The organism is Albidovulum litorale (genome assembly GCF_025751495.1).
Classification (GTDB): domain Bacteria; phylum Pseudomonadota; class Alphaproteobacteria; order Rhodobacterales; family Rhodobacteraceae; genus Albidovulum; species Albidovulum litorale.
This window is the reverse complement of sequence record NZ_JAOWKZ010000001.1, coordinates 364,812-421,302: the sequence shown is the minus strand read 5'-3', so window position 1 is coordinate 421,302 and position 56,491 is coordinate 364,812. Positions and strand designations below refer to the sequence as shown.

The 56,491-nt window shown below is 63.0% G+C and carries 50 protein-coding genes (2 of these 50 only partly in view); 23 read left to right on the top strand and 27 right to left on the bottom strand.

What is annotated here, in order from left to right:
- The 3 genes from OEZ71_RS02095 to OEZ71_RS02085 form a co-directional block, all read right to left on the bottom strand.
- A protein-coding gene (locus OEZ71_RS02095) for an ASKHA domain-containing protein (protein WP_263738270.1) crosses the window boundary here: on the bottom strand, positions 1-1,352 show its 5' portion. 685 nt of this gene lie to the left of the window's left edge; 1,352 of the gene's 2,037 nt are visible here — the first part of the coding sequence; the start codon lies at positions 1,350-1,352; its stop codon lies off the left edge, out of view.
- Between the two features lie 319 nt (positions 1,353-1,671).
- Entirely contained in the window at positions 1,672-2,823 is a 1,152-nt protein-coding gene (locus tag OEZ71_RS02090) for a CaiB/BaiF CoA transferase family protein (RefSeq protein WP_263738269.1), read from the bottom strand.
- A 445-nt stretch (positions 2,824-3,268) separates the two neighbouring features.
- Positions 3,269-4,009 (bottom strand): DsbA family protein, encoded by a 741-nt coding sequence (locus tag OEZ71_RS02085; protein ID WP_263738268.1) that lies wholly within the window; start codon positions 4,007-4,009, stop codon positions 3,269-3,271.
- A gap of 160 nt (positions 4,010-4,169) precedes the next feature.
- On the opposite strand from OEZ71_RS02085, the gene OEZ71_RS02080 reads away from it, so the two are divergent.
- The 5 genes from OEZ71_RS02080 (at position 4,170) to OEZ71_RS02060 (ending at position 11,392) form a co-directional block, all read left to right on the top strand.
- On the top strand, positions 4,170-5,312 hold the full coding sequence (locus OEZ71_RS02080; RefSeq protein ID WP_263738267.1) for a pyridoxal phosphate-dependent aminotransferase: 1,143 nt from the start codon (positions 4,170-4,172) through the stop codon (positions 5,310-5,312).
- A gap of 60 nt (positions 5,313-5,372) precedes the next feature.
- Positions 5,373-6,602: an N-acetylmuramoyl-L-alanine amidase gene (locus OEZ71_RS02075; RefSeq protein WP_263738266.1), complete on the top strand. Its 1,230-nt coding sequence runs from the start codon at positions 5,373-5,375 to the stop codon at positions 6,600-6,602.
- Between the two features lie 175 nt (positions 6,603-6,777).
- The gene (locus OEZ71_RS02070; RefSeq protein WP_263738265.1) at positions 6,778-9,333 is read left to right on the top strand and encodes a penicillin-binding protein 1A; all 2,556 of its coding nucleotides are present in this window, start codon (positions 6,778-6,780) and stop codon (positions 9,331-9,333) included.
- Between the two features lie 90 nt (positions 9,334-9,423).
- Entirely contained in the window at positions 9,424-10,548 is a 1,125-nt protein-coding gene (prfB, locus tag OEZ71_RS02065; RefSeq protein WP_263738264.1) for a peptide chain release factor 2, read from the top strand.
- 67 nt (positions 10,549-10,615) lie between these two features.
- A complete protein-coding gene (locus OEZ71_RS02060; protein WP_263738263.1) occupies positions 10,616-11,392 on the top strand; it encodes a DUF2189 domain-containing protein in 777 nt (258 codons plus the stop codon).
- A 121-nt stretch (positions 11,393-11,513) separates the two neighbouring features.
- On the opposite strand, the gene OEZ71_RS02055 is transcribed toward OEZ71_RS02060, so the two are convergent.
- From OEZ71_RS02055 to bcp, 4 genes are all read right to left on the bottom strand, one after another.
- Entirely contained in the window at positions 11,514-12,011 is a 498-nt protein-coding gene (locus tag OEZ71_RS02055; protein WP_263738262.1) for a bactofilin family protein, read from the bottom strand.
- Complete coding sequence (locus OEZ71_RS02050; protein ID WP_263738261.1) at positions 12,001-13,317, bottom strand: M23 family metallopeptidase; 1,317 nt, start codon at positions 13,315-13,317, stop codon at positions 12,001-12,003. The genes OEZ71_RS02055 and OEZ71_RS02050 overlap by 11 nt, the downstream gene beginning before the upstream one ends.
- 174 nt (positions 13,318-13,491) lie before the next feature.
- Positions 13,492-14,313 (bottom strand): ferritin-like domain-containing protein, encoded by an 822-nt coding sequence (locus tag OEZ71_RS02045; RefSeq protein ID WP_263738979.1) that lies wholly within the window; start codon positions 14,311-14,313, stop codon positions 13,492-13,494.
- 17 nt (positions 14,314-14,330) lie between these two features.
- The gene (bcp, locus tag OEZ71_RS02040) at positions 14,331-14,792 is read right to left on the bottom strand and encodes a thioredoxin-dependent thiol peroxidase (protein ID WP_263738260.1); all 462 of its coding nucleotides are present in this window, start codon (positions 14,790-14,792) and stop codon (positions 14,331-14,333) included.
- A 206-nt stretch (positions 14,793-14,998) separates the two neighbouring features.
- Here bcp and OEZ71_RS02035 point away from each other — a divergent pair, with 206 nt between their 5' ends.
- The 5 genes from OEZ71_RS02035 (at position 14,999) to lpdA (ending at position 22,750) form a co-directional block, all read left to right on the top strand.
- The gene (locus OEZ71_RS02035; protein ID WP_263738259.1) at positions 14,999-18,187 is read left to right on the top strand and encodes an AsmA-like C-terminal region-containing protein; all 3,189 of its coding nucleotides are present in this window, start codon (positions 14,999-15,001) and stop codon (positions 18,185-18,187) included.
- Complete coding sequence (gene queA / locus OEZ71_RS02030; RefSeq protein ID WP_263738258.1) at positions 18,184-19,272, top strand: tRNA preQ1(34) S-adenosylmethionine ribosyltransferase-isomerase QueA; 1,089 nt, start codon at positions 18,184-18,186, stop codon at positions 19,270-19,272. Before OEZ71_RS02035 ends, queA begins: the two co-directional genes overlap by 4 nt.
- Before the next feature lie 55 nt (positions 19,273-19,327).
- Positions 19,328-20,608 carry an MFS transporter gene (locus OEZ71_RS02025; RefSeq protein ID WP_263738257.1) on the top strand — a complete coding sequence of 427 codons (1,281 nt, stop codon included), beginning with the start codon at positions 19,328-19,330 and terminating at the stop codon, positions 20,606-20,608.
- Positions 20,609-20,675: 67 nt separating this feature from the next.
- Positions 20,676-21,254: a DUF924 family protein gene (locus tag OEZ71_RS02020; protein WP_263738256.1), complete on the top strand. Its 579-nt coding sequence runs from the start codon at positions 20,676-20,678 to the stop codon at positions 21,252-21,254.
- A gap of 101 nt (positions 21,255-21,355) precedes the next feature.
- A complete protein-coding gene (gene lpdA, locus OEZ71_RS02015) occupies positions 21,356-22,750 on the top strand; it encodes a dihydrolipoyl dehydrogenase (RefSeq protein WP_263738255.1) in 1,395 nt (464 codons plus the stop codon).
- 106 nt (positions 22,751-22,856) lie between these two features.
- Here lpdA and OEZ71_RS02010 read toward each other — a convergent pair whose 3' ends face one another.
- Positions 22,857-23,243 carry a rhodanese-like domain-containing protein gene (locus OEZ71_RS02010; protein WP_263738254.1) on the bottom strand — a complete coding sequence of 129 codons (387 nt, stop codon included), beginning with the start codon at positions 23,241-23,243 and terminating at the stop codon, positions 22,857-22,859.
- Positions 23,244-23,443: 200 nt separating this feature from the next.
- On the opposite strand from OEZ71_RS02010, the gene uvrA reads away from it, so the two are divergent.
- Entirely contained in the window at positions 23,444-26,302 is a 2,859-nt protein-coding gene (uvrA, locus tag OEZ71_RS02005; RefSeq protein WP_263738253.1) for an excinuclease ABC subunit UvrA, read from the top strand.
- A gap of 179 nt (positions 26,303-26,481) precedes the next feature.
- Here uvrA and OEZ71_RS02000 read toward each other — a convergent pair whose 3' ends face one another.
- From OEZ71_RS02000 to OEZ71_RS01975, 6 genes are all read right to left on the bottom strand, one after another.
- Positions 26,482-26,691, bottom strand: a complete 210-nt coding sequence (locus OEZ71_RS02000; RefSeq protein ID WP_263738252.1) for a YgaP family membrane protein — start codon at positions 26,689-26,691, stop codon at positions 26,482-26,484.
- A 90-nt stretch (positions 26,692-26,781) separates the two neighbouring features.
- Entirely contained in the window at positions 26,782-27,438 is a 657-nt protein-coding gene (locus OEZ71_RS01995) for a Crp/Fnr family transcriptional regulator (protein ID WP_263738251.1), read from the bottom strand.
- Between the two features lie 25 nt (positions 27,439-27,463).
- Positions 27,464-27,796, bottom strand: coding sequence for an excinuclease ABC subunit A (locus tag OEZ71_RS01990; RefSeq protein ID WP_263738250.1), 333 nt, complete (start codon positions 27,794-27,796; stop codon positions 27,464-27,466).
- 87 nt (positions 27,797-27,883) lie between these two features.
- Positions 27,884-28,756: a 3-hydroxyisobutyrate dehydrogenase gene (gene mmsB / locus OEZ71_RS01985; protein ID WP_263738249.1), complete on the bottom strand. Its 873-nt coding sequence runs from the start codon at positions 28,754-28,756 to the stop codon at positions 27,884-27,886.
- Positions 28,753-29,799, bottom strand: a complete 1,047-nt coding sequence (locus tag OEZ71_RS01980) for an enoyl-CoA hydratase/isomerase family protein (protein ID WP_263738248.1) — start codon at positions 29,797-29,799, stop codon at positions 28,753-28,755. The genes mmsB and OEZ71_RS01980 overlap by 4 nt, the downstream gene beginning before the upstream one ends.
- Positions 29,799-30,944 (bottom strand): acyl-CoA dehydrogenase family protein, encoded by a 1,146-nt coding sequence (locus tag OEZ71_RS01975; protein WP_263738247.1) that lies wholly within the window; start codon positions 30,942-30,944, stop codon positions 29,799-29,801. Before OEZ71_RS01975 ends, OEZ71_RS01980 begins: the two co-directional genes overlap by 1 nt.
- A gap of 339 nt (positions 30,945-31,283) precedes the next feature.
- Between OEZ71_RS01975 and OEZ71_RS01970 the strand changes: the two genes are divergently transcribed.
- On the top strand, positions 31,284-31,946 hold the full coding sequence (locus OEZ71_RS01970) for a VPLPA-CTERM sorting domain-containing protein (RefSeq protein ID WP_263738246.1): 663 nt from the start codon (positions 31,284-31,286) through the stop codon (positions 31,944-31,946).
- Positions 31,947-32,014: 68 nt separating this feature from the next.
- Here OEZ71_RS01970 and gap (OEZ71_RS01965) read toward each other — a convergent pair whose 3' ends face one another.
- The 3 genes from gap (OEZ71_RS01965) to gap (OEZ71_RS01955) all read right to left on the bottom strand — a co-directional run bounded on the left by gap (OEZ71_RS01965) (position 32,015) and on the right by gap (OEZ71_RS01955) (position 34,293).
- Complete coding sequence (gene gap, locus OEZ71_RS01965) at positions 32,015-33,016, bottom strand: type I glyceraldehyde-3-phosphate dehydrogenase (RefSeq protein ID WP_263738245.1); 1,002 nt, start codon at positions 33,014-33,016, stop codon at positions 32,015-32,017.
- Positions 33,017-33,113: 97 nt separating this feature from the next.
- The gene (locus OEZ71_RS01960; protein ID WP_263738244.1) at positions 33,114-33,257 is read right to left on the bottom strand and encodes a hypothetical protein; all 144 of its coding nucleotides are present in this window, start codon (positions 33,255-33,257) and stop codon (positions 33,114-33,116) included.
- 31 nt (positions 33,258-33,288) lie between these two features.
- Positions 33,289-34,293, bottom strand: coding sequence for a type I glyceraldehyde-3-phosphate dehydrogenase (gap, locus tag OEZ71_RS01955; protein WP_263738243.1), 1,005 nt, complete (start codon positions 34,291-34,293; stop codon positions 33,289-33,291).
- A 240-nt stretch (positions 34,294-34,533) separates the two neighbouring features.
- On the opposite strand from gap (OEZ71_RS01955), the gene OEZ71_RS01950 reads away from it, so the two are divergent.
- Entirely contained in the window at positions 34,534-35,508 is a 975-nt protein-coding gene (locus OEZ71_RS01950) for a DUF808 domain-containing protein (RefSeq protein WP_263738242.1), read from the top strand.
- A 10-nt stretch (positions 35,509-35,518) separates the two neighbouring features.
- On the opposite strand, the gene OEZ71_RS01945 is transcribed toward OEZ71_RS01950, so the two are convergent.
- Complete coding sequence (locus OEZ71_RS01945) at positions 35,519-36,070, bottom strand: HPF/RaiA family ribosome-associated protein (RefSeq protein WP_263738241.1); 552 nt, start codon at positions 36,068-36,070, stop codon at positions 35,519-35,521.
- Between the two features lie 150 nt (positions 36,071-36,220).
- Between OEZ71_RS01945 and OEZ71_RS01940 the strand changes: the two genes are divergently transcribed.
- Positions 36,221-36,652 (top strand): DUF2267 domain-containing protein, encoded by a 432-nt coding sequence (locus OEZ71_RS01940; protein WP_263738240.1) that lies wholly within the window; start codon positions 36,221-36,223, stop codon positions 36,650-36,652.
- A 6-nt stretch (positions 36,653-36,658) separates the two neighbouring features.
- Here the strand turns inward: OEZ71_RS01940 and tkt are convergent, their stop codons facing one another.
- Positions 36,659-38,677 carry a transketolase gene (tkt, locus tag OEZ71_RS01935; RefSeq protein ID WP_263738239.1) on the bottom strand — a complete coding sequence of 673 codons (2,019 nt, stop codon included), beginning with the start codon at positions 38,675-38,677 and terminating at the stop codon, positions 36,659-36,661.
- A gap of 229 nt (positions 38,678-38,906) precedes the next feature.
- On the opposite strand from tkt, the gene OEZ71_RS01930 reads away from it, so the two are divergent.
- A complete protein-coding gene (locus OEZ71_RS01930; protein WP_263738238.1) occupies positions 38,907-39,389 on the top strand; it encodes a hypothetical protein in 483 nt (160 codons plus the stop codon).
- A complete protein-coding gene (locus OEZ71_RS01925; RefSeq protein WP_263738237.1) occupies positions 39,389-39,772 on the top strand; it encodes a cell division protein ZapA in 384 nt (127 codons plus the stop codon). Before OEZ71_RS01930 ends, OEZ71_RS01925 begins: the two co-directional genes overlap by 1 nt.
- Before the next feature lie 100 nt (positions 39,773-39,872).
- Here OEZ71_RS01925 and grxD read toward each other — a convergent pair whose 3' ends face one another.
- The 3 genes from grxD to purL form a co-directional block, all read right to left on the bottom strand.
- Positions 39,873-40,232: a Grx4 family monothiol glutaredoxin gene (gene grxD / locus OEZ71_RS01920; protein WP_263738236.1), complete on the bottom strand. Its 360-nt coding sequence runs from the start codon at positions 40,230-40,232 to the stop codon at positions 39,873-39,875.
- Between the two features lie 5 nt (positions 40,233-40,237).
- Positions 40,238-40,480 carry a BolA family transcriptional regulator gene (locus OEZ71_RS01915; RefSeq protein ID WP_263738235.1) on the bottom strand — a complete coding sequence of 81 codons (243 nt, stop codon included), beginning with the start codon at positions 40,478-40,480 and terminating at the stop codon, positions 40,238-40,240.
- Between the two features lie 139 nt (positions 40,481-40,619).
- Positions 40,620-42,779, bottom strand: coding sequence for a phosphoribosylformylglycinamidine synthase subunit PurL (purL, locus tag OEZ71_RS01910; protein ID WP_263738234.1), 2,160 nt, complete (start codon positions 42,777-42,779; stop codon positions 40,620-40,622).
- A 173-nt stretch (positions 42,780-42,952) separates the two neighbouring features.
- Here purL and lepA point away from each other — a divergent pair, with 173 nt between their 5' ends.
- From lepA to OEZ71_RS01890, 4 genes are all read left to right on the top strand, one after another.
- Complete coding sequence (gene lepA / locus OEZ71_RS01905) at positions 42,953-44,752, top strand: translation elongation factor 4 (RefSeq protein WP_263738233.1); 1,800 nt, start codon at positions 42,953-42,955, stop codon at positions 44,750-44,752.
- A 580-nt stretch (positions 44,753-45,332) separates the two neighbouring features.
- Positions 45,333-45,707: a hypothetical protein gene (locus OEZ71_RS01900; protein WP_263738232.1), complete on the top strand. Its 375-nt coding sequence runs from the start codon at positions 45,333-45,335 to the stop codon at positions 45,705-45,707.
- A 526-nt stretch (positions 45,708-46,233) separates the two neighbouring features.
- A complete protein-coding gene (locus OEZ71_RS01895) occupies positions 46,234-46,563 on the top strand; it encodes a GYD domain-containing protein (RefSeq protein WP_263738231.1) in 330 nt (109 codons plus the stop codon).
- Positions 46,564-46,656: 93 nt separating this feature from the next.
- Positions 46,657-47,010, top strand: coding sequence for a hypothetical protein (locus tag OEZ71_RS01890; RefSeq protein ID WP_263738230.1), 354 nt, complete (start codon positions 46,657-46,659; stop codon positions 47,008-47,010).
- Positions 47,011-47,809: 799 nt separating this feature from the next.
- On the opposite strand, the gene moaA is transcribed toward OEZ71_RS01890, so the two are convergent.
- Positions 47,810-48,811: a GTP 3',8-cyclase MoaA gene (gene moaA / locus OEZ71_RS01885; RefSeq protein WP_263738229.1), complete on the bottom strand. Its 1,002-nt coding sequence runs from the start codon at positions 48,809-48,811 to the stop codon at positions 47,810-47,812.
- Positions 48,812-48,932: 121 nt separating this feature from the next.
- On the opposite strand from moaA, the gene OEZ71_RS01880 reads away from it, so the two are divergent.
- Complete coding sequence (locus tag OEZ71_RS01880) at positions 48,933-50,540, top strand: AMP-binding protein (RefSeq protein ID WP_412175595.1); 1,608 nt, start codon at positions 48,933-48,935, stop codon at positions 50,538-50,540.
- 25 nt (positions 50,541-50,565) lie between these two features.
- Here OEZ71_RS01880 and OEZ71_RS01875 read toward each other — a convergent pair whose 3' ends face one another.
- From OEZ71_RS01875 to glmU, 4 genes are read right to left on the bottom strand one after another with little or no spacing between them, the layout of a single operon-like run.
- Positions 50,566-51,240: a DNA alkylation repair protein gene (locus OEZ71_RS01875; protein WP_263738228.1), complete on the bottom strand. Its 675-nt coding sequence runs from the start codon at positions 51,238-51,240 to the stop codon at positions 50,566-50,568.
- Entirely contained in the window at positions 51,237-51,779 is a 543-nt protein-coding gene (locus OEZ71_RS01870) for a pyridoxamine 5'-phosphate oxidase family protein (protein WP_263738227.1), read from the bottom strand. Before OEZ71_RS01870 ends, OEZ71_RS01875 begins: the two co-directional genes overlap by 4 nt.
- Before the next feature lies 1 nt (position 51,780).
- The gene (gene glmS / locus OEZ71_RS01865) at positions 51,781-53,595 is read right to left on the bottom strand and encodes a glutamine--fructose-6-phosphate transaminase (isomerizing) (protein WP_263738226.1); all 1,815 of its coding nucleotides are present in this window, start codon (positions 53,593-53,595) and stop codon (positions 51,781-51,783) included.
- Positions 53,595-54,944, bottom strand: a complete 1,350-nt coding sequence (gene glmU / locus OEZ71_RS01860; protein ID WP_263738225.1) for a bifunctional UDP-N-acetylglucosamine diphosphorylase/glucosamine-1-phosphate N-acetyltransferase GlmU — start codon at positions 54,942-54,944, stop codon at positions 53,595-53,597. Before glmU ends, glmS begins: the two co-directional genes overlap by 1 nt.
- A gap of 106 nt (positions 54,945-55,050) precedes the next feature.
- Between glmU and OEZ71_RS01855 the strand changes: the two genes are divergently transcribed.
- Both OEZ71_RS01855 and OEZ71_RS01850 read left to right on the top strand, forming a co-directional pair.
- Positions 55,051-55,713, top strand: coding sequence for an HAD-IA family hydrolase (locus OEZ71_RS01855; RefSeq protein WP_263738224.1), 663 nt, complete (start codon positions 55,051-55,053; stop codon positions 55,711-55,713).
- A 143-nt stretch (positions 55,714-55,856) separates the two neighbouring features.
- Positions 55,857-56,491: the 5' portion of a DegT/DnrJ/EryC1/StrS family aminotransferase gene (locus OEZ71_RS01850; RefSeq protein WP_263738223.1), read on the top strand. Its footprint extends 592 nt past the window's final position; 635 of the gene's 1,227 nt are visible here — the first part of the coding sequence; it begins with the start codon at positions 55,857-55,859; its stop codon lies beyond the right edge, outside the window.

The window sequence follows — 56,491 nt, the reverse complement described above, 5'->3', positions numbered from 1 at the left end:
TCGGACCAGAGGTCGCAGCCTATGACGCGGAAGCGGGGTTCCTTGGTCTCGGGGTCGATCTCCACCCGCTCGATGGCGCCGGGGGCTGCGCGCTGACCCGCGCTGATCTGTGCGCCCTCGAAGGCTGGGCCGGTGGGCGATGAACAGGCCAAAACCCGATCCTTGTTGCCCAAGAGAATCTCGGCATTGGTGCCGACGTCGACGATCAGAACCATATCCTCGGATTTGTTGGGTTCCTCCGACAACGCGACGGCGGCGCAGTCGGCGCCCACGTGACCGGCGATGCACGGCAGGATGTAAATGCGTGCATTGGCATGGATGGCGGTCAAGTCCAGATCACGCGCGGCTAGCGAGATGCTTTCCGAAGTTGCCAGCGCGAAGGGGGCCTGGCCGAGTTCCACCGGATCGATGCCCAGCAGCAGGTGATGCATGACCGGGTTGCAGACGAACACGGTCTCGACGATCTGGCCGGGATCGATCTCGGCCTCGGTGGCGATGGATTGCGCCAAACCGTTGATTGCCGTGCGCACGGCGTCGGTCATTTCCTTGTCGCCGCCGGGGTTCATCATCGCGTAGCTTACCCGGCTCATCAGATCCTCACCAAAGCGGATCTGCGGGTTCATGAGACCCGAGGAGGCCAGCACGTTGCCGTTCCTGAGATCGCAGAGATGCGCGGCGATGGTGGTGGAGCCGAGGTCGATCGCAAGGCCGTAGAGCCGCCCTTCGTAGAAGCCCGGCCAGATGTCGATGATGCGCGGCTTGTTTCGGTGATCGCGGTGAATGGCCACCGTCACCTTCCACTCGCCCTTGCGCAGCACCGGCTGCAACTTGCCGAGCAGCGTCGTCTCCGCCTCCAGCCCGTCGATCTGCCACTGATCGCGAAGGGCGTCACAAAGCCGCTGGAAATCGCCCGAGGGCGAATGCATGTCCGGTTCGGCGACTTCGACGTAATAGGCATGCGTCGCCGGGTCCATCGTGATGTCGCGCTGGGTGGCCGACTTGCGGATGACCTGCCGGTGCACCTGGCTCTCCGGCGGCACGTCAATGACGACATCACCCATCACCTTGGCTTGACAGCCAAGACGGCGGCCCTGCTTCAGGCCGCGGATGCGGTCATACCGCGCCTCGACCTCGTTCCATTCTGAAAGGGCGTCCTCACTGACCGTGACGCCATGCTTGGAGAACTCTCCGTAACCCGGCGTAATCTGGCATTTCGAACAGATACCGCGCCCGCCGCAGACAGAATCGAGATCGACGCCGAGTTGCCGCGCGGCGGTCAGAACCGGGGTGCCGACCGGGAAGCGTCCGCGTTTGCCGGAAGGGGTGAAGATGACAAGGGGATCGCTGCTCATGACTATGTCCGGTCCTAGGGTCCGGGGGACTTTAGCGATTTGAAGGCCAAGGGGAAGGCAGCCAGCGCCGTTTTCTTGTCCGGCTGCGTCATCATCGCCCGCTGCACAGTCAATTGAGATGTGACTGCAGAAGGCAATGGTCGAGCGAGACGTGTCGCGCCCGCGCCTCGATCCTGCCGCCGGGCCGGAGGCTCGTCTGTCACTCCAGCGTTCGTGTCTGCGAAGACCAAGACACGTTCATGATCGGCGCTCGCTGATCAGACCACGGTTCTGGAGGCGACAACACGATCTTCGCCACCGATCAACACAATCCTGAGGGTCAGCCGTCCTCCAGCCAGGCAAGCACTGCCGCCCGGTCGCCATCCAGCGCAGGCGCCGGACCGCGCGGGGCGGGATCGGTCAGACCGGTCATCTTGATCGGGTTTCCAGCGGCCATGAAGACGTTTCCGCCCGGCCGGGCAGGAACCTCTGTCACCATGTGACGGGCCAGCAGCTGGGGATCGGCGAGAACCTCAGCCATATCCTGCAAACGACCCGTCGGTACGCCCGCCGCCTCCAGCGCAGCGATCCAGTGGGCGCGGGGTTCACCCAGTGTAACGGCTTCGATCATCCGTTTGAGAAGATGGACATTTTCACAACGCGTCGCATTGGTCGCGAATCGCGGATCGGCGGGCAGGTCGCCAAGCCCCAGCGCAGCGCAGAGTTTCGTAAAAAGCGCATCGTTGCCGGCAGCGATGACGAAAAACCCGTCGGCGGCGCGATAGGTGGAAAAGGGCGTGATCGTCGGGTGGCGGGCGCCGGTCGGGCCCGGAGGCCGGCCGGTCACCGAAGTTATGGCGACGGCATGTTCCATGATCGCAAGCTGGGCGTCGAGCATCGAGATATCGATTTTCGCCCCCCTTCCGTCGCGGTCGCGGCGCAACAATGCGGCAAGGACGCCCTGAACCAGATACATGCCCGCGACGATATCGCCGATCGACGCGCCGACCCTGACCGGCGGACCACCTTCCTCGCCGGTGATCGACATCACCCCGCCGCGCGCCTGAACAACCATGTCATAGGCGGGTTTTCCGGCCTCGGGACCAGTATGCCCAAAGCCGGATACCGCACCATAGATGAGGCGCGGGAACCGCTTTTCCAGCGTGTCCCAGCCATAACCGAGCTTTTCCATTGTTCCGGGACGGTAATTTTCCAGCAGGATATCGGCCCGTGCGAGCAGACGCTCGAAGATCGCCCGGTCGCCATCATCCTTCAGGTCGAGCGCGATCGAGAGCTTGCCATGGTTGAGGCCCGCGAAATATGCGCTCTCCTCTCCCTTGAACGGGGGAAAGGCGCGGGTGTCATCGCCTGTACCGGGCCGTTCGACCTTGATCACATGCGCGCCGAGATCTCCGAGCGTCGCCGAGGCGAAGGGGCCCGCGAGCACATGGGTAAGGTCGAGGATCGTGAGGCCGTCAAGCGGTGCTGTCATGACCATCTCCAGAATGATATTGCGCCATTTCAATCAGCCATACCGGGTCCGAACCATGATCTGTGTCATGCTCAACTGCCCGGAGAAAATCCTTCATGAAGGATTTTCGGAAGGGAAGAATTTTGTTTCAAAATTCTTCCTGCGGGCAGGTTAGCAGATAAGCCTGATGTCACCGCGGTCGCAAAAGATCACGAATTGCCCGCCGCACTCCACCATATGATACCCGCGACGTCTGACTTCCAGTTCGAGTGTCATGCGGCCTATGCGCAGTTCTACATCCCGGGTGTTGCGCCGGACCACACCGCCGCGTCCAACAGACCGGGCAGAAAAAATCTGATCCAGCCACTGCCAATAGGGGACGGTTTTTGGCGTTGATGTGCGGTTTGCATCCATACCCGCACACTTGCGCAACAAGATTAATCAGTAATGAAGGGCAATGCCGACCTCAGCCGCGCTCCCCGGCGACGATGGCCTGCATCTCGTTCAGCGGCGCGTAGCCACGTAGCATCTGGTTGCCCATAACGAAGGTCGGCGTGCCCGAGATCTGCATGCGCTGTGCCAGAAGGTGGTTTTCCTCGATCACTTTCGTCACTTCCGGCGCGTCCATATGGGCGATGATCGGCTCGGCGTCGATATCGAAGCTGTCGGCAAAGGCGGTCAGCGTTTCGATGCTGACGTCACCGCGGAAGCTTTCGTAGAAACCGGCATTGACCTTGGCATAAGCCTCGCTTCCGGCGACCTGAAGCGTGGCGATGGCGAACCTCGCGGCAATCACCGACTGCTCGCCGAGGATCGGGAATTCCTTGACGATATAGCGGATATCGCCATCCGACTGGATCAGTTCGGCCACCTCGGCATGGGCCTTGCGGCAATATCCGCAGCGATAGTCGATGAACTCGACGACCGTGATGTCGCCGTCGGGATTGCCGCCGACATAGGAATGACCATCGCTGAAGATGTCATCGGCATTCGCCTTGACGAGATTCAGGTCCTGCATCGCGGCCTCTTCTGCCTGACGGGTCTGCAGCACCTCAATCGCCTCGGTCAGCACTTCGGGATTGTCTAGAAGATAGGCGCGGATCTCGGCCCGGAACGCCTCGCGCTCTGCCTCTGACATCGCCGAGATGTCGAAGGCGGTAGCAGGCGTGGCCAGCAAAGCGGCAAGGGCGAGGGGGGCGAGTTTCATATATCTGTCCTGTCTGGCGGCGCGATGGCGCGCGGGAATGCATCCGGGGCGAAGATCACAGAAACCGGCCCGCCACAAGCCTGACCGCCGGAACAGCCATTGACCTCGCATCGCCGGACTGGGAAGAACCCCACGTCGCCCGCAGGATAGAGAGGGAAAGATGCGCAGTTCAAGCCGTGGGGTGGTCGATGCCTTCATTGTGATGGACGTGATGGAGGCCGCGCGCGCGGCCGAGGCCACGGGCCGCCACATCATCCACATGGAGGTTGGCCAGCCCTCGACGCCCGCTCCGGCCGGGGCCCGCACGGCATTGGCGCAGGCAATGGAACGCGACGCGCTCGGCTATACTGTGACACTCGGCCTACCAGAATTGCGCAAAGGCATCGCCCGGCTCTACCAGAGCTGGTATGGGATTGCGCTCGATCCCGGCCGGATCGTGGTCACGGCGGGCTCTTCTGCGGCCTTTCTTCTTGCCTTTACCGCCCTTTTCGACGCGGGCGACCGCGTGGCCCTGGGCGAACCGGGCTATCCCTCCTACCGCCAAATCTTGCGCGCACTTTCCCTGACGCCCGTCGGCATTCCGACCCGCGTTGAAGACCGGTATCAGCCACGCCCCGGTGACATTCCGGCCGATATCGCCGGTTTGATCGTCGCCTCGCCCGCAAATCCGTCGGGCACGATGCTTGACCGTGACGCGCTGGCGGCCCTGATCGGGGCGGCACAAGCCAAAGGGATCAGTTTCGTTTCCGACGAGATCTATCATGGCCTGCATTATGAGGGCCGGGCGGTTTCGGCACTGGAAATCTCCGACGATGTCTATGTCATCAACTCGTTCTCCAAGTATTTCTCGATGACCGGCTGGCGTATCGGCTGGATGGTCGTGCCCGAAGACCATATCCGCATCGTTGAAAGGCTGGCGCAGAACATGTTCATCTGTCCGCCCCATGCCAGCCAGGTTGCTGCCCTTGGCGCGCTCGACTGCATCGACGAGTTGGAGGCAAACCGGTCGGTCTATGCCGAAAACCGGCGGCTGATGCTGGAGGGACTGCCAAAAGCCGGGTTCACGAAAATCGCGCCGCCAGACGGGGCCTTTTACATTTATGCCGATGTCTCGGACCTGACCGAGGATAGCCGGGCCTTTGCCGCCGAGATCCTCGACCGGGCGGGGGTGGCGGTGACGCCGGGGCTTGATTTCGATCCGCATCGCGGCGGCCAGACCCTGCGGTTCTCCTATGCCCGCTCCACTGCCGATATCCGTGAAGGCCTCGCACGGCTCGCTGCGTTCATGGGGCGGCATGTCTGATTGATGGGGATTCCCCCGGCGGCATGACCGGCATAAGATGCCGCCCAAAAAGGCAGGTACATGCGGGCAGTTCGGTTTCTGATCCTTCTCTTCGTCTCCGTGGCGTTTCTCAAGACCCCCGCCGTTTTCGCGGCAGAGGAGGCAGAGCCTGCACGGATCGACGCGACAGCATCGACATTGGTGGATGCCGGGCAGGGTGTCTCGCTGTCGCTGGCGATCAGCCGAGCGGTGCCTTACCGGGCATTTCTTTTGGACGGTCCGCCCCGGTTGGTCGTCGATCTTGCGGATACAGAGGATGCCGGAGGTCTTGCCGATCTTGATCATTCAGCGCGCGTGACCGCGCTCCGAATCGGACCCGTGCGGGCCGGTTGGACACGGCTGGTTGCGGAACTCGACAGGCCCTACAGGATCGCGCGGGCCGAGGAAGCGCAGGCCGAAAGGGGGGCGGCAATCCGGCTTCTTCTGGAACCCGTATCAGCGGTCGAGTTCGCCAACATTACTCAGGGTGGCACCCCGGCCGACACACGCTGGGCTTTGCCCGAACCCGCAACGATCCCCGCGACGGCCAAGACCCGGCAAACGGGTGACTTACCTCTCGTCGTGGCGCTCGATCCCGGTCATGGCGGCATCGATCCCGGCGCCGAGGCAGGCGGGAGCGATGAGGCCGAGGTTGTGCTGGGCTTCTCACGCGAGCTGTCGGAGAAGCTCCGCGCTGCCGGGATGGAGGTGGTGCTGACCCGCGAGGCGGACGTCTTTGTGCCGCTGGAGACTCGCGTGTCCATCGCCCGGGCGGCCGGGGCGGATGTCTTCCTTTCGCTTCACGCAGACGCATTGGACGCGGGTGAGGCTACGGGGGCGACGGTGTATCTTCTTTCCGAAGGGGCAGAAGACCTTGTCGCGCGCCGGCTCGCCGAGCGCCACGACCGGGCGGACCTTCTGGCTGGCGTCGACCTGGCCGGACAGGATGACGACGTGGCTTTCGCGCTGATGGATCTGGCCCGGGCGGAAACCCAGCCACGGAGCGCGCGACTGGCCTCGGCTATCGTCGATGCGATCCGTTCAGAAGGCGGAAAACTGCATCGCCACCCGATCCAGCGGGCCGAATTCTCGGTCCTTAAATCGCCCGATATCCCCTCCGTTCTACTTGAAATCGGCTTCCTGTCATCAGACGAGGACCGGGCGCGGCTGGCCGATCCGGACTGGCGGGCGGGTATGCAGGATGCCATTCTGGAGGCAATCCGGACATGGGCCGAGGCTGATGCGACCGAGGCTCGGCTTATCCGGCAGTAGCACCGGCACCAGGCCGGGCCGAAGAATCTTTTAAAAACTCTTCGCAAAAATCCTTGCAGGATTTTTCGTCTGGTTCCGGCGGGGCGCTGCCGTTTCCTCCCGCGCGGTGCGAGTTGTTTTGACCCGCGTCAGCGCGCACTATATAGACAGCCTGTTTTGTACGGGAGAGTCCGACGTGCTCCGTTTCATTCTGTCCTTCTTCGGGGGCATTTTCAGCTGGATCGTTACCGGCGCGGTTTTTGCCGCGCTGACGGTGGGCGCCGTTTTCTGGATGTATGCCCGCGACCTGCCGGACCACGAATACCTTGCGCAGTACACACCGAAGACGATCAGCCGGATCTATTCCGGCGAGGGGCGTCTCATGGACGAGTTCGCCACCGAGCGGCGTATCTTCGCGCCGATCGAGGAGATCCCGGAGGTCGTGAAATCGGCCTTCATCTCGGCGGAAGACAAAAATTTCTATTCACATCAGGGCTTTGATGCGCGCGGCATGGCAGGTGCCCTTTGGGATGCGGTCAAGTCGCGTGGCAAGAACCTGCGCGGAGCCTCCACGATCCCGCAGCAGGTGGCGAAGAACTTCCTCCTTGGCGGCGAACGCACTGCCGAGCGCAAGATCAAGGAACTGGTGCTTGCCACCCGGCTCGTCGATACGCTGTCCAAGGACAAGATTCTGGAGCTTTACCTCAATGAGATCGACCTTGGCTTCCTCTCCTTCGGTGTGGCCTCGGCCGCGCAGACCTATTTCAACAAGACGCTCTCGGAACTGACGGTGGAAGAGGCCGCCTATCTCGCGGCCCTACCCAAGGCGCCCTACAGCTATCATCCCGTACATAACCGCGAGGCCGCCATCGACCGGCGCAACTACGTGCTGCGCGAGATGTTCCAGAACGGCTACATCGACGACGCGGCGTTGGAGACCGCGCAGGCCGCGCCCCTAAAGACGGTGCAAAGCGGCGACTACGCGTCGTTCAAGTCCGGCCTCCCGCCACGGGACTACTTCACCGACGAGATTCGTCGCCAGTTGTCGAAAAGCTTTGGCGAGGCGGAGTTCTTTGGCGGTGGCCTGACGATCCGAGCGACGGTCGATCCCGAGATGCAGGATCAGGCCGCGATCGCGTTGCAGGAAGCGCTCGAAAGCTATGACCGCAACCTTGGGGTCTGGCGCGGAACCAAACAGGTGATCGAGGCATCCGAGCTGGAGAGTGAGGAGAAATGGCGTGCCGCCCTTGCTTTGGCCGAGGTGCCGCGCGACGTGGCCGGCTGGCTGCCCGCCGTGGTGCTGGAACTGGGCGAGAAATCGGCGCGGATCGGGATCGAGGGTGTCAGCGACGACGAGGACGGTCATTGGATTCCGGCCGAGGATGTGACCTGGGCCAAGAAGCGGCTGGCTGACGGCAAGCTCGGTCCGAAAGCAAAGGTCGCGGGCGATCTGGTTTCGGTTGGCGACGTGGTACTGGTCGCGGCGCTCGCCAATGAGGATGGCACGTTCAAGCGCTGGTCGCTCAGGCAGGTGCCTGAGGTGCAGGGCGGGTTCATGGCGATGGACGTCAATACCGGCCGCGTCATCGCAATGCAGGGCGGTTTTTCCTATCAATCGTCGGTCTTTAACCGTGCGACGCAGGCGCAGCGCCAGCCGGGCTCGTCCTTCAAGCCCTTCGTCTATGCCGCCGCACTCGACAGCGGGTTCTCTCCTGCCACGATCATCGTCGACGCGCCGATCGAGGTCGACACGCCGCAGGGTCTCTGGCGACCCAAAAACGCCTCGAACAAGTTCTACGGGCCGACGCCGATGCGGACCGGGATCGAACAGTCGCGGAACCTGATGACCGTGCGGATCGCGCAGGAAATCACTATGCGCACGGTCGCGGGCTACGCCGAACGGTTCGGTGTCTATGACCGGCTGGAACCGTTCCTCGCGAATTCGCTCGGCGCGCAGGAAACAACTTTGTTCAAGATGGTCGCGGCCTACGCGATGTTCGCCAATGGCGGCGAGAGGGTGGAACCGACGCTTGTAGACCGCGTTCAGGACCGCTGGGGCCGCACGGTCTATCGTCACGACCAGAGGACCTGCGACGATTGCAGGCTGGCGAGCCTCGACCCCGGCGCCGCACCACGCATTGCGTCTAACCGCGAACGCGTGATGGATGCCGTCACCGCCTATCAGCTTACCTCGATGCTGCAGGGCGTCGTGCAGCGGGGCTCAGGCTCGGGCGTGCGCCTGCCGGTGCCGACAGGCGGCAAGACCGGCACCACCAACGACGCCAAGGATGTGTGGTTCATCGGCTTCACCTCGAACATCGTCGCGGGCTGCTACATGGGCTATGACCAGCCCCGCTCGCTTGGCCGCGGCGCCTATGGCGGTACGCTCTGCGTGCCGGTCTTCAACGCCTTCATGCAGGAAGCGGTGAAGAAATACGGCGGGTCAGAGTTCAAGGTTCCCGCAGGCGGCCATTTCATCAAGATCAACCGGTTCACCGGCGAACGGCTTCCTGACGATGTCGAGGGCGACTTTGTGCAGGCCGAGTTTTTCCGCGACGACGAGATCCCGATCTTCGGTATCGGCGCGATGGTCGATGGCGGCTTTGCGATGGGCCAGAACCTGCCGCTCTTCGCCTATGGCGAATTGGGCGGGGATGAGGGCGGCACGACCGTCACGACCTCGACTGGCCAGACCAAGATCATCCCGAAGAAAGCCGATTTCGGCACGTTGAGTTCCGGCGGACTTTACTGACACCCGATAGCACGCCGGGTGCCCGTCCTCTTGCCGGGGATGGGTGGCTCGGCTATCACCGCGCCGAACGATCTGGAAGGACCAAGGCCCATGCGCGCCGAGATGGAAAACATTGCCGAAGCGATTGGAAAATCGCTCAAGCTTCTGGGCCAGCGGCTGGACTGGGAAACGGCGCCGCATCGTCTGGAAGAAATGAACGCGATGATCGAGGACGGGGACCTCTGGTCTGACCCGGCCCGGGCGCAAAAGCTGATGCGCGACCGCCAGATGCTGATGGACGCGATCGAGACCTATAAGAAGGTCGAACGCGAGCTGAAGGACAATGTCGACCTGATCGAACTGGGCGAGATGGAGGACGACAAGGAGATCGTCGCCGAGGCCGAGGGCTCGCTGAAAGCACTGAAGGAGTTCGCCGCCGCGAAAGAGCTGGAGGCGCTTCTGGACGGCGAGGCGGATGGCAACGACACGTTCCTTGAAATCAATGCCGGTGCCGGCGGGACCGAGGCCTGCGACTGGGCGCAGATGCTGCAGCGGATGTATGTCCGCTGGGCTGAAAGCCGCGGCTTCACCGTTGAATTGCAGTCCGAGGAACCCGGCACCGAGGCGGGCATCAAGTCATGCGCCTACAAGATATCCGGCCAGAACGCCTATGGCTGGCTGAAATCCGAAAGCGGGGTGCACCGGCTGGTCCGTATCTCGCCCTTCGGCAAGGGCACGCGTGAGACGTCCTTCGCGTCGGTCTGGGTCTATCCGGTCGTCGACGACAATATCGAGATCGAGGTCGCGCCGAATGATATCCGCATCGACACCTACCGGTCCTCAGGCGCGGGCGGCCAGCACGTGAACACGACCGACTCGGCCGTGCGCATCACCCACCTGCCCACGGGCATCGTCGTGACCTCGTCGGAAAAGTCGCAGCACCAAAACCGCGATATCGCGATGAAGGCACTGAAATCACGGCTCTACCAGATGGAGCTTGACCGGCGGAACGCCGCGATCAACGCTCAGCACGAGGCCAAGGGATCGGCCGGATGGGGCAACCAGATCCGGTCCTATGTGCTGCAACCCTACCAGATGGTGAAGGACCTGCGGACGGGGCACGAAACCTCGGACACGCAGGGCGTGCTGGACGGCGATCTCGACGCCTTCATGGCGGCAACGCTGGCGATGGATGTTGCGGGAAAAAGCCGCGCCGAGGCGCAGGCGGACGACTAGACACGACGCTTGCCCGAATCCTACCCTCTGCCCTAGCCTTCAACGGCGCGCGGGAAAGGGAGGGAAGATGAACGAAACGGACCGGGGACCCGATCCGCTGCCCGAAATTCGCAATATCGAAGTATCGGACATCAAAGCAGTGCTGCGCTTGGGGCTCGGCGATTTTCTGAAAGCACCGCTCTTTGGTCTCTTTTTCAGCGCTGTCTATGTCGCGGGCGGGCTCATCCTGTGGCGTATCTACGGTGTCGCCGGTCAGGAATGGTGGCTGGCCCCCGTGGCCGTCGGTTTCCCGCTTCTTGCGCCCTTTGCCGCCGTCGGGCTCTACGAGGTCAGCCGTCGGATCGAGGCAGGCGAGACCCGGCCCTGGGGCGAAATCCTTGGCGTGGTCTTTGCCCAGAAGGATCGCCAGATCCCCGCGATGGCGGCCGTGATCATCGTGATCTTCCTCTTCTGGGTCTTCGTGGCGCACGCGCTGTTTGCGCTCTTCATGGGGCTCAGGGCCTTCACCTCGGGCACCGATATCATCACGCTCTTCTTCACAGGAAACGGCCCCTTGATGCTGCTCATCGGTGGCGCGGTGGGGGCGGGTTTTGCCGGGGTTCTCTTTGCCATCACAGTGGCCGGCCTGCCGCTGCTTCTGGACCGCGAGGTGGATTTCGTGACCGCGATGATCCATTCGACAAAGGCGGTTCTTGCCAATCCCATCGCGATGGCCGCATGGGGCGCGGTCATCACGCTGATCCTCTTTGCGGGAATGGTACCGATGTTTCTAGGGTTGTTCGCGGCGCTTCCCATACTCGGCCACGCGACATGGCACATGTACCGGCGCTTGATGCAGCCTTGATGGGCACCGCCTGCGGAACGGTGACCGAACGAATTTCAATTTTCTCGATCCGCCTGACGGGCCACTGAAAACAAAGGGCGCCCGAAGGCGCCCTGAAACAGCTTCCGCGGGTTCGTGCGGCTTACTTCGCCGGGGCCGGGGCCGGCGCGGCTTTCGGTGCCACCGGGTTGCCGAGCGACAGCGGGTCTTCCTGGCGTTGCACGGAGCCCTCGAAATGTGCGCCGGATTCGATGGCGATGGTCTTGTGGATAATGTCGCCCTCGACCCGTGCGGTTGATGTCAGACGCACCTTCAGACCGCGCACGCGGCCGATGACGCGGCCATTGACCACGACGTCGTCAGCGACGATCTCGCCCTTGATCGTGGCGGATTCGCCAATCGTCAGCAGATGGGCGCGGATGTCGCCCTCGACCGTGCCCTCGACCTGGATATCGCCGGTGGTCTTGAGATTTCCGGTGATCGTCAGGTCCGACGACAGAACCGATGCCGGGGGCTTCGGCTTCGGCGTGCTCGACGCATAGTCGAAGGCAGGCTTCGCTACGGGCTCGGAGGCCTTGGGTTGTTCGGTCTCTGCTCCCGCTTTCGGTCCGGGCTCGTTGATCCTGCTTTTAGAAAACATTGTTGGCCGCCTTGATATACGTCATCGGATTCTTCGCCGCTCCGTTGACGCGCACCTCGTAGTGCAGATGCGTTCCGGTTGAGCGGCCGGTGTTCCCCATATCACCGATCCGGTCCCCGCGCGAGACCTTTTGACCAACCTCGACGCGGACTTTCGACATATGGCCGTAACGGGTCTCGATGCCGAAGTCGTGGCGGATCTTCACAAGGTTGCCGTAGCCCGATTCCCAGCCGGCATGGATGACCGTGCCGTCGGCCGTTGCGTAGATGGGCGAGCCGTGCGCGCCGGCGAAATCGGTGCCTTCGTGCATCCTGCCCCAGCGACGTCCGAAGCCCGACGTGTAGCGGAACGAGGTCTTGAGCGGCATCGCAAAGGGCGCCTTTTCCACTGCCATCCGATAGAGGTTCATCCGGTCGAGGCCATCGAGGATCTTCGACGCGCGTTCGGCATTGGGATCGGCCTTGCCGCCGATCGACGGCGCAAGCGGGCCGAGCGGGCCGCCCTGGCCGGAATAGCCGCGCTGTACCTGCTTGATCAGGTCATCGGGGTCGAGCCCGGCAGAGGCGAACATCTTGTCCAGCGGCTCCATCGAGATCGTCACGGCCTCTTCGAGGCTCGTGAAGATGTCGTCGTGCCGCTCCTCGAGCAGTTTCATCTCATAGGCGATCTCGTCGGCCTGATCGCGGGCGACGACGGCGGCCCTCGACATCTCGTCACGTTCCGACGCGGTGCGGGCGAGGGCGGCGGTCACGAACTCCAGTGTTTCGGTCGTATCCGCCGGGGCCGCACCGGTCTGGGCCAGTTGCGGGCCTTCCGCGAGGTTGGCGTTCAGCTCGGCCACTTGCGTCCGCGCCTCGTCGCGCTCGGTCATTGTCCGGCGCAGCGTCGTCTGAATGACGCCGATGCCGGTTTCCAGTTCCTTGCGGCGCTCTTCCGAGGCGAGGAGGGCAGATTGCATCGACGAAACCTGTTCGAGCGCGATGGCGAAGCGTTCCTGTGCCGCAAGCGCCTCCTCGGCGCGGCGGTCGCGTTCCTGCGACAGCGCATCCAGCCGGGCCTCGTAAGTTGCCATTTCCCGCCGCGACTGTTCGCGGGCGCTTCCCGAGCCGATCGAGTCCATCATCAGGATCGCCGTGGCGACGATGGTCCAGGCCAGAACGACCGCCGATCCGCCAAGCGCGATGGCCTGGGTGGTCGGCTTCAGGCGGACGAAGCGGGTTTCGGTATCGGAGCGCAGGAACAGGCGCTGTTCCGGCAGTCGGCGCTCCAAGGCGGCGTGAAAACGGTGCATCAGGCGTGCTGGCAAACTGTTCCCCGTTGCGTTTTTTAGTTTTGAAAGACGGGACGCCATCCCCACGACATCCCCTTGGCGCAAGGGCTTAACAACCCCGTGATGCCCCTGCAACATTTTTGACCAAATCCGGCGCCCGGCCGGCTGGAACCCGCCGGTTTCGGCAAACTTTCGCCGACGATCGCGCGGTTACCGGAACGCGGCGGTGCCCGGCGCCTCGGCGACCTCCTCGGCCAGCGGCCAGTAGAAATCCGGAGGCAGCCCCGCCTCGGCGCGCTTTTCTTCGTTGAAGGGCGGTTTCAGGGCACCACGGAAATACCTGCGGACAAGGCCGTGAAAGACCTCCTTGGGATCAAGACCGTCGCGTCCGCACAGCCAGTTGAACCATTTCACACCGTAGGCGACATGGCCGACCTCTTCGGCATAGATCACCTTCAGCGCGTCGGTTGCGGCGGGTTCGTCGGCCTTGGTGAAGATCTCGATCATGCCGGGCGTCACGTCCAGCCCGCGTGCCTCCAGCACCATCGGCACAACGGCGAGACGGCCGAGAAGATCATCGGCCGTGTCCTCGGCCGCCCGCCACATGAACGCATGGGCAGGCAGGGCGCCATAATGGCTGCCCACCGCTTCAAGACAGTCGCAGAGAAGATTGAAATGTTTGGATTCTTCGTCGGCCGATTTCACCCAGTCGTCGTAGAATCCCAAGGGCATCTCGGTATCGGTGAAACGCGCGATGATGTCCCAGTGCAGGTCCACCGCATTCAGCTCGATATGGGCCAGAGCGTGCAAGAGCGCGATACGCCCCTGCGGCGAGCCCGTGCGGCGGCGGGGCACGTCGCGCGGTGGCAGAAGTTCAGGTCGTTCCGGCCGCGATGGCTGCATCGGCGGATTGGCCCGGCCAATCGGCAATGGGGTTCCCGCCGCGCGGGCCTCGCGCCAGCGCGCAGCATGGGCATGGCTGAGCGCCGTCTTTGCCCTCCCGTTGGCGGTGGTCAGAACCTCCACCGCCATGTCTGCCAGCGTCAGGCTCACAGTGCGCGCGCCGCGTCCAGCACCTCGGCCGCATGGCCGTTCACCTTCACCTTTGGCCAGATGCGCGCGATATGGCCGGTGCCGTCGATCAGGAAAGTTGCCCGTTCAATCCCCATATAGGTCCGGCCATACATGTTCTTTTCCACCCACACGCCATAACGTTCGCAGGTGTCGCTGTTTTCATCGGACGCCAGGATGACACCCAGCCCATGCTTTGCACAGAACTTGTCGTGTTTCTTGGCGCTGTCCTTCGAGATGCCCACAACGACCGTCCCGGCAGCATCAAACTCGTCCATCAGCCGGGTGAAATCCAGCGCTTCGGTCGTGCAGCCCGGCGTATCGTCCTTGGGGTAGAAGTAGAGCACCACCTTCTTCGGTGCAAAACCCGCAAGCGATACCGTCGCATCGCCATTGCCGTGCAGGGTGAAATCGGGGGCCTTGTCGCCGGGTTTGAGCATGTGCGCTGTCCTTTGCCGAATGGTTCGGCTTTGTGTTTTACTTCCGTTTCCGCAAAGATAAAGGGGAGCTTTGGCCGGGCTGCAATGGCACGGTTTGTTGGGGCATTGGCAGCGGTATGAACCAGACAGAGTCACAGGCGGGAAAATCACCCGACCCCGGACCCTTTCGGCGCCGCCGCTGGCTATGGGCCTTGCTTGGCCTGACGATGTCGCTCGTTTCCATGACGTTTGTCGCGCTTTCCATGACCGGGCGCGTCGTCGCTGCCCCCGGCTGGCTCGTGGCACAGGTCGAGACACGCGCGAACGCAGTTCTGGCCGGGGAGGCATCGGCCAAGCTGGGCGGGCTTGACCTCATGGTCGACGAAAATCTGATCCCGCATGTCTGGTTGCGGCGGGTGGAGCTGTTTTCCAAGACTGGCACCCGCATCGCCCTGCTGCCGGATCTGAGAACCACGCTGAACGCAAGGCCAATGCTTGACGGCAAGATCGAACTTAGGTCGCTGCATATCAGCGATGGCCGCATTGCCCTGCGCCGGTTGGAGGATGGGCGGCTGGATCTGGCGCTTGGTCCCGGTGCGGCGGCACCCGCGGAGGCTGTCAAGCCTGCCGAACTGCTGAAAGTGGTTGACGCGGCGTTCGAACTTCCGCTGCTGCGCGATGTCGAGAGGATCGAGGTTGACCGGTTGTCGATGCAGCTCGATGATCTGCGCACCGGCCGTGTCTGGCGGGCCTCTGGCGGTTGGCTGACCCTCACAAACAGCGCCGAGGCGGTCGAGATTGGCCTTGGCACCGCGCTTGCCGACACCGGCAAGCCGCCCGCGCGGGCCGAGGTCACGTTCCGTTCGGTCAAAGGTACGCCCGAGGCGGCCTTGTCGGTCCGCCTCAGCGATGTGCCGTCGCGCGATCTGGCGGTGCAATCGCCGGCCCTGTCGTTCCTGGGCGCGCTCGACGCGCCGATTTCGGGGGCCTTCGATACGGGTGTCGATGCCGAGGGACGCTATAGCGGGCTTTCTGCGGTGCTGGAGATCGGCAAAGGTGCTTTGCGTCCGACCGCCGATACGAAACCGGTGCGGTTCGACCGTGTGAAGTTGGCGATGAGCTACGATCCCGAAGCCGCGCTGATGACGTTTTCGGACCTCGACGTCGACAGCACGGCGTTGCGTGTCCGTGCCAGTGCCAAGGCCTGGCTGAAGGACTTCAAGGGGGCTTGGCCCGAGACGCTGGTCTCACAGGTCCGGATCGAGGATTTCAAGGCCGACCCTGAAGGGGTGTTCACCGATGCGGTGACGTTGAGCGGGGGGGCTCTGGATTTCCGGCTGCGGCTCGATCCGTTCCGACTGGAGCTTGGCCAGATGATGCTGACCGACGGCGATCAGCGCATCGGCGCGAAGGGAACCATCGCCGCCGCACCGGCGGGTTGGGACGTGGCCGTGGATGTGACAGTCAACGAAATCACGTCTGACCGGCTTCTGGCGCTTTGGCCCGTTGCGGCGGTGCCGCTGACCCGCGCCTGGCTGGAACAGAACGTCGCGACAAGTCAGCTTTTCGATGTGGTGTCCGCGTTCCGCCTGAGGCCGGGGCAGGAGCCGCATTTCACGCTCGGCTACGATTACCGCGACACCGAGGTCAGGATCATCAAGACACTGCCACCGATTCAGAACGGGGCGGGATATGCAACGATCAACGACTATTCCTATACGCTGGTTGTCGACCGGGGCCATGTGACCGCGCCCGAAGGTGGCGACATCGATGTCTCGGGCAGCGTCATGGCGATCCCAGATCTGAGGATCAAACCGGCCCCGGCGAAATTCACGCTGAAGACGGATAGTTCAATAACCGCCGCCCTGTCGCTCCTCGATCAGCCGCCTTTCGAGTTCCTGACCAAGGCAGGCCGTCCGGTCGATCTGGCCGAGGGCCGCGCCCGGCTGGAAACCGCGCTGGACCTGCGCCTTGCCCGCAAGATCATGCCGGAGGATGTCGACTACCGCGTGACCGGAAAACTTCTCGATGTCCGCTCTGATACACTTGCGCCCGACCGCTTGCTGACGGCCGCCGCGCTCGATGTCACTGCGACGCGCGAGGGGCTGGAAATCTCTGGCCCCGCTATCTTTTCCGGTGTGCCGGTCGACGCCGCCTGGCGGCAGGTGTTTTCCCCCGAACACCGCGGCAAGAGCGAACTGCAAGGCATCGTTGAACTGTCGCCGCGTTTTCTCGAGGCTTTTTCCATTGGCCTGCCGCCGGGGGCCGTCCGGGGTACGGGGCAGGGGCGGATTGTCCTGCGGTTCGAACGCGGCAAGCCGGTCGAGTTCCGGCTCGGCTCCAACCTCAAGGGGCTGAACCTCAGCATTCCCGAGGTCGGTTGGGCCAAGGGGGCGGGCGGCACGGGCCGGTTGTCGGTCGTTGGGCGGCTCGGTCAGCCGGCAGAGATCGACCTCGTCGAAATCGAAGCGCCGGGATTGACGGCCTCGGGCAGGGTCGTGCTGACCGCGAAGGGAGCGCTGGAAGCGGTACGGCTGAAATCGGTAAGGATCGGAGACTGGTTCAACGGCACGGCAACCCTGCGTGGCCGGGGGCAGGGACTGCCGGTGGCGGTCATCGTCGAAGGCGGCAGTGTCGATCTGCGTCGCGCGTCATTCGGCAGTGGCGGGGGGCAGGGTGCGCCGCTTTCGGTCGCGCTCGACCGGCTTCAGGTGTCCGAGGGCATTTCACTCACCGGGTTCCGTGGTGATTTCTCCACTCAAGGCGGATTGACCGGCGAGTTCATCGGCACCGTGAACGGCGAAGCGCCGGTGACCGGGCGCGTGACGCCATCCGGCACCCGCAGTGCCGTTCACCTGCGCGCCGCCGACGCGGGCGCAGCCATGCGCGCTGCGGGTATCTTCACTCGGGGCGTCGGCGGGGCGCTCGACATGACGCTGACCCCGGTCGGGGAACCCGGCACATATGACGGCCAGATCCAGATCGGCGATCTCCGGGTTGTCGATGCTCCCGCTCTCGCCTCGCTTCTCGACGCGGTGTCGGTCGTGGGGCTTCTCAGCCAGCTTAACGGGCCTGGCATTCTCTTTTCGCGAGTGACCGGGGATTTCCGGTTGACCCCGGGCATTGTTCAGATCCGCAAGGGAACGGCGACCGGCCCCTCTCTCGGCATCTCAGCCGACGGGCTTTATGACACGGGCGCCGGTCGGATCGACCTGCAGGGCACTGTTTCCCCCGTATATCTTATCAACCAGATCGGGCAGGTCGTCTCGCGTGAAGGCGAGGGGCTGTTCGGCTTCAACTATCGCCTGTATGGAGCGGCTGACGCGCCGAAGGTCAGCGTCAATCCGCTTTCAATCCTGACGCCGGGCATGTTCCGCAACATCTTCCGCGCCAACCCGCCGAAACAGCAGCAATGAAGCTTTCCGATTTCGATTTCGACCTGCCCGAGGGGCTGATCGCCACCCGCCCCGTGCGGCCGCGCACCGCCGCGCGGCTTCTGGTGGCCGAGGGCGACGCGATGCACGATTTGCATGTCCGCGATCTGGTCGACCTGCTCGGCCCCGGCGACAGGTTGGTGCTGAACGATACCAAGGTCATCCCGGCGCGTCTGGCGGGTACACGAACCCGCGCGACCGGGCAGGGCGAGGCGGTGGCGAAGGTCGAGGTCACGCTTCTGGAGCCGCGCCCCGGAGGGCATTGGGCCGCGCTTGCAAAGCCATTGCGCAAGGTGAAGGAGGGCGAGGTCATCCGGTTTTCGGATGCGCTCTCGGCCGAGGTGGTAGGGATCACCGAGGGGCAGGCGGAACTGGCTTTCAATCTTACCGGCCCCGATTTCGACGCTGCCCTTGCCGAGGCGGGCGCCATGCCTCTGCCACCCTATATTGCCGCGCTGAGGGCGCCTGACGCGCAGGACCGCGAGGATTACCAGACCGTCTTTGCCCGCAATTCCGGTGCCGTCGCCGCCCCGACCGCGTCGCTGCATTTCGATGATGATCTGCTCGCCCAACTGGCTGCGAAGGGCGTTGCTTTCACCCATGTGACGCTTCATGTCGGGGCGGGCACCTTCCTGCCGGTGAAGGTGGAGGATGTGACGACCCACAGGATGCATGCCGAATGGGGCGAGGTGAGCGACGCAGCCGCCGCCGATATCAATGCGACCCGCGAGAGCGGCGGCCGGGTGATCCCGGTCGGCACCACGGCGCTGAGACTCATTGAAAGTGCCGCAGGCGAAGATGGCCGTATTCACCCGTGGCGGGGCACGACGGATATCTTCATCTACCCGGGATACCGGTTCCGCGTGACAGACGGGCTGATGACCAATTTCCACCTACCGAAATCGACGCTGCTGATGCTGGTCTCGGCCCTGATGGGCAGGGACCGCATGCGGCGTGTCTATGATCACGCAATTGCGTCCGGCTATCGTTTCTTTTCCTATGGCGACGCCTCGCTTCTCCTGCCCGAACGGCGTAATCCGGCGACGCCCGGTCGCGCCGAGGCGTGAAATCCGGTACCAACGGGCGTATCCCGCTGCACAATCCTTTTGAAAGACCGTTCCGATGCTGACCGTTCTGCGCACCTCTTGGCCCCTGCTTCTGGGCATGATGCTCCTGATGATTGGCAATGGTGTGCAGGGCACGCTTCTGGGTATCCGGGGAGCGATCGAGGGCTTCTCAACCACGCAGATGTCCGTCGTGATGTCGGCCTATTTCCTCGGCTTCCTGTTCGGCAGCCGGATGACGCCGAACATGATCCGCTCGGTCGGACATGTCCGTGTCTTTGCGGCTTTGGGCTCGATGATCTCGGCGGTTCTGGTGGCCTATGCGGCTGCGCCCGACTGGATCGCCTGGTCGCTGATGCGGGTCCTTATCGGATTCTCCTTCTCGGGCGTCTACATCACCGCCGAAAGCTGGCTGAACAACGCCTCGACGAACGAAACGCGGGGGCAGGCGCTGTCCTTGTACATGATCATGCAGATGCTCGGCATCATCTCGGCGCAGGGGCTTTTGAACATCGGCGACCCGTCGGGCTATTTCCTCTTCGTCATCCCCTCGATGCTCGTCTCCATTGCCTTCACGCCGATCCTGCTGACGGCGAGCCCGGCGCCCGCTTTTGAGCTGACGAAGCCGCTGAGCTTCGTGAAGCTCTATCAGACCTCGCCTCTCGGCTGTGTCGGTATCTTCCTCCTCGGTGGGGTGTTCTCGGCCCAGTTCGGCATGGCCTCGGTCTGGGGCGCGACGGTCGGGCTCTCGGTCAAGGAACTGTCGATCTTCGTCGCGGCGATCTATGTCGGCGGCCTCGTGCTGCAATATCCGATCGGCTGGATGTCTGACCGGATGGACCGGCGCACACTTGTACTGGGGCTTGCTGCCGTTGGGGCAATCGGCACTATCGTTCCGGTTCTGATGGACGCGAAATTCTACACGCTCGTTGGTGTCGCCGCCGTGATGGGCGGGGTGTCCAACCCGCTCTATTCGTTGCTTGTTGCCTATACCAACGACTTCCTCGCGCGCGAGGATATGCCTGCAGCCTCGGCCGGTCTCATCTTCATCAACGGCGTTGGGGCCATCGGCGGTCCGCTCCTGACCGGCTGGATCATGGCCGTTTTCGGCCCGTCGGGGTTCTTCCTCTTCATTGCGGTTCTTTTCGGCGTGATGGCGGGCTATGCCGCCTGGCGGATGACGCGCCGTCCCGCGCCGACGAGCGATCAGACAGGCTCGTATATGGCGCTGGCGCCGACTGCCGGTCTCGTCGCGGTGGAAACAGCGGCCGAGGTCGCCGCAGACGCTCAGGCTGAAAGCAATCCCGATGTGACGGGTGAAGACATATCCAAGGACTGACAGCTTCCGCTGGCCTTTCGACTGACTTCCTGTAACTCTGGTAACGACCACAGCGCAGGAGGCCGCCATGTCCGAACCTGAAGCCATCGTCGAGTTCTGGTTGCACGATGTCGGACCTGATGGCTGGTACGCAGCCGTCGATGAGGTCGATGAGGAAATCCGGGCACGGTTCGGCGCGGAATGGCAGGCCGCCCATGCAGGCAATCGCGAACACTGGTGCAACGGTCCGCGCGGGACGCTTGCCTATCTGATCCTGACCGACCAGTTCCCGCGCAACATGTTTCGCGGCAAGGCAGACGCCTTTGCCACCGATGCCCGCGCCCGGGCGGCGGCAGCGATGGCTGTCGAGAAGGGATATGACCTGAAGATCCCCGAGCCGGAGCGCGTCTTCTTCTACATGCCTTTCGAGCATTCCGAGGATCTCGCCGATCAGGACCGCTGCATCGCGCTCTTCAAAAAGAACCTGCACGAAACGCGGGACGAGTTCCTGCTGCACGGGAACGCCCACCGTGAGATCATCCGCCGGTTTGGCCGCTTCCCGTTCCGGAATGCCGCGCTTGGCCGCAAATCCAGTGCCGAGGAAGAGGCGTTTCTGACCGGAGGCGGCTATGGCGCGATCGTGCGGGAGCTTGAAAAACAGGGCTGAGCGCAGCCATGCGCTCAGCGCAAGGGGCCACGGCATCGGTCGCATTGTGTGAAATCAAAAAGTAGTTTAATGCCAAACTACTTTTTCAGAGGGAGGATGAGATGGCGGCGAAGACTTTCGACATGATCGTGATCGGTGCGGGTCCGGGCGGCTATGTGGCCGCGATCCGGGGCGCGCAGCTCGGCCTGAATGTCGCGATTGTCGAACGGGAGCATATGGGCGGCATCTGCCTCAACTGGGGCTGCATCCCGACGAAGGCGCTCCTGCGATCCGCTGAGGTCTTCCACCTCATGCATCGCGCCAAGGAATTCGGCCTGAAGGCCGATGGGATTGGCTATGACCTCGACGCGGTCGTGCAGCGCTCGCGCGGCGTGGCCAAGCAACTCTCGGGTGGCATCGGCCATCTGATGAAGAAGAACAAGATCACGACCTTCATGGGCGAGGCGACCTTGCCGAAGAAGCGTACCGTGTCCGTCAAGACCGACAAGGGGACCGAGGAACTGACCGCGAAGTCCATCGTCGTGGCGACCGGCGCCCGTGCCCGTGAATTGCCGGGGTTGGAGGCGGATGGCGATCTGGTCTGGACCTACAAGCACGCGCTGATGCCAAAGCGGATGCCGAAAAAGCTGCTGGTGATCGGTTCCGGCGCCATCGGCATCGAATTCGCCTCGTTCTTCAACACGCTCGGCGCGGACACGACCGTAGTCGAGGTGATGGACCGCGTCCTGCCGGTGGAAGACGCCGAAATCTCCGCCTTCGCCAAGAAGGCTTTCGTCAAGCAGGGCATGAAGATCATGGAGAAATCCACGGTCAAGAAGCTCGACCGTGCCAAGGGCAAGGTGACGGCGCATATCGAGGCGGGTGGCAAGACCGAGACGATGGAGTTCGACACGGTGATCTCCGCCGTCGGCATCGTCGGCAACGTCGAAAACCTCGGACTGGAAGCTTTGGGCGTAAAGATCGACCGCACCCATGTGGTCACCGACGAATATTGCCGCACCGGAGTCGATGGGCTTTACGCCATCGGCGATATCGCGGGCGCGCCCTGGCTGGCGCACAAGGCAAGCCACGAAGGCGTCATGGTTGCCGAACTGATCGCAGGCAAACATCCCCATCCGATCAAGCCGAACTCAATTGCCGGCTGCACCTATTGCCATCCGCAGGTCGCCTCCGTCGGCCTGACCGAGGCGAAGGCAAAAGAGGCCGGGCATGAGGTCAAAGTCGGGCGCTTCCCCTTCATCGGCAACGGCAAGGCGATTGCCTTGGGTGAGGCCGAAGGCATGATCAAGACCGTCTTCGACGCCAAGACCGGCGAACTTCTGGGCGCGCACATGGTCGGTGCTGAAGTGACCGAACTGATCCAGGGCTACGTTGTTGGCCGCAGCCTTGAGACGACCGAGGGCGAGTTGATGGAAACCGTTTTCCCGCATCCGACGCTCAGCGAGATGATGCATGAGGCCGTGCTCGACGCCTACGGCCGCGCGCTCCATATCTGACGGGAAGTGGTTGTGCCCGAGTCCCGGACGTTGTCCGGGACTCACCCGAAGCGTTTTTCGGACAGAATGCTTATAGCTCGTTGTTCACCTGTCGGCGCGTCACGCCTCAGCGGGTGATCGCGCCGCCTGCTGCCTGCCAGTCGCCCAACCCACCGATATTGTAGACCTCCAGGTAGCCGAGCCCCGCGAGCATCTGCGCCGCCATCTGGCTGCGCCCACCCGAGGCGCAGTAAAGTGCGACGGGCGTTTCAACCGAAAGCTCGGCAAGGCATTCCGGGCTCGCCGGATCGCATTTCATACGCAGCACCGCGAGCGGTACATGAAGCGCGCCGCTGGCCTTGCCCGAGGCGGCAACCTCTGCCCCCTCGCGTACGTCAATGACGACAAGCTCGCCCGCGCCGCTGCGGCTGATCGCGTCGTGCGCGGCCATGCGGGCGGGGCCACCGGGCTTCTGGGACAGGAAGGACAGCATTGATAGGGCCTTTCTCGGCATGAACTCTGGTGCCCGATCTGGTGCATCGCCACGCAGGATCAAGGCCTGACTGCAGTATAAATTCAAAAAAATGAATTTGAAAAGCGTTCTTCCTCCTCAGATGTCAGCATACATGGGCATGTTCGTCATATGTTCTCTTTTTCGGGTTGGAGACTCGGACCGGATGCACTATCTGTTAATCCCTGACCCCGGGGTGAGCCATGGCCGAGCAGAAATTCATCGAAGTGCGCGGCGCGCGCGAGCATAATCTGAAGTCGATCGACGTCGATATTCCGCGCGACAAGCTGACGGTGATCACCGGGCTTTCGGGGTCGGGCAAGTCCTCGCTGGCCTTCGACACGATCTATGCAGAGGGGCAGCGGCGCTATGTCGAAAGCCTCTCGGCCTACGCGCGCCAGTTCCTCGACATGATGGGCAAGCCCGATGTCGACCACATCTCGGGCCTCAGCCCCGCGATCTCCATCGAACAGAAGACGACGTCGAAGAACCCGCGTTCGACCGTTGGTACGGTGACCGAGATCTACGACTACCTGCGCCTGCTCTTTGCCCGCGTGGGCACGCCCTTCAGCCCCGCTACCGGCAAGCCCATCGAGGCGCAGCAAGTGCAGGACATGGTCGATGCGGTCATGGCGATGGAGGAGGGGACGCGCGGCTACCTCATGGCCCCCATCGTCCGCGACCGGAAAGGCGAGTACCGCAAGGAATTCCTTGAACTCAGGAAGCAGGGCTTCCAGCGGGTCAAGGTCGATGGCCAGTTCTACGAACTGGAGGAACCGCCCACGCTCGACAAGAAATTCCGCCATGACATCGACGTGGTGGTTGACCGGATCGTCGTGCGCGAGGGGCTCGAGACGCGGCTTGCAGACAGTTTCCGCACCGCGTTGAACCTCGCCGACGGCATCGCGATCCTCGAAACCGCACCGGCGGAGGGGGAGCCCGAGCGCATCACCTTCAGCGAGAACTTCGCCTGCCCGGTCTCAGGCTTCACCATCCCCGAGATTGAACCCCGCCTGTTCAGCTTCAACGCCCCCTTCGGCGCCTGTCCGTCCTGCGACGGGCTCGGCGTCGAACTCTTCTTCGATGAACGCCTTGTCGTGCCGGATGTGACGCTGAAGCTGAAGGACGGCGCGCTTGCGCCCTGGAACAAGGGCAAGTCGCCGTATTTCATCCAGACCATCGACTCGCTCGCCAAGCATTACGGTTTCGACGCCCGCAAACCGTGGAAGGACTTGCCGGAAAAGGTGCAGAACCTCTTCCTGCGCGGTTCGGGCGACGAAGAGATCAAATTCCGCTTCGATGAGGGCGGGCGGGTCTATGAGGTCACGCGGACCTTCGAGGGCGTGATCCCCAATATGGAACGGCGCTACCGGGAGACGGACTCGAACTGGGTGCGCGAGGAGTTTGAGCGTTACCAGAACAACCGCCCCTGCGGGACTTGCGGCGGCCACCGTCTGCGGCCTGAGGCGCTGGCGGTGAAGATCGCCGGTCTCCATGTCGGCGAAGTGGTGCAGATGTCGATCAAGGAGGCCTATGCCTGGATCGATACGGTGCCGGCGAAACTGACGAAACAGAAGAATGAGATCGCACGGCTGATCCTGAAAGAAATCCGCGAACGCCTTGGATTCCTTAACAATGTTGGACTTGAATACCTGACGCTCTCCCGCAATGCGGGGACGTTGTCGGGGGGCGAAAGCCAGCGCATCCGGTTGGCGAGCCAGATCGGGTCGGGCCTGACCGGTGTCCTATATGTGCTCGACGAACCTTCAATCGGCCTCCACCAGCGCGACAATGACCGGCTTCTGGGCACGCTCAAGAACCTGCGCGATCAGGGCAATACGGTGCTCGTGGTCGAACATGACGAGGAAGCGATCCGCGAGGCGGATTATGTCTTCGATATCGGCCCCGGCGCAGGCGTGCATGGCGGGCAGGTCGTGTCACGCGGGACACCTGCGGAAATCGCCGCCGACCCGGCCTCGCTGACCGGGCAGTACCTGTCGGGCGGGCGCGAGATCGCTGTGCCGAAGATGCGGCGTGAGGGCAATGGAAAGACCCTGACCGTGGTCAAGGCGACCGGAAACAACCTGAAAGACATGACGGCGGAGTTTCCGCTCGGGCGGTTCATTTGCGTGACCGGCGTCTCGGGCGGCGGCAAGTCGACGCTGACAGTGGAAACGCTCTACAAGAACGCTGCCCTGCGCCTCAATGGCGCGCGCGAGACGCCCGCGCCCTGCGAGACGATCAGGGGCTTCGAGCATCTCGACAAGGTCATCGACATCGACCAACGCCCGATCGGCCGCACCCCGCGCTCCAACCCCGCAACCTATACCGGGGCCTTCACGCCCATCCGCGACTGGTTCGCCGGCCTGCCCGAAGCCAAGGCGCGCGGCTACGCACCGGGACGTTTCAGCTTCAACGTCAAGGGCGGGCGCTGCGAGGCCTGCCAAGGCGACGGCGTCATCAAGATCGAGATGCACTTCCTGCCCGATGTCTATGTCACCTGCGAGACCTGCAAGGGCCACCGCTACAACCGCGAGACCTTGGAAATCAAGTTCAAAGGCAAAAGCATAGCCGACGTTCTTGAGATGACTGTCGAAGACGCGCAGGCCTTCTTCGCTGCAGTTCCGTCGATCCGCGAGAAGATGGACGCGCTGGTGAAGGTCGGTCTTGGCTATATCAAGGTCGGCCAGCAGGCGACGACGCTTTCAGGCGGTGAAGCACAGCGGGTGAAGCTCTCAAAGGAACTGTCGAAACGCTCGACGGGCCGTACGCTCTATATCCTCGATGAACCGACAACCGGGCTGCATTTTGAGGATGTGCGAAAGCTTCTCGAAGTGCTGCACGAGCTTGTCGAACAGGGCAACACGGTGATCGTGATCGAGCACAATCTTGATGTGATCAAGACCGCCGACTGGATCGTCGATATCGGGCCGGAAGGCGGCGATGGCGGCGGACGGATTGTGGCGACGGGTACGCCCGAGGATGTGGCAAAGGTCGAGGCGAGCCATACCGGCCACTATCTCGCGCCGATGCTGAACCCCCGCCGCGTCGCTGCGGAATAACCAAAAAAGGGGGGCGACCTCGGGGGGCATCGAGCCCCCGCTCGGCCGCGCGACCCCTGCGGGCCGCGGGCGCACCCCACTTTCTGTCCCGAAACACTCCCGCCGGAGGCACCGGAGCGCCGTTTCGCAAGAAACGGCGCGAGGTAAGTTCTTGGCCCCGGAACGGGGCCTCCGCCGGATCAGGCTTTCTTCAGCGGGCAGGTATTGATCCCGAGGAGCGAATAAAGCGGACAGGTCGACATCAGGCCGGTCCCCAGCGCGATGATCCCGAGCACCAGGGGAAGCCAGCGCAGACCCATTCCGGGTGCGAAGAACCACCAGGCCAGCAGGGCCAGCCCCAGCAGGATACGGATTACGCGGTCGATGCCGCCGACATTGGTCTTGAACATGGCTTTCTCCTTCTCCGGGGCGGGTATCGCCCCCTGATCACAAGAGAAGAATGCCAGACAGGCAGCCGCCCGGTCTGTGACCTCGTCACATTACTCGGCAGCTGCGGCAAGCCGCCGCAGGGCGTCTTCATCCACGATCCGTACCGCGCCGCGTTCGGTCGTGACCCAGCCCGACCGCCCGAACCCTTCCAGCCGCCGCGACACGACCTCGCGCGCCGAGCCGATGGCGGTTGCAAGCTCCTGATGGGTGGCCTGCACCATGTCGCCCTCGGCCCGGTCGAGAAGCGCCTGTGCGAGGCGGCTTTCCACCCGCTGGAAGGCCACACGCTCCAACACATGCAGCATGCCCTGCATCCGCACCGCGAAGGCGGTGAAGACGAAGCCCCGGAATGCGGCGGAATGATCCATGAGCGACAGGAACTCCGCCTTCGGGATCAGCACGAGGCGACAGTCGCTCGCCGCGATCGCCTCGCCGGAATAGGCCTCGCCACCGAGAAGGCCGAGCGTCGTTTGCACACAGCTGCCGCCGGGTTCCACCGCATAAAGCAGGATATCGCGCCCTGTAGGGCCCGTCAGGAAGACCTCGACACGCCCCTCCAGCACCACGACGAAGCCCTTGGCGCTGTCGCCGGGATGAAAGAGCGGTGTGCCGCGCGTGAGCTGCACCGGATGCAGCGCGTCGAGCCGCGCGCGTGCCCTTGGCTCAAGTGCCTCCAGCCCCAACGCGTCTGGTGTCCAGCCGCTCATGCCCGCAAACCGCGCCGCGATCGGATCAATCCAGAAGCGCCGCCGTCGCGCGGATGAAATCGAGGATCTCGCGCGTTTCCTGATTGACCCGCAGGATCTGGCCGTCGATCACGTAATACCGCTCGCCGCGGCGCAATGGCGGCAGGTCGTAGCGGTCGGGATAGCGGATCAGGTGATAGTCGTAGTCGCTGACCCGGTCGCCGATGCGCGGGCCACCGTAGAGCTTTTTCGCCTGTCCGGGCGGGATGCACGCGGGCGACTTTTTCGCCAGTCCCGGAGGGCAATGGCCGTTGCCGGCATGGGCGGGCAGGGCGAGCGCGCCTAGGCTGAGGGCGGCGAAGACAAGAACCGATTTCATAAGATACCCCGAAAAAGGACATTATTGCCCTTCCTATAGCCCAGCCACGCGCCGGAGGTCACTCACATCTCCGCCACCGCGCGGAAATCAGCCGCGATGGCGCTTTTCGAACCGCGGCAGCATGGCCGAGAAATCCATGCCCTTGCCGCCTTCGGACTCGACGAAGGTCTCGTAGAGCAAAGCTGCGAGGTGTCCCATGGGCGTGTCGGCATCGGCTGCCTCTGCCGCCTGCTGGGAAAGGCGCAGGTCCTTCAGCATCAGCTCGGCGGCGAAACCGGGTTTGTAGGCATTATCCGCAGGCGATTGCGGCCCGACGCCCGGGGCCGGGCAATAGGCGTTCATCGTCCAGGAATAGCCCGAGGAGGTGGAGACGACATCGAACATCTTCTGCCGATCGAGGCCCAGCTTGTCGGCCAGCGCAAAGGCCTCGCAGGTGGCGATCATGGTGACCCCGAGGATCATGTTGTTGCAGATCTTTGCGGCCTGGCCCGCGCCCGATGCGCCGCAATGTACCGCCTTCTGGCCCATTACATCGAAGAGCGGCTTCACGATGGCAAATGCCTCGTCCGAGCCCCCCGCCATGAAGGTCAGCGTGCCCGCCGCCGCGCCGCCGATCCCGCCCGAGACCGGCGCGTCGATCGCCAGAACCCCGGCCTTGGCCGCCTGATCGGCCACCGCCCGGGCGCTTTCGACATCAACGGTGGAGCAGTCGCAGAGCACCGCACCCTGTTTCATCGCCGGGATCAGTTCGTCGGCGACAGCGCGCAGGATAGCGCCGTTTGGCAGCATGGTGATAACGACATCGGCATCCTTCGCCGCGCCCGCCGCGCTGATCGCGGCGACAACGCCGTCGGGCATGGGCGCGTGAATGTCATGGCCGGTCACGTCATGACCCGCCGCGACGAGGTTCTTCGCCATCGGCGCGCCCATATTGCCAAGGCCGATAAAGCCGATCTTCATGCCAGTTCCTCCTCGAATGTGAGCGCCTGTGCCCCGAGCGGCATCAGCATCTTTGAAACTTCCATACCCGACACGGCCTCGGCGCTCTCATGACGCCAGCGTGGATTGCGGTCCTTGTCGATGATCGCGGCCCGGATGCCCTCGATAAAATCGCCGTGTTCCATCGCGCGGTAGGTGAAGCGGTATTCCAGTTCCAGCGCCCGGCGCATCGACGGCGCTCCACGCAGGCGGTGCAGCATTTCGACCGTGCAGGCGACCGAGAGCGGGGCCGAGCGGGTGAAAGCCCTAATGGCTTCGGTGGCAAAGGGGCTGCCAGAATGACGCAGCGCGCGCAGGATGTCGCCCCCGGTTTCACCGGCGAAATGGGCGTCGATCTCAGGTCGCAACGCGGCGAGCCGTCCCTCCGGCGGTTGCGATGTGTGCTCCAGAATGACCTGTGCATCGCCGGTTTCGATGAGTTTCGAGACCAGCGCAGACCAGTCGGCCTCCGGCACGAAAAGGTCGGCAAAGCCCACGAGGATCGCGTCCGCCGGTCCCATCCGCGCACCCGTGGTGCCGAGATACTCGCCAAGCCGCCCCGGCGCGAGCGCCAGAAGGAAGGAACCGCCGACATCCGGCACAAGGCCGATGCCGCATTCGGGCATGGCGATCTGGGAGCTTTCGCCGACGATCCGGTGGCTGCCATGGCAGCCGACGCCGACCCCGCCGCCCATCGTGAAGCCCTGCAAAAGGCTCACGACCGGCTTGGGATAGCTCGCGATGCGGGCATTCATCCGGTATTCGTCGGCCCAGAAGCGACGGCCATAGGTGTAATCGCCTTTCCTCCCGGTTTCATACATCTCGGCAATGTCGCCGCCGGCTGAGAATGCGCGGTCTCCTTCCGCATCGATCAGGATCAGGGCGACGTCATCGTCATGGGCCCAGGTTTTCAGTGCCGCGTCGATCTCAAGGCACATCTCATAGGTCAGCGCATTGAGCGCCTTGGGACGGTTCAGCGTGATCCGGCCCGCGCGACCCTCTTTACGGATGTGGATATCGGCCATCAGCCCCTCTCGGCCAGCATCGCGCGGCTGACGATCAGCCGCATGATCTCGTTCGTTCCTTCAAGAATCTGGTGAACGCGCAGGTCGCGCACGATCTTTTCGATCCCGTAATCGGCAAGGTAGCCATAGCCGCCATGGAGTTGAAGGCATTGATTGGCGACGTCAAAGGCGTTGTCGGTGACCATCAGCTTGGCCATGGCGCAGAACTTGGTGGCGTCCGGTGCCTTGTTGTCCAGCTTCCACGCCGCCTGGCGCAGGAAAGTGCGGGAGGATTGCAGCTTGACCTCCAGTTCCGCCAGCCGGAACTGCAGGGCCTGAAACTGGTCGAGCGATTTGCCGAACGCCTTGCGTTCGCCCATATAGGCGAGCGTCGCGTCGAGCGCCGCCTGCGCCCCGCCAAGGGCCGAGGCCGCGATGTTCAGCCGCCCGCCATCAAGTCCGGCCATGGCATAGGTGAACCCCTTGCCCTCTTCGCCCAGAAGATTTTCGGCCGGGATCACGCAATCGTCGAACTGCACCTGTGAGGTGGGCTGCGCGCGCCAGCCCATCTTGTCTTCCAGCGCCCCGTAGGACAGTCCGGGCGTTCCAGCCTCCACAATCACAGCCGAAATGCCCTTGGGTCCGTCCTCGCCGGTGCGGACCATGGTCAGATAGGCGTCCGAATAGGACCCGCCCGAGATAAAGGCCTTGGCGCCGTTGAGCTTCCAGCCCTCGTTGGTCCGCTCCGCTTTCGTCCGGAGTGCGGCGGCGTCCGATCCCGACCCCGGTTCGGTCAGACAGTAGGAAAACACCTTCTCCATCGACACGAGGCCGGGCAGCCATTTCGCCTTTGCCTCGTCCGAGCCAAACTTGTCGACCATGCCGCCACACATATTGTGGATCGACAGGAACGAGCCGACGGTGGGGCAGGCCATCGCCAGCGCCTCAAAGACCAACGTCGCGTCGAGCCGCGACAGACCCGATCCGCCATGATCCTCGCCGACATAAATGCCGCCAAGGCCCAGTTCCGCGACCTTCGGCCAGAGTGCTTTCGGGATCGTCCCGGCCTTTTCCCAGTCGCGGGCATGGGGGGCGATCTCGTCCGCCCCGAAGGCCCGCGCCATGTCAAAGATCGCTTGCTGTTCGTCGCTCAGGGCGAAGTCCATTCCGGCCTCCATCGAGATGAATTGAACGCTTGTTAAATTCTAATTGTTTCGCAACTTTTGCAAGGGCGAATTAGCGGTCACCGGAACCGTGCCTCTATTGGAACAGAGGAGTGATTCGTGCTCACGAGCCTGTCCGGACAAAAGAGCGGTACGCTGCTCTGTGCATGAATTGGATACAATGCTCGTAAAAAGGCGGCGATTGTGCGTATAACTATTTCGCTCAATTGGGCCAGGATGAACGCCAGATGAACGGCGTGATGCGCATAACATTTCCATGGTGGCCGCATGGAAATGTGGTAAAAATATGGCAGAGGCGGGTGCCTCTAAATGGAGGGGTGGATGGGTGTTAAGAAAAGCCTTTCGGCTGCGCTTGCCGCGGTTGTGTTGGCTGTTTCAGCGGTCGCTGCACACGCAGTGACCTACAATTTCACCGGTGTCACGTCGAACTCGACAGCGAATGTCACCACCGGTCAGACGCAATTGACAATGGATGTGCTCGACAGCGGGTCGGGCACGGTTTCTTTCACTTTCAACAATTCGGGGCCGCTGGCCTCGTCAATTACCGATGTATACTGGGACGATCAGGCCTCGCTGCTCGGCACCATGGGGGCGATCACCTCGTCCTCGGGCGTGTCGTTTTCGCAGGGCGCCAATCCGGGCAATCTTCCCGGTGGAAATACGATCGGGTTTACGGTCAGCCCGTCGGGGGCATCTGCCGACAGCAATGCGCCGGCACAACCGAATGGCGTCAATCCTGGCGAATGGTTGACCATCGTCTGGAACCTTATTTCCGGCGCGACCTTTGCCGATGTGATCGCCGCGCTGAATCTTGGTGGTGATCAGTCCGGGTCTCTGCGGGTGGGCATCCATGTGCAGGGCTTTGCCAATGGCGGTTCGGAATCCTTTGTGAACACACCGCCCGTACCGCTGCCCGCGGCCGGATGGTTGATGGTGGCCGGACTTGGGGCGCTGACCATTGCGCGTCGTCGTCGGACAGCCTGACAGGTAGCTAGACTATGATTTAAAGGGAGGGGGCGACCCCTCCCTTTTTCGTTGCCCGGTGTGACCGGTCAGATCAGCTTGCCCATCGCTACGGCCGTGTCCGACATCCGGTTGGAGAACCCCCATTCATTGTCGTACCAGCTGAGGATCCGGCACATCCGGCCCTCCATCACCTTGGTCTGATCCATGTGGAACACCGAGGAATGCGGGTCGTGGTTGAAATCGGACGAAACATTGGGGTGTTCCGTATAGCCGAGGATGCCCTTCAGCTTGCCATCGGCGGCCGCCTTGATCGCGGCATTGATCTCCTCGACGCTGGTATCGCGGGCGGCTTCGAAGACGAGATCGACGACCGAGACATTGGGCGTCGGCACCCGGATGGCCACACCGTCGAGCTTGCCGTTCAGTTCCGGCAGAACCAGCCCCACCGCCTTTGCCGCGCCCGTCGAGGTCGGGATCATCGACAGGGCCGCAGCCCGCGCGCGGTACATGTCCTTGTGCATCGTATCAAGCGTCGGCTGGTCGCCGGTATAGGAATGGATCGTCGTCATGAAGCCCTTGGAGATACCGATCGCATCGTTCAGAACCTTGGCCACCGGCGACAGGCAGTTCGTCGTGCAGGAGGCGTTCGAGACAACGATATCGTTCTTCGTCAGCGAGGTGTGGTTCACACCGTAAACGATAGTCTTGTCGGCATCCTTGCCGGGGGCTGAGATCAGAACACGGGACGAGCCGTTTTCCAGATGTGCTTGGCAGGCCTCCTTCGAGGTGAAGATACCGGTGCATTCCAATACGACATCGACATCGGCCCAGGGCAGGTCGGCCGGATTGCGCAAAGCCGTCACCGCGATCGGGCCGCGACCGACATCAATCGTGGTTTCGGTCGTTTTTACCTCGGCCGGAAAACGGCCATGGACACTATCGAAGCGCAAGAGGTGGGCATTGGTCTCCACCGGACCCAGATCGTTGATCGCGATGACCTCGATATCCTTGCGGCCGGATTCGATGATCGCCCGGAGAACGTTCCGCCCGATGCGTCCGAAGCCGTTGATGGCTACCTTCACCGTCATGTCTCTTTCCTCCAAAGCTCATCCCGCCTGGCCAGGCGGCACATGTTTGCGCTAACATCGTCAATAAAAGCAAAAGGTCAACCGCAGAGTAGCGGTCTCACCGCCAGAAGGCGAGAAATTCGATGAATTCGATGAATTTGCGCCCGAGGAACACGGGCGCGCCAAGGCCGAGCCAGAGATAGTCGACCACGAAGAACGCCACGATCAGCGCCAGAAGGACAAAGGCGATCCTATTGGTCATGGGCGGGGGCGCTAAGGCCCCCCGGGGCTCCTTATTGCAGGAGCCGCCCCATCGCACCGGCCACATCGGCCATCCGGCAGGAGAAGCCCCATTCATTGTCGTACCAAGCCAGGACCCGGACAGTGCGCCCGCCCACGACCTTGGTCTGGTCCGGGGCGAAGATAGACGAATAGGGGGTGTGGTTGAAGTCGATCGAGACCTTGGGTTCCGGGTCATAGGCAAGAACCATGCCCATATAGCCTGCAGCGGCTTCCCTTACGATTTCGTTGACATCCGCCACCGTCACGTCCTTGGCGGCCTGGAATGTCAGGTCGACGGCCGAGACATTCGGCGTAGGAACGCGGATCGCGGTGCCGTCCAGCTTGCCCGACAATTCCGGCAGCACCTCACCCAACGCCTTGGCAGCGCCGGTGGAGGTCGGGATCATCGCCATCGCTGCAGCGCGGGCGCGGTAGAGGTCGTTGTGGCGGCGGTCGAGCGTCGGCTGGTCGCCGGTGTAGCTGTGGATCGTCGTCATGATGCCGGACTCAATGCCGATCGCGTCGTTCAGCACCTTGGCGAGCGGCGCGAGGCAGTTGGTCGTGCAGGAGCCGTTCGAAACTACAAGGTGATCGGCCTTCAGTTCGCGGTGGTTCACGCCATAGACGACCGTCTTGTCGGCGCGCTTCGCCGGGGCCGAGACCAGCACCCGCTTCGCGCCGCGCGTTAGGTGGACGGCGGCCTTGTCGCGGTCGTTGAACTTGCCGGTGCATTCCAGCACGACATCGACGCCGTCCCAGTCCAGTTCGTCAGGATTGTAGGTCGACATCACCTCGATCGGGCCGCGGCCGAGGTCGAGCGTGTTGCCCGCTACCTTCACGGGTCCGCCGAAACGGCCATGGACCGAATCGTATTTCAGAAGATGTGCGTTGGTCTCGATCGGGCCGGTGGCGTTGATCTTGACGACCTGAACGTCATTGCGTGCCGCTTCCGCGATATGGGCCAGCGTGCAGCGCCCGATGCGCCCGAAGCCGTTGATGCCGATCGTGACGGTCATATGCGTCTCCTGTCCGATGATGCGGCGGTCCTGCGTCCCGCGCCTTCCATCCCGAATACCAAAATCGGGCTGCCTATAAAACACATAAATTCAATATGTTAGCGGAAACAGGCTGGTGTTAGCGAAAACAGGCACGACAATGCGGCGTGGGCGACGCAACTATGCGCGAATCCGGCATCGCCTTGCCTCGGCCCGCCGATCCGCTAGGTTGCGGACAGGTATCAGCATAGCGGGACGGGTATGAGCGGTTTACTGGCACTTCTGGACGACGTGGCGGCCATTGCCAAGGTTGCGGCGGCAAGCGTCGATGACGTCGCGGGAATGGCCGCGAAAGCGGGTTCGAAAGCGGCTGGCGTGGTCATCGACGACGCTGCCGTGACGCCGAAATATGTCCACGGGTTCGAGGCCAAACGCGAACTGCCGATCATCTGGAGGATCACCAAGGGGTCGCTGTTCAACAAGCTGGTGATCCTTCTGCCCGCCGCGATGCTGATGAACGCCTTCGCCCCCTGGCTGATCACGCCCCTGCTGATGCTCGGCGGCGCCTATCTGTGTTTCGAAGGGGCGGAAAAGATCTTTCATAAGCTCTTTCCCCACGGCGACGCCGAGGTCGAGGCCGACATGGATGTCGGTGACCCCGTCCATCTGGAGGAAAAGCGGGTCAGGGGGGCGATCAAGACCGATTTCATCCTCTCGGCCGAGATCATGACCATCGCGCTTGCCGCAATCCCGGAAGGGGTCCTGTGGATGGAGGCCCTGACCCTCGCTGTCGTTGCGGTCGGAATCACCGTCGCTGTCTATGGTTCGGTCGCGCTGATCGTGAAGATGGACGATATCGGGCTCTTCATGGCCGCCACCGCCCGGACCCGTTTTGGAAGGTCAATCGGCTCGGGGCTGGTGAAGGGCATGCCGAAGCTGATGACGCTTCTCTCGACCATCGGCACGGCGGCGATGCTCTGGGTCGGCGGCTCGATCATCATCCACGGGTTCGACGTGCTGGGTTGGCCGGTACTTTACGAGACAATTCACCACTGGGCCGAAATCGTGGCGCACGGTGTCGCGGAACGGTTTGCGGGGCTGACCGAATGGGCGGTCACCGCGCTCTTCGACGGCCTTTTCGGGCTCGTGCTCGGCATGATCCTGATCCCGTTCGTGACGCGCGTGATCGGCCCGCTCTGGGCGGCGGTCTCAGGCAGAAAGCCCGCGGCGCATTGAGACCCCGGTATCAGGACCGCAGCGACACGTTCACCGCGAAGGGGCCCTTCTCTCCGTCCATCAGGCTGAATTCCAGATCGGTCTCGAGATCGAGCCGGTCCCAGTCGTTTCCGATCACGCTGTCGCGCTGGAAATACACTTCCAGCCCGCCGCTCGACTTGATGAAACCGTAGCCCTCGTCGGGAAAAAGCCGCACAACGCGTCCGTGATGCTTCTCGGGGTGGCTCTTGACGTGAACGCCCTTCGTTTTGCGGACATAGTCGTCAATCTGCCGGCGGGCGGCGTTGAAACTGTCGCGTATCGCGACATGCAGGTCCTCGTGCGCGCCGAGATCTCCGGGTTTTTTGTTGACGATGATCATGCTTCCAGGAACCTCGGCCTCCACCGCCACCTGATAAAGATGGCCCTTGTGGCCCCGCGACGTGCGCTTCTCAACAATCACGCGGCACGAGGTGATGCGCTGGAAGACCTGCTCGAGCTTGCCGATCTTGCCATGGATCTCGGCGGTGACGGCGGGCGAGGCGTCCATCCCGTGAAAGATGATTTGCGGTTCGGTTTCCATTGGACTGCTCCGGATCATGTCGATGATCAATGATCGCCGAAGTTGGCATCGGAAGCACTGATCGAGGTCAAGACGGCTGATGGCCGTCAATGCCCGGGTGCGACAGTTGTGCTGTACTTCGTTCCGATCGATACAAGACAGGAGGCCGACATGAGTGCGCTCGGACTGAAGGTCATCGACGAGGCCGTGCAGGCGGCTAATATCTGGATCAACGAGGTCGACAGCCATACAGGCTGGGACAACAAGCAGCGCAGCTACCGGCTGTTGCGCGCGGTGATGCACGCGGTGCGCGATCATCTGACTGTGGACGAGGCCACGGATCTCGGCGCTCAGCTGCCGACGCTGATCCGTGGCATCTACTACGAAGGCTGGAACTCCTCCCGCAACCCGGTCCGGATGCGGCATGCGAAGGAATTCGTCGCCGCCGTGCAAAAGAGCTTCGAGACGGACCCGCTTGGCGATGCCGATCACGCAGTTCGGGCGGTGTTCGACCTGCTCGACAGCCACATCTCGGCCGGCGAGATGAAAGACGTGCGCAGCGCCTTCACGAAGGAGCTGCGCAGCCTGTTCGGTGCGCCTTGAAACGCGTCAGAGCAGCGACCGGACCTTTGCCGCCACCGCTTCGGCAGTGATGCCGAACTCGGCGTAGAGCCGTTCAGCCGGGGCGGAGGCACCGAAGCTGTCCATGCCAACGAAGGCCGATTTCGCCTCGCGGCCCCGCTCGCCCAGAAGGAAGCGGTCCCAGGGCTGGCGCACCGCCGCCTCGACGGCGACACGGACCGGGCCGGCGGGCAGGACACGCTTGCGGTAGGCTTCGTCCTGCGCCGCGAAGAGTTCCATGCAGGGCATGGAGACGACGCGGGTTCCGATGCCTTCGGCCTGCAACAGATCGCGGGCCTTCAGCGCGATTTCCACTTCCGAACCGGTCGCCATCAGGATCGCCCGGCGCTTGCCCTCTGCTTCGCGCAGCACATAGCCGCCCTGCGCGGTCAGGTTCTTGCCCGTGTGCTTGGTGCGCACGGTCGGCAGGTTCTGCCGCGACAGCGCCAGCACCGAGGGGGTCGCCTCGGCGGTCAGCGCCAGTTCCCAGGCCTCGGCCGTCTCGATCAGGTCGGCGGGGCGGAAGGTCCAGGTGTTCGGCGTCGCCCGGCAGATCGCCAGATGCTCCACCGGCTGGTGGGTCGGGCCGTCCTCGCCGAGGCCGATGGAATCGTGCGTCATCACGTAGACGGACGGAACCCCCATCAGCGCGGACAGACGCATTGCACCACGGGCATAGTCGGTGAAGCACAGGAACGTACCGCCATAGGGTCGCGCGCCGCCATGCAACGCCATGCCGTTCATCGCCGCCGCCATGCCGTGCTCGCGGATACCGTAATGGACGTAGCGACCCTTGCGGTTTTGCGGGTTGAAGATGCCGAGATCGCCGGTCTTGGTGTTGTTCGATCCGGTAAGGTCGGCTGAGCCGCCGATGGTTTCCGGCATCACCGGGTTCACCACTTCCAGCACCATTTCGGATGCTTTGCGGGTCGCGACTTTGGGCGCGAGGTCGGAGTTCTGCTTTTTCAGCGCACGGATCGTGGCGGCAAGCCGCTTGGGCGCGCCGCCCGACATCTGCCGTTCGAATTCCGCCTTGCGGGTGGCCGATAGGGCGTTGAGACGGCTTTCCCAATCGGCGCGCGCAGCCTGACCACGGGCGCCGATGGCGCGCCAGGCCTTGAGGATATCGGTCGGGATATCGAAGGCCGCGTGGGGCCAGCCATAGATCTCTTTCGTAACCTTGATCTCATCGGGACCAAGCGGCGAGCCATGCGCGCCCGCCGTATCCTGCTTCTTCGGGCTGCCGAAACCGATATGGGTCTTGCAGTCGATCAGGACGGGGCGGTCCGACCCCTTGGCCGCGGTCATGGCCCGGTCGATATCGAATGGGTCGTGCCCGTCGCAGGACAGGACTTTCCAACCAGCGGCGGCAAAGCGCGCCTGCTGGTCGGTCACGTCGGACATGCTGATCTTGCCGTCGATGGAAATGTCGTTGTTGTCCCAAAGGACGATCAGCTTGGAAAGCTTCTGCATCCCCGCAAGACCGATCGCCTCATGGCTGATGCCTTCCATCAGGCAGCCGTCGCCCGCGATCACCCAGGTGTAGTGGTCGACCACCTTCTTGCCGAAGCGGGCGCGCAAGCTCTCTTCAGCAATCGCGAAACCGACGGCATTGGAGATACCCTGACCCAAGGGTCCGGTCGTCGTCTCCACCCCCGCGACATGGCCATATTCCGGATGACCGGCGGTGATGGCACCCCACTGGCGGAAGTTTTTCACCTGATCGAGCGTCATGTCCTCGTATCCGGTAAGGTAGAGCAGCGCGTAGATCAGCATCGACCCGTGACCGGCCGACAGGATGAAGCGGTCGCGGTCGGCCCATTTCGGGGCCGAGGCGTCGAATTTCAGGTGCTTTTCAAAGAGCACCGTTGCCACGTCCGCCATGCCCATCGGCATGCCGGGATGGCCCGAATTGGCGGCCTGAACCGCATCCATGGCCAGGGCGCGGATCGCGCAGGCTTTCATCCAGTGTTCGGCATGGTCCTTGCGGAGGGTGGCGATATCCACGGGGCACTGTCCTTTTTGAAGTGGCAGAGTTTGGCGGCTTGATAGCAGGCTGAAAGGCAAGATCAAGCGCAGCCCCTAACCGATTGGCCGGAAAGGGGGAGAAATCCACGCGCGCTTTGGTCTAAACTCGGGGGAACGGGGCGCTGGCCGATTCGGTCGGGCTGCGGGACATTTGGTTCCGCGCGGTCCCGGGACTGAATTGGTAGGTAGTAGGGTCGGGGGCGATCACATGAGTGACATGCAGGAACTTGCGCGGCGGCTGTCCGCGGCACTGGAACGGATCGGCACAGGGCTTGAGGCTTCGGCCGCTGACGGGTCGGCGGCATCGTCTTCGGGGGCCGGGACTGCTGCGCTGCAGGAGGCGCTCGATGCCGAGCGCACGACCAATGCGCAGCTCACCGAGCGCGTGCGGGCCATCAAGGACAAGCAGGAGACCATGGTCAGTGCGCTTGAGGAGAAAGTCGCGCGGCTGACGAAACAGCTCGATGCCTCCGGGGTCGAGCTGCAGCGCCAGAAGCGGCTCAATGCCGATCTGGCCGAGGCCAACCGCGCGCTGAGCGATGCGGCGACCAAAGGCATGGCCGAGCCTGATCTGATTAACCGCTCCCTGCAGGCCGAACTGGAGGCGCTCCGCGCCGCACGGGCGGCGGAGATGGCGGAGATGGAAGAGATCCTTTCGGAACTGAAACCCCTGATCGGCGAGGTGGCCTGATGCCGGAGATGACGATCACCATCGGCGGCCGCGATTTCGAGGTCGCCTGCCAGGAGGGCGAGGAGCATTTCCTGCGCTCGGCGGCGAAGCTTCTGGACAATGAGGCGACGGTGCTGATCGGCCAGATCGGCCGTATGCCCGAGGCGCGGATGCTTCTGATGGCGGGGCTGATGCTGGCCGACAAGGCTGCAGGGCTTGAAGATCAGCTGCGCGCCGCCGAGGAGCGCGCCGTGGTCGCCGAACGCGTGGCCGCGAATGCGCGCGCCAATCCCGAACGGGTCGAGGTGCCGGTCATCCCCGAGATCGTCATCGACAGCTTCGCCGAAATCGCCGCCCGGGCCGAGGCGCTTGCCGACCGGATCGAAGAGCGGAAAGCGGGTTAGGGTTCGCGCATTCGGGCGCGCCCACCCGCCCACCCTGCGCCCTCAGGCGCGAAAGGCCGCCCGAGGGCGGCCTTATGGTTATTGTGGTTGGCGATGTGCCTCAGGCGTTCGCAGCGCGGATCTGGTCGGCGGCGTCCTTGTTGAAGGCGATGCCATTGTCGGCCAGAAGCTGGTCCAGCTCGCCCGAGAGCGTCATCTCGGTGACGATGTCGCAGCCGCCGACGAACTCGCCCTTGACGTAAAGCTGCGGGATGGTCGGCCAGTCGGAGAAATCCTTGATCCCCTGACGAATCTCGGCGTCTTCCAGCACGTTGACGTCGGCATAGTCGACGCCCATGAAGTTCAGGACCCCGGCGACGCGGGACGAAAACCCGCATTGCGGCATGGACTTGGTGCCCTTCATGTAAAGGACGACGTCGTTTTTGGTGACGGTGTCGCGGATGCGATCCTGGGCGCTCATCTGTCTTACTCCGGTGCCTTTGTGGTGAGGGCGAGCGCGTGCAATTCGCCATGCGCGCCGTCCATCTTTCCCTTGAGCGCGGCATAGACCGCGCGCTGCTGCTGAACGCGGTTCTGGCCGCGGAAGCTTTCGTCGATGACTTCGGCGGCATAGTGGTTTCCGTCGCCCGCGAGATCGGTGATCGTGATCTTCGCATCCGGGAATGTCGCCCGGATCAGGTCTTCGATTTCCTGCGCTTCCATCGCCATGTGGCGTCCTTCCCCTTTGGTCTTGGTTCTGAATGTAGGCCCGCGCGACGGGGCCTGCAAGATCGCCGATGTCGTGCCGGTGGCGGGTTAGGGAGCCTCCGGCGGGAGTATTTCCGGACAGAAAGTGACGGCGCTTTCCTTAGGCAACCGCCTTGGCAAAGGCGCTGCGGTAGAGGGACGAGAGGTCGCGAAGCGCTGCTGTGGCCGAGCCGAGGCTGACGGTCGTGCCGCCGAATAGCCCTGCGCGGGTGAGGGTCACGCCTGCCTTGGCGGCTGCTTCCTCCAGCGCGGTAGCATTGTCGGGCTGCACCGCCACGAGGTAACGCGCCTGATCCTCGCCGAAGAGCTGGCCGGTATCGTCGCTGTCGAGCGTCAGGCCAAGCCCTGCAGCCTCGGCCATCTCGAAGGCCGCGAGCGCGAGGCCACCGTCAGACAGGTCGGTCGCGGCGCTGACAAGCTTGCGGTTTGCCCGCAGGAATTCACCGTTCTTCCGCTCGTCGACAAGGTCGACATGCGGCGCGTCGCCTTCTTCGCGGGCAAAGGCCTCAGCAAGCAGGGCGGACTGGCCGAGATGACCCTTCGTCTCGCCGATGACCATGGCGATGTCGCCCTTGGCGGGCAGCCCGGCAATGAGGTCATCGAGCGAGTTGAGAAGCCCCACCGCGCCGATCGTGGGCGTCGGCAGGATGCCCTTGCCGTCGGTTTCGTTGTAAAGCGAGACATTGCCCGAGACGATGGGCATGTCCAAGGCCGCACAGGCCTCTCCGATGCCTTTGATCGCGCCGACGAACTGGCCCATGATTTCGGGCTTTTCGGGATTGCCGAAATTGAGGTTGTCGGTCGAGGCGAGGGGGGTTGCACCCACGGCGGTGAGGTTGCGATATGCCTCGGCCACCGCCTGCTTGCCGCCCTCGATGGGGTTCGCCTTGACGTAGCGCGGCGTCACGTCCGAGGTGAAGGCCAGTGCCTTTTCCGTACCGTGGACCCGGACCACGCCCGCGCCAAGGCCGGGCATGCGGACGGTGTCAGCCATGACCATCGTGTCATACTGTTCCCAGACCCATGACTTGTGGGCGTAGTTGGGCGAGCCGATGAGCGCTTTCAGCGCGTCGATCGGGTCGATCTCCACCGAGCCGGAGAGCGGCGCGGCGGCAGGCGTCGGCACCCATGGCCGGTCATATTCGGGCGCGGAGGAGGACAGCTTGGAGAGCGGCAGGTCGGCCTTAACCTCATTGCCATGCAGGATCAGGAAGCGGTCTTCGGGAATGGTTTCGCCCACGATGGCGAAATCGAGGTCCCACTTTTCAAAGATCGCCCGCGCCTCGGCCTCTTTTTCCGGCTTCAGCACCATGAGCATCCGCTCCTGGCTTTCCGAAAGCATCATCTCATAGGCCGTCATATTGGTTTCGCGCTGCGGCACATGGTCGAGCGTCAGCTTGATGCCAAGCCCGCCCTTGTCGCCCATCTCGACCGCAGAACAGGTCAGGCCGGCCGCGCCCATGTCCTGAATGGAGATCACGCTGCCCGAGGCCATCAGTTCAAGGCAGGCTTCCAGCAGGCGCTTTTCGGTGAACGGATCTCCGACCTGAACGGTGGGGCGCTTTTCCTCGATCGTGTCGTCGAATTCGGCGCTGGCCATTGTCGCGCCGCCGACGCCGTCGCGCCCGGTCTTGGCGCCGAGATAGACGACGGGCATGCCGACGCCCGAGGCCGCCGAATAGAAGATCTTGTCGGTATCGGCGAGGCCGGCGGCGAAGGCATTCACCAGGCAGTTTCCGTTATAGGCGGCATGAAACCGCACCTCGCCGCCCACGTTCGGAACCCCGAAGCAGTTGCCGTAGGAGCCGACGCCCTCGACCACGCCCTTCACGAGATGCGCGGTCTTGGGGTGCGAGGGCAGGCCGAAGGAGAGCGAGTCCATCGCCGCGATGGGCCGCGCCCCCATGGTGAAAACATCGCGCAGGATGCCGCCGACACCGGTCGCCGCACCCTGATGCGGCTCGATATAGGAGGGGTGGTTATGGCTCTCCATTTTGAAGATCACCGCCTGACCGTCGCCGATATCGACGACGCCCGCGTTTTCGCCCGGGCCGCAGATCACCTGGGGGCCCGAGGTCGGCAGGGTGCGGAGCCACTTCTTCGACGACTTGTAGGAACAATGCTCGTTCCACATCGCCGAGAAGATGCCAAGCTCGGTGAAGGTCGGCTCCCGGCCAATGATCTCAAGGATACGGTCGTATTCGTCAGGTTTCAGCCCATGCGCGGCTATCAGGTCCTTGGTGATCTCAGGTTCGTGCATGCTGTCCCCCGGGGATATCGCGATTGGCACGCCTTTTAGGGGGGAAGGGCACGAGAGGAAAGGGGGCCGCTGAGGCAGGCGGGAATTTTTCCTCGTATCAGCGAAACAAGCGCCCCGGGCCGCCCCCATCCCCCATTGACCGCCCGGCAATTCCCGCGCATATCCGGCCAATCATGACCGAGCTCGCACAGATCCGTAATTTCTCCATCGTGGCGCATATCGACCACGGTAAATCCACGTTGGCCGACCGGCTGATCCAGTTGACGGGCACTGTCGCCGAACGCGACATGAAGGCCCAGATGCTCGACAGCATGGATATCGAACGCGAACGCGGCATCACCATCAAGGCGCAGACCGTCCGCATCGAATACCCCGCCAAGGATGGCAAGAAATACATCCTGAACCTCATCGACACGCCGGGCCATGTGGATTTCGGCTATGAGGTCTCCCGCTCCATGCGCGCGGTCGAGGGCTCGCTCCTCGTCGTCGACGCGACGCAGGGCGTCGAGGCGCAGACGCTCGCCAACGTCTATCAGGCCATCGACGCCGACCATGAAATTGTACCGGTCCTCAACAAGATCGACCTGCCCGCCGCCGAGCCCGATCAGGTCAAGGCGCAGATCGAGGACGTGATCGGCATCGACGCGTCCGAAGCCATCCCGATCAGCGCCAAGACCGGCCTCGGCATTCCCGACGTCTTGGAGGCCATCGTCACCAGACTGCCCGCGCCGAAGGGCGACGCCAGCGCGCCCCTGAAGGCGATGCTGGTCGACTCGTGGTACGACCCCTACTTGGGCGTCGTCGTCATGATCCGCGTGATGGACGGCATGATCCGCAAGGGCGACCGCATCAAGATGATGCAGACCGGCGCCATCTACGGCGTCGACAAGCTCGCCGTCCTGAAACCGCAGATGGTCGATATCGCCGAGCTTGGCCCGGGCGAAATCGGTGTCTTCACCGCCTCGATCAAGCAGGTCCGCGACACCCGCGTCGGCGACACGATCACGCACGAAAAAAAGCCCTGCTTGAAGGCGCTGCCGGGCTTCAAACCCTCGATCCCCGTCGTATTCTGCGGCCTCTTCCCGGTCGATGCCAACGACTTCGAAGCCCTCCGCGACGCGATCGAGAAACTCGCCCTCAACGACGCCTCCTTCACCTATGAGATGGAGACCTCCGCCGCCCTCGGCTTCGGCTTCCGCTGCGGCTTCCTCGGCCTTCTGCACCTTGAGGTGATCCGCGACCGGCTCGAACGCGAATACGACCTCGACCTGATCACCACCGCGCCCTCGGTGGTCTTCAGGCTCCACATGAAGGACGGCGAGGTGCGCGAGCTGCACAACCCCGCCGACATGCCCGACCTGACCTTTGTCGACCATATCGAAGAGCCGCGCATCAAGGCCACGATCATGGTCCCCGACGACTATCTCGGCGACGTGCTGAAACTCTGCCAGGACCGCCGCGGCATCCAGATGGACCTGACCTATGCCGGCTCCCGCGCCATGGCGGTCTATGACCTGCCCTTGGCCGAGGTCGTCTTCGACTTCTACGACCGGCTGAAATCGGTGACCAAGGGCTATGCCAGCTTCGACTACCAGATGATGGGCTACCGCGAGGACAACCTCGTGAAGATGTCGATCCTGGTGAATGACGAACCCGTGGATGCTTTGTCGATCATGGTCCACCGCGACCGGGCCGAGGCCCGGGGCCGGGTGATGTGCGAGAAGCTGAAGGAACTGATCCCGCGCCACATGTTCAAGATCCCGGTTCAGGCCGCGATCGGCGGCCGCGTGATCGCACGCGAGACCATCGCCGCCATGCGCAAGGACGTGACCGCCAAATGCTACGGCGGCGACGTGACGCGGAAGAAGAAGCTTCTGGAGAAGCAGAAGGCCGGCAAGAAGAAGATGCGCCAGTTCGGCAAGGTGGAGATTCCGCAGTCGGCGTTTATTAGCGCGCTGAAAATGGACAGCTAGGCTCAGGACCCATTGATCGGTTTACGACTCGTTCAGCAGCGCGATTGATGCCTCCAAACTGCGAGAGGCATAATAAGCAGTATCTTCCGGGGAAGAGCGGGCAGATGGGGCGGCTATCTATCATTGATAGAACTCCCCGTGGCCGCCACCGGCAGACCACTCGCGGCTTTTGCGCTCCCAGCGCTGCTGTTCAAACGGGGGATACCAAATAAAGTTGGCCGTGTGTCAGGGGGAAGGTAACGCTACTCGCAAGTTACGGTAGCGCTGTTACTTTGGGGATAGATTACAACTTTAGCACGTTTTCCGGCATCCTCACATTCTTCTACGGCAGCTCCCGCTGCTGTAACGCTAGTGGTTTCCGTGACGGAAGTGTCAGATTGCACGCATCCAGAGATTCCGAATTGAAGCAAGATGCCTACGATCATCGGTGTTTTCACATGCATTTTCCCCACCCTAAATTTTTCGTTCGTATGAAAATGTAAAAGCTAACCAATTCGCTTTCATTGATACGAGTCAAAATGAAAACAAATTTTATAACTTAGAGTTAGCATTCAGTTGTACGGATCATATGGGGTTTCGGATGCGATATTTTGCAGTACTTGGAATCGCTTCATTACTGTCCTCCGGCTGCGTCAACGACCAAAGCACCGGGAATTCCTACCGCGCATATCCCGCAAAAATGCGCCCGATTGTTGAAAGATTACATACGGCATTTGAAGATGCGGACACCAAAACCAATTGTACGCCGGAGGAGCGTGAGTTTGTGGTAACTTCAGCGACTTTGATGGCTTTTGCGGATGGCGATACGCATCTCGAACCCGGATGGCGAAGAGGTTACGAGTCGATCCTTGAGAATTTGAAGCAAAGGTGGGAAGAGTTGGGCGGTGATACACGGTCGGTCTCTGACGGTTGTGTAAAAGCCGTGCAGAGAATCGCAGAAAAATACCGCCTTTGATTCTCTATGAACCGGTACGACAAATTTGGAGCCGAGAAACATACGGGGCGTGGTTTTGCGCATTAGCGCGCTGTAGCGCGGGGTTCACCCCGCTTCCTCCCGAATTTCGCGTCTCGTCCCCGCCCGATTTGTCCCGCGACAAATCGGGCCGCGCCTGGCTACCCAGGCAGGCGCGCCCCGATTTACGACCCTCGGTCCCGGCCGCACCCCCCTTGGCCTGCGGCTTGCGCCTCCGGCCAATCGGACCGGGTGACGTGCCACTGGCACGTCCCCTGACCGGTCCTCGGGCGCCCGAACGTACGGACACGTGGTAGGCCGGGGTTCACCCCGGCACTTGCCTTGGCCGCACGCAACATTCCCCGGAATGGCGGGTTGAAACCCGCCCTACATCCGGGCCTGACCTTTACGTAAACATCCCCCGGACTCGCTCACGGTTTCGTGTTATGCTCCGGCCCGGGTGGGTTCCTTCGGATCGGCCCGCATCCCCGCGGGCCGGGGAAAGTGTGCCTGCCCGGGAGGGATGACAATGGCACAGTATATCATCACCGGTAATTACACCCAGGCCGCGATGAAGGGCATGATCGCCAACCCGAGCGACCGGGAAAAGGCCGTGGGCGCGATGATCGCCACCGCCGGGGGCAAGCTCGAAAGCTTCTTCGTCACCACCGGCGACACGGATTTCATCGCCCGTGTCACCACCAACGACCTGACCTCGATGCTCGCGGCCCTGATGGCTGTCGGCGCGTCGGGTGCGGTTTCCAACCTCAAGACCGTGCAGTGCTTCACCTCGGCGGAGTTCATGGACGCGCAGAAGAAGGCGGGCGCCATCGCCGCGAAGTTCAGCGCACCGAACTGACACGCGGGCAGGAAGGGCGCAGATGATCCGCGCCCCGATCCGGCACCGCGATGCGCGCCCGGTGCCGGCATTCAGAACAGGAAGGGACAGGACATGACACCAGACCAACGCAACTATCTCTCGATGGAGCGCTCGACCCATTATTTCGGGATCATGCGCACCACGATCTTCACTTTCGCGGGGCTAGCCGCGCTCATCCATCTGGGGCCCGACGGCTATTCCGCGCCGCTTCTGATGCTGGTGATCGCGACGACGGCGTACGGGGTGCTGGCGGGGGGCACGTCGCTGGACGATCTCATCGCGCTGCGCGACGACATGGATGACGAGATGAAGGCGACGCATTATGGCAAGGGCCTCGCCGCCCGGAACATCCCGATGCTGAAGAACATCTCGGCGGGTCTTCTGGGCCTCATCGGTCTGGCCGAGGTGCTGGCCATCCTCATCTGACGTTTGGCGGGGCGGGGGTGACCCGCCCCGGCTCGGCTCCCATGGCAACCGGACCCGTCGGGCGGGCAGCCCGACGCATGCCATACGTTTTGCCGACGCTTTGCAGACGGATATTTTCGCGCCAAAACGCCGCGATTTTCCAAAGCCAACCCAGCCGAACGCATAGCATTTTCCGACTTGTCCACAGGAAATCCACAAGGAAAATCAGTGGTTTATCCCCAAGAAATTTGGCTGAGCGGCGATTTTTTCATTGCGCGACTCGGGGTCGCCGGGCCAACCTCAATCCATCGCAAGGGTCTTCGGACCGGAGCGGTACGCAAAGGCCTCCGCGGCCAAGACGATCGGGAAACGGAACATGTGTCCGGGTGCTGATTGGACGGGTAGCGGAACGCCGGGAGGGCTCTGGAAGATCTCCGGATTTGAAGGGGTTACCCTCGGTGGCTTGGGTTCTGAGCGAGGGCGGGATGTCTTCGGATGTTCAGCCCGTGAACCGGGAATGCCGCAAGGCGGGCCCGGCTCAGGAAGGCGTCAGGCTGTGTCGCAAGGCACGATGCGAAGACCGCGTCTGAGCACCTGGCGCCTTCTCTGATTCTTAACCTTAAAATGGTAGCCATAACGAACCGGGGCCCGACTGCGTTCCGCAACCGAGCCCCGTCAGCGTCAAGCTGATGCATTACCGCGTCTATGCACCTGTGCGCGCATCAATAAAGGAAGTCCCTTCCGGGATCAACCATATCTCGTGGTCGTGTCGAGAATTTCGGCCAGATGTGTTGTTAGCGACAACATCTTGGGGTATTTGTCAGCCGCCGGTATGGCTCATGTGGCGGGACATCTGGCCTTTGACCGACTGGCGCGAATAGTCGAAATCGTGCCCCTTGGGCTTGCGCGATATTGCCGCGCGGATCGCCTGTTCCAGAAGGTCATCCTCAGACGACGCGCGCAGGGGCGCCCGCAGGTCGGCATTGTCCTCCTGCCCGAGGCACATGAACAACTCGCCCGTACAGGTCACCCGGACCCGATTGCAGCTTTCGCAGAAATTATGGGTCAGCGGCGTGATGAAGCCCACCTTCTGCCCGGTCTCCTCGATCCGCACATAGCGCGCGGGGCCGCCGCTGCGCTCGGCCAGATCGGTCAGTGTGAAGCGCTCTGCCAGCCGCGCGCGCAGGTCCTTCAGCGGCCAGTATTGATCGAGCCGCATCTCTTCGCCCATCTCACCCATGGGCATGACCTCGATGAAAGTCAGATCGTGGCCTTCACTGGCGCACCAGTCGAGAAGCGGGAACAGTTCTTCCTCATTGAAGCCCTTCAAGGCGACGGTATTGATTTTCACCCTGAGCCCGGATTTCTGTGCAGCTTCAATGCCTTCCAGAACCTGAGGCAGGCGTCCCCAACGGGTGATCGCCTGAAACTTCGCTGCGTCCAGCGTGTCGAGCGACACGTTGACCCGGCGGATGCCGATCGCCGCCAGCTCGGCCGCGAACCGCGCCAGTTGCGAGCCGTTGGTCGTCAGCGTCAGCTCCTTCAGCGCGCCCGTGTCCAGATGCCGTGCGATGGTCTTGAAGAAGGTCATGATATCGCGCCGCACAAGGGGCTCCCCCCCGGTGATGCGCAGCTTTTCGACGCCGAGCCGGATAAAGGTGGAGCAGAGCCGGTCCAGTTCCTCCAGCGTCAGCAGATCCTTTTTCGGCAGGAACTGCATGTGTTCGGCCATGCAATAGGTGCAGCGGAAATCACAGCGATCCGTCACCGAGACGCGCAGATAGGAGATCGGCCGGGCAAAGGGGTCGATGAGCTTGGTCATTCGTCAAAACTATGCCTGCGATCGGGGCGCGGCAAGGGGAAAGCATGAGATTGAACGGAGGGAGGCGTGGGACTATCGTCACAGGCATGACCACCGCTGCCACACCCGTTGGATGTCGCCCGTGAAGCGTGCCCTTCTCGAGGCCGGGCAGAGTTATGATGCACTTCGCGCCGGGTTTTGCTGGCGCATCCCGACGGATTTCTCCATTTCCGAGGCCTGTTGCGACAGTTGGGCACGGACGGAGCCCGACCGGCTGGCGCTGATTGACCTGTCAGCGGACGGCTCTCTCCGGCATTGGCGATACGGCGAACTGGCGGCGGCGTCGAACAGGCTGGCCAATGCCTTTGCGGCAAGGGGGCTGAGACGTGGCGATACGGTCGCGGTGCTCTTGCCGCAAGGGCCAGAGGTGCTGATCACGCATTTCGCAGCGATGAAACTTGGCGCGATTGTGCTGCCGCTCTTCACGCTTTTCGGGTTGGATGCGCTGGCCTACCGATTGGCCGACGCCCGGGCGCGTGTGGTGGTGACGAACGGCGCGAGCCTTGAAAAGCTGGGCGAAATCCGGGGTGGGCTGGCGGATCTGCGGGATATCTATTGCATTGAACCTTCGGCGGAACGCGACTTCTGGGGGGAGATCGAACGCGCTTCCGACCGGCTTGCGCCTGTCCCCGTTGGTGCAGACGAACCGGCGGTGCTGATCTACACCTCGGGCACCACCGGCGCGCCGAAGGGCGTGGTGCATGCCCATCGCTTCCTTCTTGGCCATCTGCCCAATATCGAACTCAGTCAGGGCTTTTTCCCGAAGCCCGGAGCGGTTGGCTGGACGCCTGCCGACTGGGCCTGGATCGGCGGGCTGATGGATATGGCAATGCCCTGCCTGTATTACGGTGTGCCCCTGATCAGCAGGCGGATGCGCAAGTTCGATCCGGATGAGGCCTTCGGGATCATGCGGCATCATCGGGTTACGAACCTTTTCCTGCCTCCAACGGCGCTGAAACTGATGCGGGGCGCGTCTGTGCCCGGTGGACTATGCGTGCGGGCGGTGTCGTCGGGCGGCGAGAGCCTCGGGGCGGAAATGCTGGAGTGGGGGCGGTCGGCGTTGAATGCGCCAATCAATGAGATTTACGGACAAACCGAATGCAATCTCGTTGTCTGTTCCGCCGAGGGGCTCTTCCCGACTCGACCCGGGACGATGGGCCGGGCGGTGCCGGGGGCGGAGGTCGCGGTGCTCGACGCCGAGGGACGGGCGGTCGCGGATGGCGAGATCGGAGAGATCGCGATCCGGCGCGGAAATCCGGTCATGTTTCTGGAATATATGGGAAAACCCGAGGCGACGGCGGCGAAGTTTACGGGCGAATGGCTCAGGACCGGCGACCTCGGCATCCGCGACGAAGAGGGCTATTTCACCTATGTGGCGCGGGATGACGACATCATCTCATCGGCCGGGTACAGGATTGGCCCGTCCGAGATCGAGAACTGCCTGACCGGCCATCCGGACGTTGTGATGGCCGCCTGTGTGGGGGTGCCGGATGCGGTGCGGGGCGAGGTCGTGAAGGCCTTCGTCGTTCTGCGCGAGCGTGCGGACTGGGAAGGTCTGGAAGCCGCGCTGATCCAGCGGGTAAAGGACCGGGTCAGCCCGCATGTTGCACCCCGTTGGGTGGAACGGCGTGAAAGCCTGCCGATGACCGCGACGGGCAAGATCATGCGGCGGGAGTTGCGCGATGCGTAATAGGTAGGGTCAGGGCGCACGCGGATCAGAGGTACTTCCCAGCTTCCTTGCGCGCAAAGGCTTTCAGACGGAAGCCGTGCTCGGCGAGGAAGGCGCGTGAACGGTCGGGGTCGTGTTTCGACAGGTCGCGCAGCCACCAGGCGATGGCCTTTTGGATGAACCAGTCGCGGTCGTCTGCGTAAGATGCGGCCCAGCCGAGGACGCGGTCGCGGATCGCGAGGTCATGTTCGGTCGGGTGGTTCTGCTTTGTCCAGGGCAGGGTGATGACCAAGGCGGCGCGACGGGTCCACATGTGGTCCGACCGGGTCCAGACTTCGACCTCGTCAATTCGGGCAGGTTCGGCGACAAGGCGGCGCTGCCCTGCATCGCAGGCATGGTCTGCGATGGCCCAGCTGTCGAACTCCGGAACCCATGAGGCGATGAGGCGCCACACGGGCTCATCCTGCTTGATCCGGGCCTGTGTCAGGGTCTTCGCCGCGATAATGCGGGCTTCGAAGATATCGGTTTGCCAGAGCTGCTGGGCGAGTGCCACACGCTCGGGAACGGTCAGACTTTGGCGCCACTCCTTCGCCAGATCGTTGAGGTAAGGGTTCGGAATGCCCAGAACCTCGCGTTTCTGCTTGTGATAGGCGGCCATGCCTTCGGCCCTGCCGGGTTCAGCTCCGGCTCGCAGCGCAGTGATGGCATCGGCCAAGGTCAATCCGGAATACCAGTTGGAAAGCCGTCCAGCGTTTGGCGGTTCGTTTCGGCCCAATACTCACGGATGTCTTGCGGCCCTTTTTTCTCAGACCATTCGTCGGCATCGGGACGCTCGCCTTCGTAGGTCATGCGCGGAACGCCAAACCCGCAGGAGGTCTGGACGAGATCGATGGACAGGTCGAAGATCTGACGGGCGGCGATATCCGGTGGAAAGAGAGCGTTCAAGTCTGACCAGTCGTCGTCCCCCGGATGCAGCGCCGTAGCCGTTCCATAGGCGCGCAGGATCAGGGGCTTTTCATCGAACGAACACCACATGAGCGTCATGCGCGGCGAAAGCAGGATGTGACCGGCGGATTCATTGCCCGAGCCGGTGGAGTTTCGCCAGATTATGCGGCGAGAATCCATGACCCGAAGTGAGTCTGTGCCCTTGGGTGACGTATTCACCCGGCCGGTTGGCGCGGCTGTGGCCACGAAGAACAGATGCTGAGCTTCAATGAATGTGCGATGCGACTGCGCCAGACGATCGAACTTCTTTGCCATGTCATTCCACCGTAACGGATTTCGCGAGGTTCCTCGGCTGGTCCACGTCGGTGCCTTTGGCGACGGCGGCGTGATAGGCCAGAAGCTGGGCGGGCAGCGCGTAAAGGATCGGTGCGAAGATCGCCGGGATCTCGGGCAGGGTCAGCGTCTTCCAGGTGCCAAGGCCTGCTTCCTCTGCGCCTTTCGGATCGGTGATCAGGATCACCTTGCCGTGGCGCGCCATCACCTCCTGCATGTTCGACACGGTCTTGTCGAAGAGCGCATCGCGCGGGGCGAGGACGACGACGGGGACGTTCTTGTCGATCAGCGCGATGGGGCCGTGCTTGAGTTCCCCGGACGCATAGCCTTCGGCGTGTATATAACTGATTTCTTTCAGTTTAAGTGCGCCTTCCAATGCCAGCGGGAACATCGCGCCACGCCCGAGGAAGAGGACATCCTGCGCCTCGGCCACGGCAGCCGCCATCACGGCGATCGAGGCTTCACGGCTCAGGGTCTGGTTCATCAGGCCCGGCAGGGTGGCGAAGGTCTTCAGGTGATCCGCCAGGGTCTTGTCGTCGATCCTTCCCCGGTCATGACCCGCTTTCAGTGCCAGAAGCAGGAGCACCGAAAGCTGGCAGGTGAAGGCCTTGGTGGAAGCGACGCCGACCTCGACGCCTGCAAGGATCGGCAGCGCGACATCGCTTTCCCGCGCGATGGAGGAGGTGGGGACATTCACGATGGAGACGATCTTGGCCACCTTCTCCTTGGCGTACCGCAAAGCGGCCAGCGTGTCGGCGGTTTCGCCCGACTGGCTGACGAAGATCGCGTAGGAGTTTTCCGGCATGGGCGGTTCGCGGTAGCGGAACTCGGAGGCGATATCGACCTCGCAGGGCAGGCCCGCTAGGCTTTCGAACCAGTATTTGGCGGTCAGGCAGGCATAGTTCGCCGTGCCGCAGGCCACCAGCGTCAGCCGGTCGAGCGTTGAAAAGTCCAGTTCATCGGGAACATTGATCTGGCGGCCCCGGCAGTAATGCTTGATGGCGTCGGCCAGAACTATCGGCTGTTCGGCGATCTCTTTCGCCATGAAATGCTTGTAGCCGGCCTTTTCGATCCGCGTCGCTTCCAGTTGGATCTGCTGCAAGTCCCGGTTGGCGCGGCGGTCGGCGGCATCGAAGATCTCCACTCCCGCGCGGGTGACGAAGGCATAGTCACCTTCCTCCAGATAGGTGATACGGTCGGTCATCGGCGCGAGCGCGATGGCGTCGGAGCCCACGAACATCTCGCCCTCGCCATGGCCGATGGCCAGGGGCGAGCCCTTGCGGGCGGCGATCATCAGGTCTTCCTCGCCGTCGAAGAGGAAGAGAAGCGCGAAGGCGCCTTCAAGGCGGCGCAGGGTTTCGCGCGCGGCGTCGCGGGGGCTCATGCCCTGATCCATATGGTGGCGGGTCAGAAGGGCGACGGTTTCGGTGTCGGTTTCGGTCTCTGCCGCCAGTCCCTTTTCGGCAAGTTCCGTACGCAGATCGCGGAAATTCTCGATGATGCCATTATGAACGACGGCGACCGGGCCGGAGCGGTGGGGATGGGCGTTGACGACCGTCGCCGCGCCATGGGTTGCCCAGCGGGTATGGCCGATCCCGGCCTTGCCTGCGAGCGGGTCGTGAACCAGAAGGTCGGAGAGGTTCACAAGCTTGCCGACCGCGCGACGGCGGTCGAGCCGGCCGCCATTCACGGTCGCGATCCCGGCGGAATCGTAGCCCCGGTATTCCAGCCGTTTCAGCGCCTCGACAAGGATCGGCGCGACCTCATGGCTGCCGAGCACCCCCACAATACCGCACATTACTGCGCCTCTTTCTGGCGTTTCGCCTTAATCTGTTTCAGTTTTTCGAACAATTTTGCCGCCAGGCCGGGTTTTGTTTCCTGTCTGGCGCGGGAAATGGCCAGAGCCTCTGCCGGAACGTCCTGGGTGATGACGGACCCCGACGCCGTCAGCGCCCCATCGCCCACCTTCACCGGGGCGACCAGCATCGTATCGGAGCCAATGAAGGCGCGTTTGCCGATCTCGGTCCGGTGCTTCATCACGCCGTCATAGTTACAGGTGATCGTACCCGCGCCGATATTCGTATGCTCGCCGATATGAGCGTCGCCCAGGTAGGTGAGGTGGCCGACCTTCACGCCTTCGTCGAGGATGGCGTTCTTGATCTCGACGAAATTGCCGACATGGACATCCTCGGCCAGTTCTGCGCCGGGACGCAGCCGGGCGAAGGGGCCGACGGTGGCGCCGCGCGAGATATGGCAGCCTTCAAGATGGCAGAAGGCGCGAATCTCGGCTTCGCTTTCGACGGTCACGCCGGGGCCAAAGACGACATTGGGGGCGATGACCGTATCGCGGCCGATCACGGTATCATAGGCGAAGAAGACGGTTTCGGGCGCGGTCATCGTCACGCCGTTCTCCTGCGCCTCGGCCCGGGCGCGTGCCTGAAAGCTGGCCTCGGCCTGCGCCAGTTGTGCGCGGGTATCGACGCCCAGAGTTTCAGCCTCATCACAGGTCACGACTGAGGCAGAACGGCCCTTGGCGCGGGCCAGCGCGACGATCTCGGTCAGGTAGTATTCGCCCGCCACATTGTCGTTCGAAAGCCCGGTGACGAGGTCAGAAAGCAGCTCGGCCTCAACTGCCATCAAGCCGCCATTGCAAAGCGTTACTGCACGTTCGGCGTCGGTTGCATCTTTGGCCTCAACGATCCGCTCAAGCATGTCGCCTGACAGGATCAGGCGGCCATAACGGCGCGGATTGGCGGGTTCAAATCCGAGGACGGTGATGTCGGTCGCCGAACCGGCCAGCGCCTCCAGCGTCTCGGTTCGGATCAGAGGCGTGTCGCCAAAGAGGATCAGCACCTTGCCCGTAAAACCCTCAAGCGCGGGCAGGGCTTGCGCCACGGCATGACCGGTGCCTAGCTGCTCGGCTTGTGTGACGGTAACGACGTTTTCATCCACCTCAAGGGCTGCCTTAGAGACAGCTTCGCCTTCGTGCCCGGTCACGACGATCATCCGCTCGGGCTCCAGCGTCGCGCCCGCCCGCATTGCATGGGCAAGGACCGGCGCGCCCGCCACCTTGTGCAGGACCTTTGGCAGGTCGGAATTCATCCGGGTCCCCTGTCCGGCGGCGAGAATGATGAGCGCTGTGGCCATGAATGAGACTTCCCTTAAGGTCCGGCACGTTTTAACGATGGCCGCAAATGCCGCAAGGGGCGTGGCTTCACAACTCTTTTCGGCAGGTTACAGGGAAAGGCCCGCAATGCGCACGGTGATTTTCGATCTCGACGGGACGCTCGCGGACACCTCGGCCGACCTCATCGCGGCAGCGAATGCCTGTTTCCGGGGGTTTGGGCACGGCGACATGCTCGACCCGGTCGCCGATGCGCTGACCGCCTTTCATGGTGGGCGGGCCATGCTGCGGCTGGGATTTTCCCGGCTGGGGCAGGGCGGCGAGGCCGAGGTCGACGCGCAGTACCCGATCCTGCTCGCGGCCTATGAGGAGGGGATCGACCGCGAAACGCGGCTTTATCCCGGTGCCATCGAGGCGGTCGAGGCGCTCAGGGCGGCCGGTTATGCGACGGGCATCTGTACCAACAAGCCCGAACGTTTGGCCGAGGTGCTGATGACGCGGCTTGGGGTACGGGGCCTCTTCGGTTCCCTCATCGGCGCGGATACGCTCCCAGTGCGTAAACCTGACCCCGCGCCATACCGGCTGTCGGTCGAACGGGCGGGGGGACGCGTGGAAAACTCGATCCTGATCGGCGACACCGATACCGACCGCCAGACAGGTCGCGCGGCGGGTGTGCCGGTGGCACTGGTCACTTTCGGACCGGCCGGGCAGGGCGTCGCCGGTTTTGCGCCGGAGGCGTTGATTGACGATTTCGCCGATCTGCCGGAGATCGTTCGCGGGCTGATCGGCTAGCTCGGCAATACGTACGCCCTTCCTATTTGGGAATGGGAAGGTGCAATAGTCGGGCTGTTTTGCGGGGCTGAAAGACGGGTTTCACGAATCCGAACCGGTTCGCTGGTTATTGACCGGGTTGGGCGGGCAAGAGAGAAGGCGGAATGAGCGAGCGTTTTGCAGGCAGTTTCACCCAGCAGGAGCCGATCCCCGAGGCGGGGGTAGAGGCGGCGATCAGGGTCATGCGGCACGGTCGGCTGCACCGCTACAACACCGTCGGTGGCGAGGTGGCCGAGACGGCCCTTCTGGAAGAGGAATTCGCGGCCTTCACCGGCGCAAAATACTGCCTTGCTGTCGCCTCGGGCGGCTATGCGATCGGCTGCGCACTGCGCGCCATCGGCATCGGGCCGGGCGATACGGTCCTGACCAATGCCTTCACGCTTGCCCCCGTGCCGGGTGCAATCGCTGCTGTTGGTGGCAGGCCGGTCTTTGTCGAAACGACCGAAGATCTGGTGATCGACCTTGATGATCTTGCGGCCAAGCTGCCCGGGGCCAAGGCGCTGCTTCTCAGCCATATGCGCGGTCATATCTGCGACATGGACCGGCTGATGGTGCTATGCGACGCATCAGGGGTGAAGGTGATCGAGGATTGCGCCCATACGATGGGTGCCGCCTGGCGGGGCGTGCAGTCGGGACGCTGGGGTGTCGCGGGCTGTTATTCGACCCAGACCTACAAGCACATGAATTCGGGCGAGGGCGGGCTTCTCGTCTCGGACGATCCCGACCTGATGGCGCGGGC

Excerpts from the sequence above, each read along its gene's own strand:
- OEZ71_RS01995 (WP_263738251.1), bottom strand. The coding sequence starts at position 27,438 with ATGAGCGGCTGGACACCAGACGCGTTGGGGCTGGAGGCACTTGAGCCA.
- OEZ71_RS02060 (WP_263738263.1), top strand. The coding sequence starts at position 10,616 with ATGAACGAAACGGACCGGGGACCCGATCCGCTGCCCGAAATTCGCAAT.
- OEZ71_RS02020 (WP_263738256.1), top strand. The coding sequence starts at position 20,676 with ATGTCCGAACCTGAAGCCATCGTCGAGTTCTGGTTGCACGATGTCGGA.
- OEZ71_RS01990 (WP_263738250.1), bottom strand. The coding sequence starts at position 27,796 with ATGAAATCGGTTCTTGTCTTCGCCGCCCTCAGCCTAGGCGCGCTCGCC.
- OEZ71_RS01925 (WP_263738237.1), top strand. The coding sequence starts at position 39,389 with ATGCCGGAGATGACGATCACCATCGGCGGCCGCGATTTCGAGGTCGCC.
- OEZ71_RS01975 (WP_263738247.1), bottom strand. The coding sequence starts at position 30,944 with ATGGACTTCGCCCTGAGCGACGAACAGCAAGCGATCTTTGACATGGCG.
- OEZ71_RS02000 (WP_263738252.1), bottom strand. The coding sequence starts at position 26,691 with ATGTTCAAGACCAATGTCGGCGGCATCGACCGCGTAATCCGTATCCTG.
- queA (WP_263738258.1), top strand. The coding sequence starts at position 18,184 with ATGAAGCTTTCCGATTTCGATTTCGACCTGCCCGAGGGGCTGATCGCC.
- OEZ71_RS01950 (WP_263738242.1), top strand. The coding sequence starts at position 34,534 with ATGAGCGGTTTACTGGCACTTCTGGACGACGTGGCGGCCATTGCCAAG.
- bcp (WP_263738260.1), bottom strand. The coding sequence starts at position 14,792 with ATGCTCAAACCCGGCGACAAGGCCCCCGATTTCACCCTGCACGGCAAT.
- gap (WP_263738245.1), bottom strand. The coding sequence starts at position 33,016 with ATGACGGTGAAGGTAGCCATCAACGGCTTCGGACGCATCGGGCGGAAC.
- OEZ71_RS01940 (WP_263738240.1), top strand. The coding sequence starts at position 36,221 with ATGAGTGCGCTCGGACTGAAGGTCATCGACGAGGCCGTGCAGGCGGCT.
- OEZ71_RS01980 (WP_263738248.1), bottom strand. The coding sequence starts at position 29,799 with ATGGCCGATATCCACATCCGTAAAGAGGGTCGCGCGGGCCGGATCACG.
- OEZ71_RS02045 (WP_263738979.1), bottom strand. The coding sequence starts at position 14,313 with ATGGCGGTGGAGGTTCTGACCACCGCCAACGGGAGGGCAAAGACGGCG.
- OEZ71_RS01870 (WP_263738227.1), bottom strand. The coding sequence starts at position 51,779 with ATGGCAAAGAAGTTCGATCGTCTGGCGCAGTCGCATCGCACATTCATT.
- OEZ71_RS01945 (WP_263738241.1), bottom strand. The coding sequence starts at position 36,070 with ATGGAAACCGAACCGCAAATCATCTTTCACGGGATGGACGCCTCGCCC.
- prfB (WP_263738264.1), top strand. The coding sequence starts at position 9,424 with ATGCGCGCCGAGATGGAAAACATTGCCGAAGCGATTGGAAAATCGCTC.
- OEZ71_RS02075 (WP_263738266.1), top strand. The coding sequence starts at position 5,373 with ATGCGGGCAGTTCGGTTTCTGATCCTTCTCTTCGTCTCCGTGGCGTTT.
- lpdA (WP_263738255.1), top strand. The coding sequence starts at position 21,356 with ATGGCGGCGAAGACTTTCGACATGATCGTGATCGGTGCGGGTCCGGGC.
- OEZ71_RS02055 (WP_263738262.1), bottom strand. The coding sequence starts at position 12,011 with ATGTTTTCTAAAAGCAGGATCAACGAGCCCGGACCGAAAGCGGGAGCA.
- purL (WP_263738234.1), bottom strand. The coding sequence starts at position 42,779 with ATGCACGAACCTGAGATCACCAAGGACCTGATAGCCGCGCATGGGCTG.
- mmsB (WP_263738249.1), bottom strand. The coding sequence starts at position 28,756 with ATGAAGATCGGCTTTATCGGCCTTGGCAATATGGGCGCGCCGATGGCG.
- OEZ71_RS01970 (WP_263738246.1), top strand. The coding sequence starts at position 31,284 with ATGGGTGTTAAGAAAAGCCTTTCGGCTGCGCTTGCCGCGGTTGTGTTG.
- OEZ71_RS02085 (WP_263738268.1), bottom strand. The coding sequence starts at position 4,009 with ATGAAACTCGCCCCCCTCGCCCTTGCCGCTTTGCTGGCCACGCCTGCT.
- OEZ71_RS02035 (WP_263738259.1), top strand. The coding sequence starts at position 14,999 with ATGTCGCTCGTTTCCATGACGTTTGTCGCGCTTTCCATGACCGGGCGC.
- OEZ71_RS01915 (WP_263738235.1), bottom strand. The coding sequence starts at position 40,480 with ATGGCGATGGAAGCGCAGGAAATCGAAGACCTGATCCGGGCGACATTC.
- glmS (WP_263738226.1), bottom strand. The coding sequence starts at position 53,595 with ATGTGCGGTATTGTGGGGGTGCTCGGCAGCCATGAGGTCGCGCCGATC.
- OEZ71_RS01930 (WP_263738238.1), top strand. The coding sequence starts at position 38,907 with ATGAGTGACATGCAGGAACTTGCGCGGCGGCTGTCCGCGGCACTGGAA.
- glmU (WP_263738225.1), bottom strand. The coding sequence starts at position 54,944 with ATGGCCACAGCGCTCATCATTCTCGCCGCCGGACAGGGGACCCGGATG.
- OEZ71_RS01855 (WP_263738224.1), top strand. The coding sequence starts at position 55,051 with ATGCGCACGGTGATTTTCGATCTCGACGGGACGCTCGCGGACACCTCG.
- OEZ71_RS02025 (WP_263738257.1), top strand. The coding sequence starts at position 19,328 with ATGCTGACCGTTCTGCGCACCTCTTGGCCCCTGCTTCTGGGCATGATG.
- OEZ71_RS01890 (WP_263738230.1), top strand. The coding sequence starts at position 46,657 with ATGACACCAGACCAACGCAACTATCTCTCGATGGAGCGCTCGACCCAT.
- OEZ71_RS02080 (WP_263738267.1), top strand. The coding sequence starts at position 4,170 with ATGCGCAGTTCAAGCCGTGGGGTGGTCGATGCCTTCATTGTGATGGAC.
- OEZ71_RS01900 (WP_263738232.1), top strand. The coding sequence starts at position 45,333 with ATGCGATATTTTGCAGTACTTGGAATCGCTTCATTACTGTCCTCCGGC.
- OEZ71_RS01960 (WP_263738244.1), bottom strand. The coding sequence starts at position 33,257 with ATGACCAATAGGATCGCCTTTGTCCTTCTGGCGCTGATCGTGGCGTTC.
- OEZ71_RS02010 (WP_263738254.1), bottom strand. The coding sequence starts at position 23,243 with ATGCCGAGAAAGGCCCTATCAATGCTGTCCTTCCTGTCCCAGAAGCCC.
- OEZ71_RS02090 (WP_263738269.1), bottom strand. The coding sequence starts at position 2,823 with ATGACAGCACCGCTTGACGGCCTCACGATCCTCGACCTTACCCATGTG.
- OEZ71_RS01895 (WP_263738231.1), top strand. The coding sequence starts at position 46,234 with ATGGCACAGTATATCATCACCGGTAATTACACCCAGGCCGCGATGAAG.
- gap (WP_263738243.1), bottom strand. The coding sequence starts at position 34,293 with ATGACCGTCACGATCGGCATCAACGGCTTCGGGCGCATCGGGCGCTGC.
- lepA (WP_263738233.1), top strand. The coding sequence starts at position 42,953 with ATGACCGAGCTCGCACAGATCCGTAATTTCTCCATCGTGGCGCATATC.
- uvrA (WP_263738253.1), top strand. The coding sequence starts at position 23,444 with ATGGCCGAGCAGAAATTCATCGAAGTGCGCGGCGCGCGCGAGCATAAT.
- moaA (WP_263738229.1), bottom strand. The coding sequence starts at position 48,811 with ATGACCAAGCTCATCGACCCCTTTGCCCGGCCGATCTCCTATCTGCGC.
- grxD (WP_263738236.1), bottom strand. The coding sequence starts at position 40,232 with ATGAGCGCCCAGGATCGCATCCGCGACACCGTCACCAAAAACGACGTC.